Source organism: Bradyrhizobium sp. U87765 SZCCT0048, assembly GCF_018131225.1.
GTDB lineage: Bacteria > Pseudomonadota > Alphaproteobacteria > Rhizobiales > Xanthobacteraceae > Bradyrhizobium_A.
The window spans coordinates 112982-170652 of sequence record NZ_JAFCMM010000005.1; the positions used below are offsets into that span (position 1 = coordinate 112982).

Annotated in this window: 48 protein-coding genes (2 of these 48 running past the window's edge); 33 read left to right on the forward strand and 15 right to left on the reverse strand. The window is 68.4% G+C overall.

What is annotated here, in order from left to right; genetic code table 11:
- Together mtnK and mtnA are read left to right on the forward strand one after the other, a co-directional pair.
- On the forward strand, positions 1–767 hold the 3' portion of the coding sequence (gene mtnK / locus JQ639_RS27270; protein ID WP_249122810.1) for an S-methyl-5-thioribose kinase. 523 nt of this gene lie to the left of the window's left edge; 767 of the gene's 1290 nt are visible here — the last part of the coding sequence; its start codon lies beyond the left edge, outside the window; the stop codon is at positions 765–767.
- A complete protein-coding gene (gene mtnA / locus JQ639_RS27275) occupies positions 764–1858 on the forward strand; it encodes an S-methyl-5-thioribose-1-phosphate isomerase (protein ID WP_211962373.1) in 1095 nt (364 codons plus the stop codon). Before mtnK ends, mtnA begins: the two co-directional genes overlap by 4 nt.
- 487 nt (positions 1859–2345) lie before the next feature.
- Here mtnA and JQ639_RS27280 read toward each other — a convergent pair whose 3' ends face one another.
- On the reverse strand, positions 2346–2564 hold the full coding sequence (locus JQ639_RS27280) for a DUF1127 domain-containing protein (RefSeq protein ID WP_211962375.1): 219 nt from the start codon (positions 2562–2564) through the stop codon (positions 2346–2348).
- Positions 2565–2670: 106 nt separating this feature from the next.
- Here JQ639_RS27280 and JQ639_RS27285 point away from each other — a divergent pair, with 106 nt between their 5' ends.
- From JQ639_RS27285 to JQ639_RS27300, 4 genes are all read left to right on the forward strand, one after another.
- Entirely contained in the window at positions 2671–4011 is a 1341-nt protein-coding gene (locus tag JQ639_RS27285) for an aminotransferase-like domain-containing protein (protein WP_211962377.1), read from the forward strand.
- A gap of 276 nt (positions 4012–4287) precedes the next feature.
- On the forward strand, positions 4288–5775 hold the full coding sequence (locus JQ639_RS27290) for an efflux transporter outer membrane subunit (protein ID WP_211964852.1): 1488 nt from the start codon (positions 4288–4290) through the stop codon (positions 5773–5775).
- Between the two features lie 27 nt (positions 5776–5802).
- Complete coding sequence (locus JQ639_RS27295) at positions 5803–7101, forward strand: efflux RND transporter periplasmic adaptor subunit (RefSeq protein ID WP_211964854.1); 1299 nt, start codon at positions 5803–5805, stop codon at positions 7099–7101.
- 12 nt (positions 7102–7113) lie between these two features.
- A complete protein-coding gene (locus JQ639_RS27300) occupies positions 7114–9075 on the forward strand; it encodes a MacB family efflux pump subunit (RefSeq protein ID WP_211962378.1) in 1962 nt (653 codons plus the stop codon).
- Between the two features lie 41 nt (positions 9076–9116).
- Here the strand turns inward: JQ639_RS27300 and JQ639_RS27305 are convergent, their stop codons facing one another.
- Both JQ639_RS27305 and JQ639_RS27310 read right to left on the reverse strand, forming a co-directional pair.
- The gene (locus JQ639_RS27305) at positions 9117–10238 is read right to left on the reverse strand and encodes a DUF5938 domain-containing protein (RefSeq protein ID WP_211962379.1); all 1122 of its coding nucleotides are present in this window, start codon (positions 10236–10238) and stop codon (positions 9117–9119) included.
- Positions 10239–10277: 39 nt separating this feature from the next.
- Positions 10278–11111, reverse strand: a complete 834-nt coding sequence (locus JQ639_RS27310) for an SDR family NAD(P)-dependent oxidoreductase (protein WP_211962380.1) — start codon at positions 11109–11111, stop codon at positions 10278–10280.
- Between the two features lie 411 nt (positions 11112–11522).
- Here JQ639_RS27310 and JQ639_RS27315 point away from each other — a divergent pair, with 411 nt between their 5' ends.
- From JQ639_RS27315 to JQ639_RS27360, 10 genes are all read left to right on the forward strand, one after another.
- The gene (locus JQ639_RS27315; RefSeq protein WP_249122812.1) at positions 11523–12146 is read left to right on the forward strand and encodes a TetR/AcrR family transcriptional regulator; all 624 of its coding nucleotides are present in this window, start codon (positions 11523–11525) and stop codon (positions 12144–12146) included.
- A 190-nt stretch (positions 12147–12336) separates the two neighbouring features.
- Complete coding sequence (edd, locus tag JQ639_RS27320; RefSeq protein WP_211962381.1) at positions 12337–14148, forward strand: phosphogluconate dehydratase; 1812 nt, start codon at positions 12337–12339, stop codon at positions 14146–14148.
- A gap of 171 nt (positions 14149–14319) precedes the next feature.
- Positions 14320–15519 carry an amino acid ABC transporter substrate-binding protein gene (locus JQ639_RS27325; protein ID WP_211962382.1) on the forward strand — a complete coding sequence of 400 codons (1200 nt, stop codon included), beginning with the start codon at positions 14320–14322 and terminating at the stop codon, positions 15517–15519.
- Between the two features lie 221 nt (positions 15520–15740).
- A complete protein-coding gene (locus JQ639_RS27330) occupies positions 15741–16607 on the forward strand; it encodes a branched-chain amino acid ABC transporter permease (RefSeq protein WP_211962383.1) in 867 nt (288 codons plus the stop codon).
- Positions 16607–17578: a branched-chain amino acid ABC transporter permease gene (locus JQ639_RS27335; RefSeq protein WP_211962385.1), complete on the forward strand. Its 972-nt coding sequence runs from the start codon at positions 16607–16609 to the stop codon at positions 17576–17578. The genes JQ639_RS27330 and JQ639_RS27335 overlap by 1 nt, the downstream gene beginning before the upstream one ends.
- Positions 17575–18327: an ABC transporter ATP-binding protein gene (locus tag JQ639_RS27340; protein WP_211962387.1), complete on the forward strand. Its 753-nt coding sequence runs from the start codon at positions 17575–17577 to the stop codon at positions 18325–18327. Before JQ639_RS27335 ends, JQ639_RS27340 begins: the two co-directional genes overlap by 4 nt.
- Positions 18324–19040 (forward strand): ABC transporter ATP-binding protein, encoded by a 717-nt coding sequence (locus tag JQ639_RS27345; protein ID WP_211962390.1) that lies wholly within the window; start codon positions 18324–18326, stop codon positions 19038–19040. The genes JQ639_RS27340 and JQ639_RS27345 overlap by 4 nt, the downstream gene beginning before the upstream one ends.
- 235 nt (positions 19041–19275) lie before the next feature.
- Positions 19276–19914 (forward strand): 2-hydroxychromene-2-carboxylate isomerase, encoded by a 639-nt coding sequence (locus tag JQ639_RS27350; protein ID WP_211962392.1) that lies wholly within the window; start codon positions 19276–19278, stop codon positions 19912–19914.
- A gap of 350 nt (positions 19915–20264) precedes the next feature.
- Complete coding sequence (locus tag JQ639_RS27355; protein ID WP_211962394.1) at positions 20265–21893, forward strand: FAD-dependent oxidoreductase; 1629 nt, start codon at positions 20265–20267, stop codon at positions 21891–21893.
- Positions 21890–22210 (forward strand): 4Fe-4S dicluster domain-containing protein, encoded by a 321-nt coding sequence (locus tag JQ639_RS27360; RefSeq protein ID WP_211962395.1) that lies wholly within the window; start codon positions 21890–21892, stop codon positions 22208–22210. The genes JQ639_RS27355 and JQ639_RS27360 overlap by 4 nt, the downstream gene beginning before the upstream one ends.
- A gap of 12 nt (positions 22211–22222) precedes the next feature.
- Here the strand turns inward: JQ639_RS27360 and JQ639_RS27365 are convergent, their stop codons facing one another.
- Positions 22223–23050, reverse strand: coding sequence for an AraC family transcriptional regulator (locus JQ639_RS27365; protein WP_211962396.1), 828 nt, complete (start codon positions 23048–23050; stop codon positions 22223–22225).
- A gap of 90 nt (positions 23051–23140) precedes the next feature.
- On the opposite strand from JQ639_RS27365, the gene JQ639_RS27370 reads away from it, so the two are divergent.
- The 3 genes from JQ639_RS27370 (at position 23141) to JQ639_RS27380 (ending at position 27463) form a co-directional block, all read left to right on the forward strand.
- Complete coding sequence (locus tag JQ639_RS27370) at positions 23141–23980, forward strand: cysteine hydrolase family protein (protein ID WP_211962397.1); 840 nt, start codon at positions 23141–23143, stop codon at positions 23978–23980.
- Positions 23981–24057: 77 nt separating this feature from the next.
- The gene (locus JQ639_RS27375; RefSeq protein ID WP_211962398.1) at positions 24058–25782 is read left to right on the forward strand and encodes a cation:proton antiporter; all 1725 of its coding nucleotides are present in this window, start codon (positions 24058–24060) and stop codon (positions 25780–25782) included.
- Positions 25783–25837: 55 nt separating this feature from the next.
- Positions 25838–27463, forward strand: coding sequence for a serine hydrolase domain-containing protein (locus JQ639_RS27380; protein ID WP_211962399.1), 1626 nt, complete (start codon positions 25838–25840; stop codon positions 27461–27463).
- Positions 27464–27524: 61 nt separating this feature from the next.
- On the opposite strand, the gene JQ639_RS27385 is transcribed toward JQ639_RS27380, so the two are convergent.
- From JQ639_RS27385 to JQ639_RS27395, 3 genes are all read right to left on the reverse strand, one after another.
- Complete coding sequence (locus JQ639_RS27385; RefSeq protein ID WP_211962400.1) at positions 27525–28169, reverse strand: outer membrane protein; 645 nt, start codon at positions 28167–28169, stop codon at positions 27525–27527.
- A gap of 216 nt (positions 28170–28385) precedes the next feature.
- Positions 28386–29762, reverse strand: a complete 1377-nt coding sequence (locus tag JQ639_RS27390; RefSeq protein WP_211962402.1) for a sensor histidine kinase — start codon at positions 29760–29762, stop codon at positions 28386–28388.
- Positions 29759–30433: a response regulator transcription factor gene (locus tag JQ639_RS27395; protein ID WP_211962404.1), complete on the reverse strand. Its 675-nt coding sequence runs from the start codon at positions 30431–30433 to the stop codon at positions 29759–29761. The genes JQ639_RS27390 and JQ639_RS27395 overlap by 4 nt, the downstream gene beginning before the upstream one ends.
- Before the next feature lie 491 nt (positions 30434–30924).
- Here JQ639_RS27395 and JQ639_RS35435 point away from each other — a divergent pair, with 491 nt between their 5' ends.
- Positions 30925–31896, forward strand: a complete 972-nt coding sequence (locus JQ639_RS35435; RefSeq protein WP_249122813.1) for a hypothetical protein — start codon at positions 30925–30927, stop codon at positions 31894–31896.
- Positions 31897–31980: 84 nt separating this feature from the next.
- Here the strand turns inward: JQ639_RS35435 and JQ639_RS27405 are convergent, their stop codons facing one another.
- The gene (locus JQ639_RS27405; RefSeq protein WP_211962406.1) at positions 31981–33237 is read right to left on the reverse strand and encodes an MFS transporter; all 1257 of its coding nucleotides are present in this window, start codon (positions 33235–33237) and stop codon (positions 31981–31983) included.
- A 153-nt stretch (positions 33238–33390) separates the two neighbouring features.
- On the reverse strand, positions 33391–34032 hold the full coding sequence (locus tag JQ639_RS27410) for a TetR/AcrR family transcriptional regulator (RefSeq protein WP_211962408.1): 642 nt from the start codon (positions 34030–34032) through the stop codon (positions 33391–33393).
- A 129-nt stretch (positions 34033–34161) separates the two neighbouring features.
- Here JQ639_RS27410 and JQ639_RS27415 point away from each other — a divergent pair, with 129 nt between their 5' ends.
- Genes JQ639_RS27415 through JQ639_RS27425 form a run of 3 tightly spaced genes read left to right on the forward strand, consistent with a single transcriptional unit; the run spans position 34162 to position 39421 of the window.
- Complete coding sequence (locus JQ639_RS27415; RefSeq protein ID WP_211962410.1) at positions 34162–35259, forward strand: efflux RND transporter periplasmic adaptor subunit; 1098 nt, start codon at positions 34162–34164, stop codon at positions 35257–35259.
- Positions 35256–36335, forward strand: coding sequence for an efflux RND transporter periplasmic adaptor subunit (locus JQ639_RS27420; protein ID WP_211962412.1), 1080 nt, complete (start codon positions 35256–35258; stop codon positions 36333–36335). The genes JQ639_RS27415 and JQ639_RS27420 overlap by 4 nt, the downstream gene beginning before the upstream one ends.
- Entirely contained in the window at positions 36332–39421 is a 3090-nt protein-coding gene (locus JQ639_RS27425; protein ID WP_211962414.1) for an efflux RND transporter permease subunit, read from the forward strand. Before JQ639_RS27420 ends, JQ639_RS27425 begins: the two co-directional genes overlap by 4 nt.
- Before the next feature lie 18 nt (positions 39422–39439).
- Here JQ639_RS27425 and JQ639_RS27430 read toward each other — a convergent pair whose 3' ends face one another.
- Both JQ639_RS27430 and JQ639_RS27435 read right to left on the reverse strand, forming a co-directional pair.
- Positions 39440–40030, reverse strand: a complete 591-nt coding sequence (locus JQ639_RS27430) for a beta-class carbonic anhydrase (protein WP_211962416.1) — start codon at positions 40028–40030, stop codon at positions 39440–39442.
- Between the two features lie 165 nt (positions 40031–40195).
- Positions 40196–40774, reverse strand: a complete 579-nt coding sequence (locus JQ639_RS27435; RefSeq protein ID WP_211962418.1) for a PAS and helix-turn-helix domain-containing protein — start codon at positions 40772–40774, stop codon at positions 40196–40198.
- A gap of 141 nt (positions 40775–40915) precedes the next feature.
- Between JQ639_RS27435 and JQ639_RS27440 the strand changes: the two genes are divergently transcribed.
- Positions 40916–41398, forward strand: coding sequence for a GNAT family N-acetyltransferase (locus tag JQ639_RS27440; protein WP_211964860.1), 483 nt, complete (start codon positions 40916–40918; stop codon positions 41396–41398).
- A 114-nt stretch (positions 41399–41512) separates the two neighbouring features.
- Here the strand turns inward: JQ639_RS27440 and JQ639_RS27445 are convergent, their stop codons facing one another.
- Positions 41513–41716 carry a hypothetical protein gene (locus JQ639_RS27445; RefSeq protein WP_211962420.1) on the reverse strand — a complete coding sequence of 68 codons (204 nt, stop codon included), beginning with the start codon at positions 41714–41716 and terminating at the stop codon, positions 41513–41515.
- 176 nt (positions 41717–41892) lie between these two features.
- On the opposite strand from JQ639_RS27445, the gene JQ639_RS27450 reads away from it, so the two are divergent.
- The 9 genes from JQ639_RS27450 (at position 41893) to JQ639_RS27490 (ending at position 51892) form a co-directional block, all read left to right on the forward strand.
- Positions 41893–42576 (forward strand): alpha/beta hydrolase family protein, encoded by a 684-nt coding sequence (locus tag JQ639_RS27450; RefSeq protein ID WP_211962422.1) that lies wholly within the window; start codon positions 41893–41895, stop codon positions 42574–42576.
- Between the two features lie 89 nt (positions 42577–42665).
- Complete coding sequence (locus JQ639_RS27455) at positions 42666–44636, forward strand: sigma-54-dependent Fis family transcriptional regulator (protein WP_211962424.1); 1971 nt, start codon at positions 42666–42668, stop codon at positions 44634–44636.
- 423 nt (positions 44637–45059) lie between these two features.
- Positions 45060–46103, forward strand: a complete 1044-nt coding sequence (locus JQ639_RS27460) for an ATP-NAD kinase family protein (RefSeq protein WP_211962426.1) — start codon at positions 45060–45062, stop codon at positions 46101–46103.
- 27 nt (positions 46104–46130) lie between these two features.
- Complete coding sequence (locus JQ639_RS27465) at positions 46131–47114, forward strand: thiamine pyrophosphate-dependent dehydrogenase E1 component subunit alpha (protein WP_211962428.1); 984 nt, start codon at positions 46131–46133, stop codon at positions 47112–47114.
- Positions 47115–47143: 29 nt separating this feature from the next.
- Positions 47144–48163 (forward strand): alpha-ketoacid dehydrogenase subunit beta, encoded by a 1020-nt coding sequence (locus JQ639_RS27470; protein WP_211962430.1) that lies wholly within the window; start codon positions 47144–47146, stop codon positions 48161–48163.
- Between the two features lie 161 nt (positions 48164–48324).
- Entirely contained in the window at positions 48325–49452 is a 1128-nt protein-coding gene (locus tag JQ639_RS27475) for an acetoin dehydrogenase dihydrolipoyllysine-residue acetyltransferase subunit (protein ID WP_211962432.1), read from the forward strand.
- A 124-nt stretch (positions 49453–49576) separates the two neighbouring features.
- Entirely contained in the window at positions 49577–50653 is a 1077-nt protein-coding gene (locus JQ639_RS27480; protein WP_211962434.1) for a 2,3-butanediol dehydrogenase, read from the forward strand.
- A gap of 75 nt (positions 50654–50728) precedes the next feature.
- Positions 50729–51514, forward strand: coding sequence for an SDR family NAD(P)-dependent oxidoreductase (locus tag JQ639_RS27485; protein WP_211962437.1), 786 nt, complete (start codon positions 50729–50731; stop codon positions 51512–51514).
- Between the two features lie 33 nt (positions 51515–51547).
- On the forward strand, positions 51548–51892 hold the full coding sequence (locus JQ639_RS27490) for a carboxymuconolactone decarboxylase family protein (RefSeq protein ID WP_211962439.1): 345 nt from the start codon (positions 51548–51550) through the stop codon (positions 51890–51892).
- 28 nt (positions 51893–51920) lie between these two features.
- Here the strand turns inward: JQ639_RS27490 and JQ639_RS27495 are convergent, their stop codons facing one another.
- The 3 genes from JQ639_RS27495 to JQ639_RS27505 form a co-directional block, all read right to left on the reverse strand.
- Positions 51921–52199, reverse strand: a complete 279-nt coding sequence (locus tag JQ639_RS27495) for a hypothetical protein (RefSeq protein WP_211962441.1) — start codon at positions 52197–52199, stop codon at positions 51921–51923.
- Positions 52200–52732: 533 nt separating this feature from the next.
- Complete coding sequence (locus JQ639_RS27500) at positions 52733–57202, reverse strand: cytochrome P450 (RefSeq protein WP_211962443.1); 4470 nt, start codon at positions 57200–57202, stop codon at positions 52733–52735.
- A gap of 81 nt (positions 57203–57283) precedes the next feature.
- Positions 57284–57671: the 3' end of an AfsR/SARP family transcriptional regulator gene (locus tag JQ639_RS27505; RefSeq protein WP_211962445.1), read on the reverse strand. The gene runs 1412 nt beyond the window's last position; 388 of the gene's 1800 nt are visible here — the last part of the coding sequence; its start codon lies off the right edge, out of view — the gene reads right to left on this strand; the stop codon is at positions 57284–57286.

Below are 57671 nucleotides of genomic sequence, written 5' to 3' on the forward strand. Positions count from 1 at the left end.
TCGCCGACAATGTCGAACTCTGCGACATCACCGAGAACCTCGTGTTCTCCGATCCCTATTACGAGGCCAAGCTCAATCACCACACCTCGCCGCAGCTCGACGGCCTTGTCGCCGAGCTGCGTGCCGACCGTGATCTCAAGGTCGCGGCGCAGGCGCTCAAGCATATGTTCGCGACCCGCGCCGAGACGCTGCTGCACGGCGACCTTCATACCGGCTCGGTGATGGTGACGCCGCAGGACACCCGTGTCATCGATTCCGAGTTCGCGTTCTACGGCCCGATCGCCTTCGACGTCGGCATGATGCTGGCGAATTTCTGGATGAGCTACTTCTCGCAGCGCGGCCACGAGGTGAGCGGCAGCCGCGACGCGATGCGGGCCTATCTGCTGGGTGTGGTCGACGAGATCTGGGCGACCTTCCGCGACGAGTTCTCGCACCTGTGGCGCACCGAGCGCGCCGGCATCCTCTACCAGCGCGCGCTGTTCGAGGATCGCGACGACGCGCTCGGGGCCGAGCAGGCCCTCGATCACGTGCTGCATGGCATCTGGGTCGACCAGCTCGGCTTCGCCGGCGTCGAGATTCATCGCCGCATTCTCGGCCTTGCCCACAATGCCGACTTCGAAACCATTGAAGACGTCGAGCTGCGCAGCCGCTGCGAGGCGCGGGCCCTCAAGTTCGGACGCCATCTCGCCGTCAACCGCGAGCGTATCCACAGTCTGGTCGAGGTGCACGGCCTCGCGCAACGGCTCGAGAAGGAGACCGTGATTTGAAAGTCGGAGATCGTCACTACCGCACCATCTGGCTGAACGACGACGGCCATTCCGTCGACATCATCGACCAGCGCTGGCTGCCGCACGAGTTCCGGGTGGTGACGCTGCGCACGCGCGACGATGTCGCCGCCGCGATCAGCGAGATGTGGCTGCGCGGCGCGCCGCTGATCGGCGTCGCCGCCGCCTACGGCATGGCGATCGCGATGCGCAGCGATGCCAGTGACGCGGCGCTCGATGCGGCCTGGGACAAGCTGCACGAGACGCGGCCGACCGCGATCAATCTACGCTGGGCGCTCGACGAGATGCGGGCCGTGCTGCGCCCCGTCCCCGTCGCCGACCGCGCCGCCGCGGCCTACCGCCGCGCCGCCGAGATCGCCGAGGAGGATCTCGCGCTCAACCGCAACATCGGTCTCAATGGCCTTGCGATCATCCGCGAGATCGCCGCGCGCAAGGCACCGGGCGAGCCGGTCAACATCCTCACTCACTGCAACGCCGGCTGGCTCGCGACCGTCGACTACGGCACCGCGACGGCGCCGATCTATCTCGCGGTCGAGGCTGGTATTCCGGTGCACGTCTATGTCGACGAGACGCGGCCGCGCAACCAGGGCGCCCAGCTCACCGCCTGGGAACTCAACGGCCATGGCGTGCCGCACACCCTGATCGTCGACAATGCCGGCGGCCATCTGATGCAGCATGGCGACGTCGACATGGTGATCGTCGGCTCCGATCGCACCACCGCCAATGGCGACGTCTGCAACAAGATCGGCACCTATCTCAAGGCGCTCGCCGCCAGGGACAACGACGTGCCGTTCTATGTCGCGCTGCCGTCGCCGACCATCGACTGGACGGTGCATGACGGTGTCAAGGAGATCCCGATCGAGGAGCGCAACAGCGCGGAAGTGACGTTCGTGCAGGGCCGCAATGCCGACGGCGCCATCACCAGCGTGCGCATTTCGCCCGATGGCAGCCCGGCGGCCAACCCGGCGTTCGACGTGACGCCGGCCCGACTGATCACCGGCCTGATCACCGAGCGCGGCGTCGCCACGGCATCGCCGGACGGTCTGAAGACGCTGTTCCCCGAGCGCGCGTAAGGCGCTGCTCGGTTGTGCGGCTTTGGCCGCGCTCCATATTCCATCGTCATCACCGGGCCGGCGCGCCAGCGCCGTGACCCGGTGATCCAGCTTTAGGCTGGTCACGCGACATCGCGCGCAAGCTGGATTGCCGGATCAAGTCCGGCAATGACGCATTGGGTGGAGCGGGCTTCGAACTGAACCTGACGGTCCGTCACAGCCGCGCAACCCACATGAGCGCAGCGACATGCGCTGTATCTTGCACGTCCCCGGGTGTCGCTTCGCTCACCCGGGCTACGCGCTTCAGCCTGAATGATTCAATGAGCCAAGTACACGGCGCTGTCCCCTCGTGGAGAGGATCGGCCCAAACGGCCGCGCCTCGGACCATGAGGCCCGAATGCTGCGTCGTGATGCGATCCATGCTGGATGCGCGGCTCAAGCCCGCGCAAGACCCCGAGGGGAGGCGAGGCGTGGCAAGACGTTGCGTCTTTACTCGCGTTCCCTCGCCTTACGCCTGCCAGAATGGCTTGCGCGCCTCGACGCGGACCGTTTCGACATTCAGCCCGACGTCGCGCAGCTGTTCGGCGCTGAGGTCGCGCAGGTCGTGACGGGAGCGGTTGCGGTCCAGCCATAGCGCCGGCAGCGCGATCCAGCCGCGCACTTTGCGGATCCACGACGCGTGCCAGGGGCTGAGCGGCTTGGACGTGCGAAAGGGGACGGAGCGCATGGTCGGTCTCGGTTCGTGGGGTTTGGGGTGGCGTTTTTCGATTGCCCCGTCATCAATGCTCCGATACATATCTCGGTGCAATATTTTCATTGCCCCGGGTGCAATATTGTCGAAGAGCCAGTACACCGCGCTTGTCGAGGAAGTCGCCGCCGCCATCGCCACCGGCGCGCTCAAGGCCGGCGAGCGCCTGCCGCCGCAGCGGATCTTCGCCTACGAGAAGGGCATCGCTGCCTCGACGGCGGGGCGCGTCTACAGCGAGCTGCTGCGCCGCGGTCTCGTCGTCGGCGAAGTCGGGCGAGGCACCTTCGTCGCCGGCCGCAGCGTCGCGCCGTCGATCATCCGCGGGGTGCCCCACGAGGGCCGCATCGATCTCGAGTTCAATTTCCCGACGGTCGCGGCGCAGAGCGAATTGCTGGCGAAGTCGCTCGCCGGCCTGCAGCGCGCCGCCGCGCTCGCCGATGCGCTGGGGCCGCTGACCCAGCGCCGTCTCGCCACCGCGCGCAGCGTCTCGGCGTCGTTTCTCGCAACGTCGCGCTGGCAGCCCGAGCCCGACAGCTTCGTGTTCTCCGGCAGTGGCCGGCAGTCGATCGCCGCGGCGATCTCCGCCGTGGTGCCGGTCGGCGGCCGCCTCGCGGTCGAGGCGGTGACCTACCCGATGATCCGCAGCATCGCCGCGCGGCTCGGCGTCGGCATCGTGCCGATCCCGATGGATGGCGAGGGCATGCGTCCCGATGCCATTGCCCGCGCCCATCGCAGCGGTGCGATCTCGGCGGTCTACGTCCAGCCGGTGCTGCAGAACCCGCTCGGCCACACCATGTCGCCGGCGCGCCGCCACGACCTGCTGCGGCTTGCCGACAAGCTCAACCTCGTGATCATCGAGGATCTGGTCTACGGCTTTCTCGCCGACGATCCGCCGCTGGCGGCGCAGGCGCCGGAGCGCTGTCTTGCCATCGACAGCCTGTCGAAGCGGCTCGCGCCGGGCGTTGCGGTCGGCTTTATCGTCGCGCCGAAGACGCTGCAGGATCGTCTCGCCACCGTGGTGCGCGCGGGTACCTGGTCGGTGACGCCGCTCGCGCTCGAGGTCGCGGTGCGGGCGATGGCCGACGGCACCGCCGCCGAGATCGTGCGGCTGAAGCGCATCGACGCGCAGGAGCGCCAGCGCATTGTCGCCGGCGGGCTCGCCGGCTCCATGCTCACCGCCGATCCGCGCACCTATCATGCATGGCTGACATTGCCGGACCACTGGTCGTCGGATGCCTTCGTCGCCGCGGCGGCGCGCGGCGGCGTCGCAGTGACGCCGGGGCGTGCGTTCGCGATGACGCCGACCCATGCGCCGAACGCGGTGCGCCTCGCGCTCGGCCTGCCGCGCCACGACGAACTGCAGATCGCGGTCGATCGGCTGCGCTCGCTGGTGCTGCGCAACGACGAGACCGACGTCACCGAGTGAACGCGCCGATCATTGCGGCAAAGTGACGCTTTCGCGGCGCATCGGCAGACACATTGTCGCCGCCCGACCCGGGCGGGGACAATGTTGACGTAAGGCAGCCTCCCTAAGGTCCGGTCATCGGGACCACCACACACGGGTTTGGCGGCGCCGCGATCGATCGAAGGGTGCCATGCCGCTTGCATTTGTTTCCATCATCAATGTTGCAGTGATGCCGGCGGCATCGTCGGTGGCGAGCCGCCCGTGATCCGCCGGCGACACCTTCGCGCGCCGCTGCGCATGGCTGTGCTGTGTTCGGCCGTGCTTGCGCTCGCGGGCTGCGCGGTCGGCCCCGACTATGTCGCGCCGTCGCTGGCGTTGCCGGCGCACTGGAGCGGCGACAGGTCCAGGAGCACGGACATGGTCGCGAACACCGTCGCGAACACGGCCGTCATGCCGCGGCGTCTCGGCGCATGGTGGCGACGACTGAACGATCCGCTGCTTGATCGCCTGATCGCCGAGGCGGTGGACAGCAATCTCGACGTCGCGGCAGCGAAAGCGCGTATCCGCGAGGCGCGCGCGCTGCATCGCCAGGCGATCGGCGCGCTGTTTCCGCTGGTCAGCGGCTCGGGGACGGCGACTGCCAACCGCACGGCGGCGTCCAGTGGCGTCGAGGGCCTCGGTGCGACGACCTTCAACCAGTTCCAGGCCGGGCTCGACGCGAGCTGGGAACTCGACCTGTTTGGCGGTAACCGCCGCGGCGTCGAGGCGGCCGCTTACGGCGCGGACGCGGCGGAGGATGATTTGCGTGCGACGCTCGTCACGCTGCTCGGCGATGTCGCTTCCGCCTATGTTGACGCCCGCGGCTTCCAGGCGCGCGCGGCGCTGGCGCGGCGCGCGGCGGCGTCGCAGCGCGAGACCGCGGCGCTGACCCGGCGCAAGTTCGAGGCCGGCTCCGCCGGCTCGGTCGATGTCGAGAAGGCGCTGGCGCTCGCCGCGACCACCGAGGCGGCGATCCCGAGCCACGCGGCGGCGCAGGCGGAGGCGGTGCATCGCATCGGCGTGCTGCTCGGCCGCGATCCGACCGCGCTTGCGCCGCTGCTCGCCGCCGCACGGCCGATCCCGGCGCCGCGGCTGCCGTTGCCGAAGGGCATTCCCGCCGACGTGCTGCAGATGCGGCCCGACGTGCGCCGCGCCGAGCGGCAGCTCGCGCAGCAGACCGCCAGGATCGGCCAGGCGGAGGCCGCGCTCTATCCCAGCGTCAGCCTGACCGGCTCGGTGTCGACCACCGGCCTCAAGATCGGCGATCTCGGCCGCAATTCCAGCATCGGCTGGGCGATCGGCCCGACCCTGAGCGTGCCGATCTTCAATGGCGGCAAGCTGCGTGCCGCGGTCGAGGTCGCACAGGCGCAGCGCGACCAGAAGCTCGACGCCTGGCGCGGCGCGGTGCTTGCCGCGCTGCAGGATGTCGAGACCTCGACCGTCGCGCTGGCCCAGGAGCGGCTGCGCGGGCGGCGTCTCGTCGAGGCGGCGCGGCGCTACCAGACGGCGCTGCGGCTGTCGCGCACGCTGTACGAGAACGGCTCGACCAGTTTCCTCGACGTGCTCGATGCGGAGCGTTCGCAGTTCTCCGCCGAGGATGCGCTGCTGCAGAGCCGTGTCGCGACGGCGCGGGATTTCATCGCGCTCGCCAAGGCGCTCGGCGGCGGCTGGGACGGCGCGATCGACAGCACGACGCCCGACATCGTCGACGTCAACACCGGCCCGCGGCCGGCAGTCCAGTTCTAGGCGACGCGCGCGAGTATCGACATGACCATGCCCCGTCCTGACGACATCACCGAGCTCTCCGCCGACCGGCGCATCCGCCGCGCCGAGCCCGAGGCACGGCCATCGGCGGAAGCGCCACGCCCCGACATCGCCTCGCGGCCGCGCCGCCCGCGCCGCCGCTGGCCGTGGGCGCTTGCGATCGCCGGCGTCGTGGTCGTCGGCGGCTGGGGCCTGTGGCGCTGGCTCGGTCCGGCGCCGACCGCGAACCTCTTGACCGCGCCGGTGACGCTTGGCGATGTCGAGCAGTCGGTGCTGGCGACCGGCACGCTCAAGCCGGCGCGGCTGGTGGCGATCGGCGCGCAGGTGTCGGGGCGCCTGGTGTCGCTCAAGGTCGCGCTTGGCCAGCAGATCAAGGCCGGCGATCTCATCGGCGAGATCGACTCGCTGCCGCAGGAGAACGCGCTGCGCACCAGCGTCGCCTCGCTCGACAACGCCCGCGCCCAGCGCCAGGAGAAGGAGGCGACGCTGGCGCTCGCCGAAGCGTCGCTGGCACGCCAGCAGGCGACACTGGCGCAGAAGGCGTCGTCGCGCGCCGATTACGACACCGCCGAAGCCAATGTGAAGACGACGCGGGCGCAGATCGCCCAGCTCGACGCCCGCATCATCGAGGCGGAAGTCGCTGTCGAAACCGCGCGGATCAATCTCGGCTACACCCGCATCCGCGCCCCGACCGACGGCACGGTGCTGGCGGTGGTCACCCAGGAAGGTCAGACCGTGAATGCGGTGCAGTCGGCGCCGACCATCGTCGTCGTGGGGCAGGTCGACACCATGACGGTGCGCACCGAGATCTCCGAGGCGGATGTGGTGCGGGTCAAGGCGGGGCAGCCCGTCTACTTCACCATTCTCGGCGACCCCGGCCACCGCTACAACGCCACGCTGCAGTCGATCGAGCCGGCGCCGGAGTCGGTCAAGACCGACAGCAGCTTCACCTCGACGAGCAGCGCGGCGAGCGCGGCATCGTCGACCTCATCGGCGGTCTATTACAACGGCGTCTTCGCGGTGCCGAATCCCGATGGCCGGCTGCGCACCTACATGACCGCTGAAGTGCACATCGTGCTCGGCGAGGCGAAGGGCGTGCTCACCATACCTTCGTCGGCGCTCGGCGCGCCCGGGTCCGATGGCGCCACCACGGTGAAGGTGCTGGAGCGGTCGGGCGTGGTGACGACCCGCACGGTCAAGGTCGGCCTCAACAACAAGATCACCGCGGAGATCCGCGAAGGACTGAAGGCCGGCGAGAAGGTGGTGACCGGGACGGTGCCGGAGCCGACCCTCAAGCCGCTGCCGTAAGGGTCATATGCCATGTCGCCGCCGCTGATCGCCCTCGATAATCTTCGCCGTGACTACGATTCGGACGGCGCCAGCGTCGCCGCGCTCGCCGGCGTCAGCCTGACCATCGCGGCCGGCGAGATGGTCGCGATCGTCGGCGCCTCCGGCTCCGGCAAGTCGACGCTGATGAACATCCTCGGCTGTCTCGACCGGCCGACCTCGGGCAGTTACCGCATTCTTGGCCGCGAGGCTTCGGCGCTCGATCCGGACGAGCTCGCCGCGCTGCGCCGTGAGCATTTCGGCTTCATCTTTCAGCGCTACCATCTGCTCGGCGAGCTCAACGCCGCCGGCAATGTCGAGATGCCGGCGGTCTATGCCGGCGTGTCGCCGCGGCGGCGCGCGGAAAAGGCCGACGGGCTGCTGGAGCGGCTCGGGCTGACGCCGCGCGCCGATCACCGGCCGGGCCAGCTGTCCGGCGGCCAGCAGCAGCGCGTGTCGATCGCCCGCGCCCTGATCAACGGCGCCGACGTCATCCTTGCCGACGAGCCGACCGGCGCGCTCGACAGCCGCAGCGGCGAGGAGGTGCTGCGCATCCTCGACGAGATCCATGCCGAGGGCCGTACCGTCATCATCGTCACCCACGACATGGCGGTGGCGCGCCGTGCGCGGCGCATCATCGAGCTGCGCGACGGCATCGTCGTGTCGGACCGGCCCAACCCCGAACGCGCGCGGGGCGGGGCAACCGTGACGCGCGCGCCGCGGCCGCCGACCGACCGTCCGGGATGGGGCGCGGCCGCCGATCGCCTGCGCGAAGCGCTGCGCATGGCGCTGTTGGCGATGAACGCCCATCGCCTGCGCGCCTTCCTCACCATGCTCGGCATGATCATCGGCGTGGCATCGGTGGTGTGCGTCGCCGCGCTTGGCGCCGGCGTGCAGGAGAAGGTGCTGGCCGACATCAACAGCCTTGGCACCAACACGCTGGAGGTGTTTCCCGGCAAGGATTTCGGCGACGTCCGCGCCGGCCGGATCAAGACGCTGGTGCTGGGCGATGCACGAGCGCTGGCGCAGCAGCCGTTCGTCGCCGGCATCACACCGACGGTGACGACCACCAGCACCCTGCGGGTCGGCTCGACCGAGGCGAACGCCCAGGTCAATGGCGTCGGCGAGCAGTACTTTCGCGTTCGCGGCACCCAGCTCGCGGAGGGCGCATTCCTCGACGCCGACAGCATCCGCTCCTATGCCCAGGACGCGGTGATCGACGACAACGCGCGTAAGGCGCTGTTCGGTGGCGAGGCGGGCAGCCCGATCGGCCGCGTTGTGCTGGTCGGGCGGGTGCCGTGCCGTGTCGTCGGCGTCACGCGCCAGCAGCAGAGCGGCTTCGGTGGCAGCGCCGTTCCCACGGTGTATCTGCCCTACACCACGGTGCAGTCGCGCTTCCTGCGCGACATGTCGCTGCGCAGCATCAGCCTGCGCGTCGCCGACGGCACGCCGACCAGCGTCGCCGAGCAGACCGTCACCCGGGTGTTGACCGAACGCCACCCGACCAAGGACTTCTTCATCCTCAACACCGATGACATCCGCCGCACGGTCGAGAGCACCACGTCGGCGCTGACGCTGTGCATCGCCGCCATCGCGGTGATCTCGCTGCTGGTCGGCGGCATCGGCGTCATGAACATCATGCTGGTATCGGTGTCCGAGCGCATCGCCGAGATCGGCGTGCGCATGGCGGTCGGCGCCCGCCGCGCCGACATCCTGCAGCAGTTCCTGATCGAGGCGGTGCTGGTGTGCCTGATCGGTGGCCTGCTCGGGGTCGGGCTCGCGCTCGGCTTCGGCTTGACGTTCAACAGCTTCAGCACGAGCTTCAGCCTGATCTTCACGCCGGGCTCGATCGTCGGGGCGTTCGTCACGGCGACGCTGATCGGCATCGTGTTCGGCTATATGCCGGCACGCAACGCCTCGCGGCTCGATCCCGTGGCGGCGCTGTCGCGGGCATGAAAAAGGGGGCGGCGGCCGCTGCCGCCACCCCTCCGGCGCGATCAATTGTGCAGGGTCAGGATCGGGTTCATCACCAGGCCGAAGCTGCGTAACTGGCCCAGCAATTCGCGATGGCCGAACGCCTGGCAGGCCGAGGCAAAGCCCGCACGCTTCGGCGCGGTCTGCAGCAGCGAATAGGCCGCATAGGCCTGCAGCAGCCCGGTCTGCTTGTAGTTGCAGACGCCGTGAATGACGCAGTGGGCGCGGCCGAGCGGGCCGGAGGCATGCACCGAATCCAGCGAGGTGTTGATGCGCGGGTTCTCTCGCGGCGGCATGCTGGCCTGCACGGACGCGGCGATCTCGGCGAGCGCGGCCTCCTGCTGGTCCGGCGGCAGCGGCCTGATCTTCTCCTTGACCATGTGCTGGGTCTGCACCACGCCCTCCATCACCTGGCGGGCGAACACGCCGCCGATCACCCGGCAGTTGGCGACGCGCGGATCGTTCTTGAACCACACCGGATGAGAAGTGCCGCCCCACGGCACGGCGATGGCGCTCTCGTGCTGGCCGGGCACGCTGACCTCGAAGTTCGCGGTCGGATCCCACTCCACGTACTTGTTCTGCTCGAGGTAATACCACTTCGCCTTGAGGATGGTGAAGATCGTCTGGGTCGAGGCGTAGGTCGGAAACCCCTTCCACAGCACCAGCATGTCGAGGGTGTCGAGGCCGGGATTCTCAAGGCAGATGTTCGCGGCGATCTCGCCGGTGGTGTACATCTGCGCGATGCCCGGCGACAGCAGCAGGCCCTTGTCGCCGAACTTGGCGCCCCATTCCTGCTGGGCATGCAGCACCCAGTCCTGCTCGCCGGTGGTGTCGGTGTAGTGGCAGCCGGCGGCGAGGCAGGCTTCCACCACGGTGTCGGCATACTTGATGAAGGGCCCGACCATGTTGCTGACCACCTTGGCGCCCTTGAACAGGCGGGTCAGCGCCTCGACGTTGTGCTCGACCTGCACCACCTCGTAGTCGGCGGTCTCGATGCCGGGGATCTTGTCGACCACCGCCTGCACGCGCTCCTTGTCGCGGCCGGCGGCGATGAACGGGATATTGTACTCGCGCAGGTATTCGCAGACGAGGCGGCCGGTGTAGCCGGAGACGCCATAGACCACGACGGGTTTCTTGTCGCTCATCGGAATCCTCTTTGATGTGTCGTTGTGATGGTCGCGGCGTCAGGTGCCCATGCCGCCGTCGACGGCGAGGCCGGCGCCGGTGATGCAGGCGGCTTCGTCGGAGCACAGGAACACGACGGCGTCGGCGACGTTGCGCTGCTCGCACAGCCGCCCGAGCGGCGTCTGCGCCAGCACCATGGCGACCGCACCTTCGACATCGGGCGCCAGCCCGAAGCGCACGATCTCGTTGGCGAGGTTGATGCCCATCGCGTTGGCGATGAGGCCGGGATAGACGCAGTTGACGCGCACGCCATAGCCGAGCTTGCCGGCTTCGACGGCGCCGATCCGCGTCATGCGGTCGACGGCGGACTTGGAGGCCGAGTAGCCTGCGATCGCCGGGAAGGCGATGGTCGCGGCGACGGAGGCGATGTTGACCACGGCGCCGCCGCGCCCGGCCGTGCCGCCCGGCCGCATCGCGCGGAAGGCGTGCTTCATGCCGAGCGCGGTGCCGACGACGTTGATATCGAACATGCGCTTGAGGTCCTCGGCTGCCACCTCGATCAGCGGCGCCGCGATCTCGATGCCGGCATTGTTGACGAGGATGTCGTAGCCGCCGAACTCCGCGGTCGTGGTGGCGACGGCCTTCTCCCACTGCGCGTCGCTGGTAACGTCGAGCGGCACGAAGCCGCAGCGCGCACCGCTGCCGGCGATGGCCGCGGCCGTGGCGCGGCCATCGTCTGCGAGAATGTCGCCGATCATCACCGCCGCGCCGGCCTTCGCCAGCGCCGCGGCGAGGTCGGCGCCGATGCCGCGCGCGCCGCCGGTGACGAGCGCGGTGCGGCCCGCGAGCCGTTGTCCGCCAGATCGGTGTTCGTCAGGTCGTTGTCCGTCCATGTCGCTTCCTCCGTTTGTTGTCGTTGCCTGTTGTTCCCGGCGGGCAGCCGGCCGCGATCCGGCCCCGGAAACAGGTTGCCGGAGGCAGGGTGCGCGCGGGCGCGGGCGTGAACGCCGGATGTCGATGGTCGTGATGGAACAGTGCCGAACGGGCCTCGCGTGGAGACCATGGCCGCCGAGCCCTCCCCGGATCGGGGCGCGTTTCCTTGGACAATTGTCAAAATTAATTTTGACGGATGTCAAATCAGAATTAGACAGTTGTCAAGACGGATCCGATTGGCCATGAACACAACGATAGCGATTGCGATCGGAGCGCCGGCCGGCCACAGTCTTCGGGCTGCGGCAGACGGGCCACCGGCGTGGCCGATGGTCGCGACCGGAGCGGGGATGGCGACAGGAATGGTGCGGCAGATGAGTGCGAAGCAGCGGGTCGCCGACGTGGTCGAGGCCCTGCGCGAAGAGAAGTTCAACGCCCGGCGGATCGAGCTCGCGGAGGCGGCGCTCGCGACCCTCGGCGAACTCGGCTATGCCCGTACCAGCCTGCGTGAGATCGCGCAGAAGTCCGAATTCACCCACGGCGTGTTCCACTATTACTTCGCCGACAAGCTCGACCTGATCTGCTGCTGCGTGCGCCACTACAAGGCGAAGTGCGTGACGCGTTACGACGATGTCAGCGCGACCGCGCGCAGCCGTGACGAACTGCTCGAAGGCTTCTCTGCCAAGCTCGCCGAGACGCTGCGCGACGACGCCAGCATGCATCGCCTGTGGTACGATCTGCGCTCCCAGGCGCTGTTCGAGGACGCGTTCCGCGGCGACGTGCTGGAGATCGACCAGAGCCTGGAGAACATGGTCTGGCGCATCGCCTCGCGTTACGCCGAACTCGGCGGCAAGACGCCGGTGGTGTCCCCCGGCGTGCTCTATGCGCTGTTCGACGGCCTGTTCCAGCGCTACCTGCTCAAGCATCTCGCCGACGATCCCCGCGCGATCCCCGATCTGGTGGCCGAGGTCAGGCGGCTGCTGCCCTCGATCTGCTGATCGCCGCCGGCGGCCGGATCTCGTCCGCCGCAATGAAGGGCGCTGTTCCTCGTTCGGGTCAATGTGAAGTCCCGCCTGTCGCGGAACTGCCGCTTTGCCGTGCGATTAATCCACGTGATCCGTCACCCTGAGGCGGCCTCGCGAAGCGAGGCCCTCGAAGGGCGACGGCCCGAGCAGCAGGACACTCGCCATGGTCCGGACATCGATCGCCGACGTCACCGCCCGCATCGTCGCACGCAGCAAGCCGACCCGTGAGGCCTATCTGTCACGCCTCGACGCCGCCGCGCGGCGCGGTCCCCGTCGCGGCGTGCTCGGCTGCGCCAATCTCGCGCACGGCTTTGCCGCCTGCGGGGCGTCCGACAAGGCGGCGCTGTCCGGCGACGTGGTGCCGAACCTCGCCATCGTCACCGCCTATAATGACATGCTGTCGGCGCATCAGCCTTACGCGCGCTTTCCCGACCTGATCAAAGAGGCCGCGCGTGATGCCGGCGGCGTCGCCCAGGTCGCCGGCGGCGTGCCGGCGATGTGCGACGGCGTCACGCAGGGCCGGCCCGGCATGGAGCTGTCGCTGTTCTCCCGGGAAGTCATCGCGATGGCGACCGCGATCGCGCTGTCGCACGACATGTTCGATGCCGCGGTATTTCTCGGCGTCTGCGACAAGATCGTGCCGGGGCTGGTGATCGGCGCGCTGACCTTCGGCCATCTGCCGGCGGTGTTCGTGCCGGCGGGGCCGATGCCGTCGGGCATCAGTAACGAGGAGAAGGCGAGCGTGCGCCAGCGCCATGCCGAGGGCAAGGCCAGCCGCGCCGAACTGCTGGCGAGCGAGAGCGCGGCCTACCATGCGCCGGGCACCTGCACATTCTATGGCACCGCCAATTCCAACCAGATGCTGATGGAGGTGATGGGCCTGCACCTGCCGGGCGCCGCGTTCGTCAATCCGGACACGCCGCTGCGCGACGCGCTGACGCGGGCGGCGGCGACGCGGGCGTTGGCGATCACCGCGCTCGGCAACGCCTATACGCCGGTTGGCCACGTCCTCGACGAACGCGCTTTCGTCAACGGCATCGTTGCGCTGCACGCCACCGGCGGTTCAACCAATCATGTCATGCATCTCACAGCGATGGCCCGCGCCGCCGGCATCGTCCTGACGCTGGACGACTATGCCGCGCTGTCCGACGTGGTGCCGCTGCTGACACGGATCTATCCCAACGGTTCGGCCGACGTGAATGCCTTCACGGCCGCCGGCGGCACCGGCTTCCTGATCCGCGAACTGGTCGGCGCCGGCCTGCTGCATCCCGACGCGCGGACCATCGCGGGATCCTCGCTCGCCGACTACGGCCAGGAGCCCTGGCTCGACGGCGACGCGCTGCGCTGGCGCGACGCGCCGGCGGCGAGCCGCGACGGCGCCGTGCTGCGGCCGGCAGCGCAACCGTTCTCCGACCATGGCGGCCTCAAGGTGCTCGACGGCACGCTCGGCCGCGCCATCGTCAAGGTCAGCGCGGTGAAGCCCGAGCATCGCCGCGTGCGCGCGCCGGCGCGCGTCTTCCACAGCCAGGAGGCATTGGAGGCGGCGTTCAAGGCCGGCGAGCTCTACCGCGATGTCGTTGCGGTGGTGCGCTTCCAGGGCCCGCAGGCCATCGGCATGCCCGAGCTGCACAAGCTGACGCCGCTGTTGTCATCGGTGATGGCGCGGGGGCATCAGGTGGCGCTGGTGACCGACGGGCGGATGTCGGGCGCCTCCGGCAAGGTGCCGGCCGCCATCCATGTCACGCCGGAGGCGGCCGAAGGCGGCCCGATTGCCCGTCTGCGCGACGGCGACGTTTTGTCGCTGGACGCCGAGGCCGGTACGCTCACCGTGGAGGTCGATGCGGCGGAGTGGGCGGCGCGTCCGCTCGCCACCGAAGACCTCTCCGACAGCGCTTTTGGCTGCGGTCGCGAGCTTTTTGGGGTGTTTCGCCATGCGGCGGCCGGGGCCGCGCACGGTGCGAGCGTATTCGGCTGACGCATCTATTTGGGCGTGCAGGAACAATATCCTCCGTATACGGAGGATTGCATCGCATTGATTTTGCGGCGGAGCGCCTGCGCGGTATGGCGTTGCTTTCTTGAGGGCATCGATTGACTCCACCCGATGCGTCGCGGAGACGAAACCCTCGACGACAATGGAGTTGATGGAATGACAATGCTTCGCTCACTGGCGGCGGTCGCGCTTGCGGCGACCACGCTTTCGCTTTCGGTTGCGCGTGCCGACGAGGCGCTGCGCATCGGTGCGCCGCTGCCGATCACCGGCGCGCTCGCCCCCGAAGGTGCCAAGCTGAAGCAGGGCTACGAGCTGTGGCAGGACAAGGTCAACGCCGCCGGCGGCATCAAGGCCGGCGGCAAGACGTTCAAGGTCGAGCTGGTGTACTACGATTACCAGTCGACGACGCCCAAGGCCGTGCAGCTCGCCGAGAAGCTGATCAGTGACGACAAGGTCGACTTCCTGTTCTCGCCGTTCGGTTCGGGCGCGGCCAAGGCGGTCAGCGCAGTGGCCGAGAAGTATGGCGTGCCGCTGCTCGCCTCCAGCGCCTCCTCGGCCGAGGTGTTCGACCAGGGCTACAAGAACCTGTTCGGCCTCTACACCGACAACTCGACCCTGAGCGAGCCGATCGCAGATCTCATCAAGGCCAAGCTGCCGACGGTGAAGCGCGTCGCCATCCTCGCCCGCAACGATCTCTATCCGCTGTCGCTCGGCAACGAGTTCGAGAAGAGCGCCAAGAAGCGCGGCTTCGAGGTGGTGTATTTCGAGAAGTATCCGATCGGCACGCTGGACCATTCCTCGGCGCTGACCCAGCTGCGCGCCGCCAAGCCCGACTGGGTGGTGGTGACCGGCTATATCAACGACCTCATCCTGGTGCGCAAGCAGGCGGGCGAGCTCAAGGTTGGCGGCCAGATCTACACCCTGATCAACGGCCCGGCCTACCAGGAGTGGATCGACGCCGTCGGCCCGCTGGCCGAGAACGTCACCACGGCAAGCTGGTTTCATCCGGTGCTGAACTACAAGAGCGAGGACGTGTTCGGTTCGACCCGCGCTTTCGTCGACCAGTTCAAGGCCAAGTACGGCAGCGAGCCGGACTTCACCCAGGCCTCGGGCGCTGCCGTCGGCGTCATCCTGCAGCAGGCGGTGGAGCGTGCCGGAAGCAAGGACCGCGCCGCGGTGCGCGAGCAACTGGTAAAGGGCGGCTTCAAGACCTTCTTCGCGCCGGTGTCGTTCGGCCCGACCGGGATCGCCAATTCCTACGTCCCGCCGGTATACCAGATCCAGCAAGGCAAGGTGCAGGTGGTCTACCCTGCGGACATCGCCACCGGCGAATTCCGCGCCGCGCCGGCGAACTGACGCGGGCGGCTGTCCCGTAGAGCACTTGCCATCGCGAGAGAGCGGGTGCATTTCGATTAAATTCAGCGTCATGCCCGCGCTTGTCGCGGGCATCCACGTCTTGCGGCTTCTCAGCATGAAAGACGTGGATGGCCGGGACAAGCCCGGCCATGACGCCGGGGATTAAGCCTGCGCGGTTGCTCCAGATGGGCGCAGCGGCGAGAAATTCTGAAAGACCAACAATGCTCTGGATACAGGTGCTGGTGAACGGCCTGGCGCTGGGCGGGCTCTATGCCTGCATCGCGGCCGGCTTTTCGCTGGTGTGGGGCGTGCTCAACATCATCAACATCCTGCACGGCTCGCTGATCGTGCTGGGCGGCTACCTCGCGTTCTTCGCCCATCAGTACTGGGGCGTCAGCCCGTTCGTGTTCGCACCGGTCGCCGGCCTCGTTACTTTCGCGCTCGGCTATGTGCTGCAGCGGATCGCCATCAATCCGGTGATGGGCCGTCCCGTGCTGATCACGCTGGTGCTGACCTTCGGCCTCAATCTCTTTCTCGACAACGCCATGCTGGCGGCGTTCAAGGCGGACTACCGCAAGATCAACCTGCAGCCGCCGCCGGGCATCCTCGAATTCGGCTCCATCATCCTGCCGGTCGATCGCGTCTACGCCACCGCCGTCGGGCTGCTGCTGGTCGGCGCGCTGTGGCTGGTGCTGCGCTTCACCCAGCTCGGCCGCGCTATCATCGCGGTGCGCATGGACCGCGACGCCGCGGCGCTGATGGGCATCAACGTGCGCAGCACCTATGCGCTGGCGTTTGCGCTGGGCACCTTCATGGCGGGATCGGCTGGCGCATTGCTGGCGGCGATCTTCCCGGTGTCGCCGGTGTCGTCCGGCGGTTATCTCGGCAAGGCGTTCGTGATCTGCGTGCTCGGCGGCCTCGGCAGCATGCCCGGCGTCGTGGTCGGTGGTTTCGCCCTCGGCGTCATCGAGAGTTTTGGCGCGCTGGCGCTGGGGCCGGAGAATGCGCTGACCATCTCTTTCCTGCTGCTGATCGTGTTGCTGATCGTGCGGCCGACCGGTCTGCTCGGGCGGCGGGGGTTCAACTGATGACCGGCCGCGTCCTCGCCTTCCTCGCCGTGCCCGTCGTCGTCGCCGGCCTTATCGTGTTCGGCGACAACTATCTGCTGCGGCTCGCCACCACGGTCGCGATGTACGTCGCGCTCGCCACCGCCTGGAATATCGTCGGCGGCTTCTCCGGCTATCCGTCGTTCGCCACCGCGGCGTTCTTCGGCCTCGGCGCCTATGCCGGCGGCATCGCGCTCACCGCCGGCGTGCCGCTGATCGCCGCCTGGGTTGGCGCCGGCGTCGTCACGGCGCTGTTCGCGCTGCTGCTCGGCCTCGCCATCCTGCATCTGCGCGGGCACTACTTCGCCATCGGCAGCCTCGTCGTCGCCGATGTGCTGCGCGAGGTCACCAACTCCTGGACCACGCTGACCGGCGGCGGCATGGGCCTCAACGTGCCGCTGGTCGGCGGCAGCAGCACGACACAGGCGCAACTCTTCCTCGTCGCCATGGCGACGGTGGCGGTGCTGGCGCTGCTCGCGTCGCTGTGGATCGACCGCGCGCGGCTCGGTGTCGCGCTGCGCTGCATCGAGCAGAACGAGGATGCGGCGCAGGTGATCGGCGTCGATACCCGCCGCGCCAAGGTCACGGCGTTCGCGATCTCCAGCCTGTTCATCGGCGCGGCCGGCGCGATCTACGCCTCCTGGACCACCTATATCGATCCGACTGACGTCTACGACGTGTCGCTGTCGGTCAAGCCGATCATCATGGCGCTGCTCGGCGGCGTCGGCACCATCATCGGGCCGGTGATCGGCGCGTTCGTGTTTCTGGGGCTGGAAGAGCTGATCTGGCGCAACAGCCTGGAATTCCATGCCGGCATCCTCGGCCTGCTGGTGGTGGCGCTGGTGCTGTTCCTGCCGGGCGGCCTGCGCGACCTGCGCGGGCGCGGCCTGTGGGCATGGCTGCGACGCAGCCCGCCGCCCAAGCCGCACGCGCAGGGAGGGGACACGCCATGACCGTGCTGCTCACTCTCGACGATGTGTCGCGCCGCTTCGGCGGCCTCGTCGCCCTCGACGGCGTATCGCTGAGCCTGAACTTGGGCGAAGTGATTGGCCTGATCGGCCCCAACGGCGCCGGCAAGACCACGTTCGTCAACGTCGTCACCGGCGTGCTCAAGCCGACGCGCGGCACCATCGTGTTCGACGGCCGCCGCATCGACGGCCTGCGCCCGGACCGTGTCGCCCGCGCCGGCATCGCCCGCACCTTCCAGATCGTGCAGCCGTTTCCGCGCCTGTCGGTGCGCGACAATGTCGCCGCGGCGGCGCTGTTCGCCGGCGGCATCGCGACGCCGGCGGAAGCCGCGCGCGCCGCGGACACGCATCTGGCGTTCTGCGGTCTCACGCGCGAGGCCGACAAGCCGGCGGGATCGCTGACGCTTGCCGGCCGCAAGCGCCTCGAGCTTGCCAAGAGCCTTGCGGCGCAGCCCAAGCTTCTGATGCTCGACGAGGTCAATGCCGGGCTCAACAGCAGCGAGATCGACGACGCGCTGCGGCTGATCCAGGCGATCGCCGACCGTGGCATCACCGTGCTTCTGATCGAGCATTTGATGAAGGTGGTGGCGCGCGCCTGCAGCCGTCTCGTGGTGCTGCACCAGGGACGTCTTGTCGCCGACGGGCCGACCGAAGCGGTGATGCGCGACGAAGGCGTGATCGAGGCCTATCTCGGCCGCCGCTACGCCGAACGCCAGAAGGGAGCGGGCATATGAGCAATCCTCTGCTGGAAGTGTGCGGCCTCGCCGTCGGCTATGGCGACGTGCAGGTGGTGTGGCAGGCGGACCTGACGGTGGCGCAGGGCTCGGTGGTGGCGCTGATCGGCTCCAACGGCGCCGGCAAGACCACCATCCTGCGGGCATTGTCCGGCCTGCTGACGCCGTCCGCCGGCGAGATCAGGCTCGACGGTAAAACGGTGGAGGCGACGTCGCCGGTCGACATGGTGCGCCGTGGCGTCGTCCATGTGCCGGAAGGGCGGCGGTTGTTCGCCAGCCTCTCGGTGCACGACAACCTGATGCTGGGCGCGTATCTGCGCAGCGATCGCGACGGCATCGCCCGCGACATCGAACATGTGTTCACGCTGTTCCCGCGGCTGCGCGAGCGGCGGCGGCAGGACGCGTCCACGCTATCCGGCGGCGAGCAGCAGATGTGCGCCATCGGCCGCGGCCTGATGGCATCGCCGCGTCTGCTGCTGATCGACGAACTGTCGCTGGGACTCGCGCCCAAGGTCGTCGACGAGCTGATCGCGGCGCTGCGCCAGGTCAACGCGGCCGGCACCAGCCTTCTCGTGGTCGAGCAGGATGTCGCCACGGCGCTTGAGTTCGCCGATCATGCCTATGTCATCGACCAGGGCCGCACGGTGGCCGGCGGCACCGCCGACGCCATCGGCCGCGATCCGGCGGTGCGCGCGGCGTATCTGGGGTTGTGAGGCAGCAATGCCTTTGCCGTATCGCTCGTTATCCGTCATCCTGAGGTGCGAGCAACGCGAGCCTCGAAGGATGAGCGGCCCCGGCGTCTCGCGCTCGTGTAAGCTGATTGCGTTGATAAGTTCAGGCCGTCGCCCTTCGAGGGCCATGCTCCGCATGGCCACCTCAGGGTGACGGAATGAGCGCATTCAACGTGATACGATCGATTTCCATCTGCCATCTGACGAGTACTTGCCCATGACCACCCCACGTCCCCAGGTCGAATACCACTTCAGCTTCATCTCGCTGTGGTCCTACATCGGCAGCCTGACCTTCCAGGACATCGTGGCGCGCCGCGACATCGAGGTCGTGTTCAAGCCGATCGACCTCTATGCGCTGTTCTCCGCCGGTGGCGGCAAGCCGGTGCGCGAGCGGCCGCTCGGCCGGCAGGCCTATCGCATCGTCGAGATGGAGCGCTGGAAGGCGATCCGCAACATTCCGCTGGTGACCTGGCCGAAGTTCTATCCCGCCGATCCGACGGTCGGCCATCGCATGCTGCTCGCCGCCCTGCGCGACGGGCAGGATGTCATGGCGTTCGCCCATGCCGGTCTCAAAGCCGTGTGGGCCGATGAACTCAATGTCGAGGATCCGGAGACGCTGGTGCGGCTGGCGGACACAAGCGGGCTCGATGGCCGGAAGCTCCTGGCGCAGGCGAACGATGCCGATCTCGTCGCGCAGGAGAAGACGCTGACGGCGGACGCCATCGACCGCAAGCTGTTTGGTGCGCCCTTCTACTTCTATCGCGGCGAGCCGTTCTGGGGCCAGGATCGCCTCGACCTGCTGGAGCAGGCCATCGCCTCCGGCCGTGCGCCGATCCTGCCGCCGGAGACGCTGTGAGGCGGTGAAACTCCCGACCTCCATGGTCATGCCCGCGCTTGTCGCGGGCATCCCGATCAGGTGAGCACTGCCCTTCTAAGCGGGATGGCCGGGACAAGCGCGGCCATGACGAGCTCGACCACAGGTATCTTGCTCGTTTCGCATGATCTTGTATTCCGTTCATAGCAAGAAGCGGGGACGCTTCGTTTCTGCACGATCGTTCTCCGCAACCGCGTCCGCATAAAAGCTTCATCCAAAACCCGCGCGAACTCTGAAATTGCCACAGACGCATCTGTCGGCGACCATGTCGTCGTTTGGTGCACGGTTTGGGACCGCTCCGGTTCAATACGTGCGGAGCGGGGACGTGAGCGATGGCGGGTCGGATCAATCGCGCCGAGCAGTTGGTGGCGGAAGAGGGAGCAGTTGCGTTCGAGGCGGACGTGCTGGTGCTGGGCGGCGGCCCGGCCGGCGCCTGGGCGGCGGTGAGCGCCGCGCAGCGCGGCGCGCGGGTCGTGCTCGCCGACAAGGGCTTTTGTGGCACATCGGGTGCGACCGCCGCGGCCGGTACCGGTGTCTGGTACATCGATCCCGATCCGGCGTTGCGCGAGGCGGCGATGGCCGGTCGCGAGAAGAACGGTGGCTACCTGCAGGATCGGCGCTGGATGGCGCGGACCCTCGACCGCACCTATGCGCTGAGCAACCAGCTCGCGGCGTGGGGCTATCCCTATCCGACCGACGCCAGCGGCCGGCCGCAGCGCAATTCGCTGCAGGGGCCCGAATACATGCGCCTGATGCGCCGCCGCGTGAAGCAGGCCGGCGTCACCATTCTCGACCACAGCCCGGCGCTGGAATTGCTGCGCGACGATGACGGGGCCGTGGCCGGCGCCGCCGGCATCCGCCGCCAGAAGGACGACCGTTGGGTGGTCCACGCCGGCGCGGTGGTGATCGCCACCGGCGGCTGCGCCTTCCTCAGCAAGACGCTGGGCTCCAACGTGCTGACCGGCGATGGCTACCTGCTCGGCGCCGAGATCGGCGCGGAACTGACCAGCATGGAGTTTTCGAACCCGTATGCGATCTCGCCGGCATTCGGCTCGGTGACCAAGACGCTGTTCTACGGCTGGGCGACGTTCACCTACGAGGACGGCAGCGTGGTGCCTGGCGCGGCGTCGAAGGGGGGCCGCTCGGCGATCGCGCGGGCGCTGCTCAACGGCCCGGTCTATGCCCAACTCGACAAGGCCGATGCGGCGACGCAGGCGGCGATGCGGGTGTCGCAGCCGAACTTCTTCCTGCCGCTCGACCGCACCGGCATCGATCCTTTCACCGAGCGCTTCCCGGTGACGCTGCGTCTCGAGGGCACGGTGCGCGGCACCGGCGGCCTGCGCATCGTCGACGACAGCTGCGCCACCACGGTGCCCGGCCTCTATGCCGCGGGCGATGCGGCGACGCGCGAACTGATTTGCGGCGGCTTCACCGGCGGCGGCAGCCACAATGCCGCCTGGGCAATGTCGTCGGGGTTCTGGGCGGGGGAGGGGGCTGCGGACCATGCGCGTCGGCGCGGGGCCGTGCGCGCCCGCCCGGCGGCGCGGGCCGGCACGGTCGGCCTGCGCCGTGGCTCCCGCCCGGCGGTCACGCCGGCGGAGCTTGCGAAGGCGGTGCAGGGCGAGGTCTTCCCCTATGAATTGAACTACTTCCGCGACGCCGGCCGGCTCGATGGTGCGCTGGCGCGGCTCGACACGTTGTGGCGGGACGTCTCCGAGGCCGATGCGGCGTCCCAGGGCGATGCGCTGCGCAGCCGCGAGGCCGCTGCGATGCTGGCGACCGCGCGCTGGATGTACCGTAGCGCGCTGGCCCGCACCGAGACGCGCGGCATGCACCGCCGCGAGGACTACACCGAGCTCGATCCGCGGCAGCGCCACTACATCACCACCGGCGGCCTCGACGCGGTCTGGACGTCAAGCCGGCCGCATGCCGAGGCGGCCTTCGCGGAGGCGGCGGAATGATCGAGGTCATCGACGCCGAACGCTGCACGTCCTGCAACATCTGCGTGTCGGCCTGCCCGACCAACGTGTTCGACAAGACCGACGGCTTGCCGGTGATCGCCCGGCAGGGCGACTGCCAGACCTGCTTCCTGTGCGAGCTGTATTGTCCGGAGGATGCGCTGTTCGTGTCGCCCTACGCCGACGCGCCGCATCCGGTCGATGTCGTGGCGCTCAGGCAGGGCGAACTGCTCGGCAGCTACCGCCGCGCCGTCGGCTGGGCCGATGGCACGCGTGGCCAGCGCGACGCCGATCGCAGCTACCAGCTGTTCGGGCACTGAAGCCGCGCGGCGTCAGCGGCGGCGCGGCAGGGCCTCGCCCGGCGTCGAGCCGAACATCCGTGCGAACGCGGCGATGAACGCGGTCGGCGTGCCATAGCCGACGTCATGGGCGATCGTCTTCACCGGCGCGCCGGTCGCAAGCCGCCGCGCGGCGTCGATCATCCGCAGCCGCAGCCGCCACTCCCGCCAGCTCAGCCCTGTCGCGGCACGGATCGCGCGCGACAGCGTTCGCGTGCTGCTGCCAAGGATGCGCGCCCAGTCGTCGAGCGAACGCATATCGGCTGGGTCTGCAGCCAGCGCATCCGCGATCGGCTGCAGCCGCGGCACGCCCACTGGCATCGCCACCTGCGGCGTGGAGCGGTCCGCGGCGCGCAGGCCGGCGGCGATTTCGACCAGCGCGGCGGCGACGAAGCGCGTGCGCGCCGATCGTGTCGTGGTGTCGCCGGCGAGCCGCAACAGCAATTCACGCAGCAGCGGCGATACCGCAAGCGTCGATGGTGTCGCCGGCAGGCGCGCCGCCATGCGCGGCGCGAGATAGAGGCTGCACATCTCGCGCCCGCTGGTGGCATGGACTTCATGCAGGACACGCGGCGGAATCCACACCGCGCTGGTCGGCGAGGTCATCCATAGCCGGTCGGCGACGACGATGGTCACGAGGTCGGTGGGGGCGAACGCCAGCTGGCCATGGGCGTGCGCATGGCGCCGGGGTGCATCGGCGGCGCCGAACGCGAAGCGGAAGCCGCCGGAGCGCGAGCGCGGCAGCGCATCCAGGGCCGCGAGCGCGGCGGCGCCGCTGATCTCGCCGCTGGCCGATTCTCTGGATCGCTTGGCCTGTCGCATGGATCGATCGCACGGGTGTTGCGGAACGGGCCGTGATCCTATCGCGCCGCCCGCCGCAGGCAACTGCGAAGGACTCATGAGGAGACCGCCATGTTCGACCACCGTCTCACCGGATCGCGCCGCGCCGGCGCCCGCGCCGCGAATCTGCGCGACGCCATCGCCGCCGATGGCGCGGACGACAACGGCATCGCGCCGCGCGCCGCCGGCGCAGCACTCGTCGTCATCGACGTCCAGAACGATTTCACCCTGCCGGGCGCGCCGGCCGAGATCGCCGGGACCATGGCGGTGGTGCCCAACATCGCGCGCCTGCTCGCGGCGTTCCGCGCGGCAGGGCGGCCGATCGTCCATGTCGTGCGGCTGTATGCGCCCGATGGCTCCGACGCCGAGCCGGTGCGCCGGCCGCAACTGCGCGCCGGCGGGCACATCGTTGCGCCGGGATCGGACGGCGCGGAGATCGTCACGGCGCTCAAGCCGGCGCCGGAGCTGCGGCTCGACGCCGCACGGCTGTTGGCCGGCGAGGCGCAGCCGCTGACGGCGAATGGGGCATTCGCAGCGAATGGCTCATTCGCAGCGAATGGCTCATTCGCCGGGAATGAGCACGTGATCTACAAGCCGCGCTGGGGCGCTTTCTACCGCACCACACTGGAGCCGCATCTGCGGCACCTCGGCGTCGACACCATCGTGCTCGCCGGCTGCAATTTCCCCAACTGCCCACGCACCACGCTGTACGAGGCGAGCGAGCGTGACTTTCGTCTTGCGCTGCCGACCGATGCGGTGTCCGGCGTTTATGACAGGGGTTTGACCGAGGTCGCCGCCATCGGCGTGGCGTTGACGCGCACCGACGCGGTGGTGGGCTGGATCGGCGGCATGGCAGGCGAGCTGGCAAGCGATCTGGCAGAGGACTTGGCCGGGGACTTGGCCGGGGACTGAGCGGCGCGGGACTGGATTGCAGCTTGCAATGGTCGGCTGATTTGCCTTTTATCCCCGGGAGAAACCCCGGGGGTGGCATGGCCGAACTCATCCGCGACATCACGCTGTGCATCCTGTTCGCCTGGGGGCTCGGCCTCCTTGCGCATGTCCTGCGCCAGCCGCTGATTCTCGCCTACCTGATCGGCGGCTTTGTCGTCGGCCCCTACGGCATGGGCTGGGTCAAGGAGCGGGAATCGATCAACACCATTTCCGAGCTCGGCCTGATCTTCATGCTGTTCATGATCGGGCTCGAGATCGACCTCAAGAAGATCGTCCGCGCCGGCCGCGTCATCCTGTTCGGCGCCGGCGGCCAGCTGATCGGCGGCTGCGTGCTCGGCGTGGCGTTCTTCATGGCGATCGGCCTGCCGCTCGGCAAGGGCGGCTTCGATGCGCTGTATCTCGCTGTCGCCTGCGCCCTCAGCAGCACGGTTATCATCGTCAAGGTGCTGTATGAGAAGCGCGAGCTCGACACCCTGCCGGGCCGCATCACGCTCGGCATCCTGGTGTTACAGGATATTTTCGCCATCCTGTTCCTCGCCGTGCAGCCGAGCCTTGCGGACCTCCAGGTCACGGTCATCCTGCTGTCGATCGCGCGCGTCGTCGCCCTCGTCGCGATCGCACTGGCGCTCAGCCGCTATGTGCTGCCGCCGCTGTTCCAGCGCGTGGCGCGGCGGCCGGAGCTGGTGCTGCTGGGCGCGCTGGCGTGGTGCTTCCTGATCGGCGAGATCGCCGAGCGGTTGCACCTGTCGCGCGAGATGGGCTCGCTGGTCGCCGGCGTGTCGCTGTCGACGTTCCCCTATGCGCTCGACGTCACCGCGAAGGTAACGACGCTGCGGGACTTCTTCATCACGCTGTTCTTCGTCTCGCTGGGCATGACCATCCCGGTGCCGAGCCTGTCAGTGGTCGGCTTCGCGCTCACCATCGCGGCGTTCACGGTGGCGAGCCGGCTGCTCACCACCTTCGTGCCGCTCTACCTGATGAAACAGGGCCTGCGGGCGAGCCTGCTGCCGGCGCTCAACCTGTCGCAGATCAGCGAATTCTCGCTGGTGGTGATCCAGGTCGGCATGGCCGCCGGGCATCTGACGACGGCGACCTCGAGCGCGGTGTCGTTCGCCTTCGTCATCCTTGCCGTGCTGTCGACGTTCGCCATCACCAAGAGCGACCCGATCAGCCGCTGGTCGGTGGCCACCCTCAAGGGGCTCGGGCTGCGCGATCTCGACCACGGCGGCGAGGAGGCGGGTGGCCATGGCGAGGGCCATGGCGGCCGCCGCATCGTCATCCTCGGCTTCTTCCGCGCGGCCAGCGCGCTGCTGTCGGATATCGAGCGCAAGAACGCCGCGCTTCTGGAGGACATCGGCGTCGTCGACTTTAACCCGGTGGTGTTCAACAACCTGCGTGCGCGCGGGCTCAACGTCACCTATGGCGACATCAGCAATGTCGACACCCTGACCCATGCCGGAGTCGGCAGCGCCGAGATCATCATCCTCAGCGTGCCTGATTCGCTGCTGGTCGGCGCCAACAACGAGAAGCTGGTGCGCCACGTCCGCTCGCTCAACGCCGACGCCCGCATCATCGCCACCGCCGACGTGCTCGGCGACGTCGCCGAGATCTATGCCGCCGGCGCCGATTATGTCACCGTGCCGCGGCTCGGCGACGCCCACGAGCTGCTCGACGTCATCGAGGCCATCGACGATGGCCTGCTGGACGAGAAGCGCGCCGATCTCGACGAGCGGCTCAAGGACCGCGGCGAGGTGCTGCCTTGAGGCCAGCCGTCGTGCGACGGTGACGGTTGCCGCCCGGTCGGGCGGGGAGAGAGCGATGGCGGCGACGCCGGACGATGCGATGCGTGCGGATGCTATGGCCGGTGACGTGCCGCTCGCCGGCGCGCGTGCCGGATTTCGCGGCTATCCGTCGCGGCGCCGCGCTCTGCATCTCCTGCTTGGCGGATGCGCTGCGACGCTGGCGCCGTCCGGCCTCGGCTTTCGCCTCGCGCAGGGACGGTCGTCCGCCCCGGACGGCTTGCCGCGCAGCCGGCCGGAGGATCAGGGCCTGTCGCCCACCGCCATCCTCGGCTTTCTCGACGAGGTCGACCGCAGCGGCTTCGAGCTGCACAGCTTCATGCTGTGGCGCAACGGCCACGTGGTGGCGGAGGGCTGGTGGTCGCCCTACCGCGCCGATCGTGTCCACAAGATGCATTCGGTGACCAAGAGCGTCGCCGCCTGCGGCGTCGGCCTTGCGCTGGCGGAAAAGCGTTTCACGCTGCAGGACAAGGCGGTGTCGTTCTTCAGGAGCGAGCTGCCGGACCGGATCGACGACAAGCTCGCGGCGATGACCGTCGAGGACCTGCTGACGATGCGCACGGGCCATGCGCACATGACGTCGGGCGCGGAGTGGCGGCGGACGAAGACCGACTGGGTCGCCGAGTTCTTCCGGATTCCGGTGGTGTTCCAGCCGGGCACGAAGTTCGTCTACACCAGCGCCGCGACGTTCCTGCTGTCGGCGATCGTGACCAGGGTCACCGGCCAGCCGCTCGCCGACTATCTCAAGCCGCGGCTGTTCGAGCCGCTCGACATCACCGGCTATGACTGGCCGCTCGGGCCGAACAACCTCACGCCCGGTGGCAACGGCCTTAGCTGGAAGACGGTCGACAGCCTCAAGCTCGGTGTGCTGCAGCTCCAGAACGGCCGCTGGAACGGGCGTCAGGTGCTGCCCACCGACTGGGTCGCGACATCGCACGCGCCCCATGTCGACGACAGATACGGCTATCACTGGTGGCTCGGGCCGGGCGGCGCGTACTATGCGGCGGGCCTGTTCAGCCAGACCGCGTTCGTCTTCCCCACGGAGAACATCGTGTTGGCGACGACGGCGGGCATTCCCGTCGAGAGCGGCTTTCCGCAACTGGTGTTCGCGCAGGTGCCGAAGATGATCGCGGCGAGCACGGCGCGGGACGATCGCGCCTTCAAGGCGCTGGCGGCGCATACCGCCAGCCTGCAGCTGATTCCCGTGCCGGCGCCGACGACATCGCCGATGGCGCCACAGGTGTCGGCGAACACCTACCGTTTTCCCGACAATGGCGACGGCGTCAGGTCGATCCGCCTGACGTTCCATGACGGCGGCTGCACCTTCGCGCTGACCGACGATCGCGGCACGCATCGTATCGAGGTCGGCCTCGGCCATCCGGTCGAGGGCGACACCACCATGACCGGCTACAAGCTGCACCACGATTATCAGCCCGACCGGATGCGTGTGGTGGCGAGCGGGACCTGGCGCGATGCGCGGACGCTGGTGATGACCTGGACGTTCGTGGAGTGTGCGTTCCGCGATACGGTCGTCTGCGTGTTCGAAGGGCCGTACATGCGCTTCAGCCGGAGCGTCAACGTCAACGCCGGGCCGATCGAGATGCCGACGTTGGTCGGGCGGCTGGAGACGCCGCAGGGCGGCTGAGGGGCGCGCGAGGGGCGGCGCGTGGCGTGCCCCTCGCGATGGCATCAAAAGCGGACGCGCGCTAGAAGCGATAGTTGACGCCGCCCTTGAGCACGTGGCTGTCGATATCGCGATGCTGGGTGCCCCAGATCGAGGTCACGGAGACGTCGGGGGTGCCGATGTAGTTGTACTCGACCCGGGCGGTCAGGTTGCTGCCGAACGCCTGTTCGATGCCGCCGCCGAGCAGGTAGCCGATGTTGAGCGACGAGCCGTTCTGCAGGCCGTCGGCGCCGTTGTAGCGCGTCAGGGCGAGGCCGGCGGTGCCATAGAGCAGAGTGCGGTCGAAGGCGACGCCGGCGCGGCCCTTGAGCGCGCCGCGCCAGGTTTCCTCCAGCTTGCCGCCAGGCACCTGATGCTCGTTGTTGCCGAGATAGCTTGCCTCGATCTCGCCGCCGCCGACCAGCATGCCCATCTGGAGGAGATAACCCGCCTGCAGGCCGAGGGCCGGGCCGTTGCGACCGGCGAACGGGTTCGGCGCCTCGGTGAAGGCGAGGCCGCCATGGGCGCCGACATAGATGCCGCTCCACTGGAACGGAGGTGGCGCGTAATAGGTCGGCGCCTTGGCGTAACGCGGAGAGTAGTAGTCATCGGCACGGGCGAGACTCGCGCCGAACAGCGCGAGTGCGGCGGCCACGGCCACGACGACGAGAGCTTTGCGCGACAGCATCGCAGGACTCCGGACTTCGGCGCGGACGTCGCCGCGCGCAACTGCATGGGGTCGGCGCATGCGTGTTCATCGCAGCTCTCCGACATGGCTCGTGTCGTTCGCTGATCGCAGCGAGGACAGACACGATTTTGCCGGTGAGCATTGCCGCTACATTGTGATGGCGTGCGGCATGTGGACAATTTTTGAGAAATATTTCGAGATCGGCGTCGGGCGCCTTCACGCTTCCTTTACCCGCCTTTGCAGGTGCGCGGGCGTGCAGGTCAGCGGCAGCATGATGCGGAAATGCGCACCGGCGCGCGCCGCGAGCGCGGAGACTTCACCGCCATGGCGGCGCACGATGTCGCGCACGAGGTTGAGGCCGAGGCCCGCGCCGCGGTCCTGCGGCTGCAGGCGGTAGAACGGCGCGAAGATCTTTTCGCGCTCGCCTTCGGGAATGCCGGGGCCTTCGTCGGTGACGTCGATGGCGCCGTCACTGCCGACCGCGATGGTGATGGTGCCGCGGCTGCCGGCATGCTCGATCGCGTTCTGCACAAGATTGGTGATCGCCCGCGTTAGCGCGCTGGCATCGCCGTTCACCGTCACGGCAGTCTTCGGCGTCTCCAGTGACAACTGATAGCCGGAGGCGATCGCCATCGGCGCGAGGTCCGCGGCGACCTGCTGGCAGACGTCGCAGAGGTCGATCGCGGTGAAGCTGTCGGCGCGGTCGAGGCGCTGCATGTCGAGCAGCTGTTCGGCGAGCGCGGCGATGCGGCCGGTATCGAGCTTCAGGCGGGTGCGCACTGCGCCTGCGGGCAGCAGCTCGAGGCGGGTCTGCAGGATGGCGATCGGCGTGCGCAGCTCGTGGGCGGCGTCGCTGAGAAAGCGCTGGTGCTGCTCATAGCCGTCGTCGAGCCGCTGCAGCGCGCCGTTGATGGCATGCACCAGCGGCTCGACCTCGGCGGGAATGCGCTCGACCGACAGCCGCGTGCCGCGACGATCGATATCGATCTCGCCGGCATGGGCGGCGACCGTGGCGATGCCGGCGAACGCCCGGCCGATGATCAGCGGGATCGCGATCAGTGCGATCAGCGCCAGCAGGATCAGGATCGGGATCAGCACGAGCTGCGACAGGATCACGATCGCGAACGCCAGCCCGACCATGCGGCCGGCGCCGGCGAGCACCGTGACGGTGCCTTCCTGGGTCTCGGTGCTGCGCACCGAGGCCGCGAGGTTGTAGGGCGCCTTGGTGTCGCGGATATCGGCGAAGCTGATGCGGTCGAGCGCGCCGGCCATCGATCGGTAGGCTTCGGGCACGGTGCCGCCGGTGACTTCCTCCCCGGCGGCGTTGCGTGCGACGAACCACAGGCCCGGCGCGTCGGCCTTGAGCGCCCGCAGGTCGGCGGTGTCGGCGATGGTCAGCTTGCCGTCCGGCCCCCGCCGGATCGCGCGGCCGACCACCTCGGTGGCGTCGGTGTCCATGAGCTGCCCACCGAGATCTGCGCGAATCAGCTGCATCACGATGACCGCGACCAGCGCGGTCAGAATGGCGTATTGCAGCGCCAGCAGCTGCCAGATCAGCCGCCGCTTCAGCGATCCGCGCCGGAACAGCTTCATTCCACGGCTTTCAGCAGATAGCCGACGCCGCGGATGTTGTGGATCTCGACCGCCGCCTGATGGGTGTCCAGCTTCCGGCGCAGCCGCGAGATGTGCGAGTCCAGCGCGTTGGACTGGATCTCGTCGTCGAAGCTGTAGACCGCTTCCTCCAGCGCCGAACGCAGCACGGTGCGGCCGTGACGCCGCATCAGCGTTTCCAGCACCAGCAGTTCGCGACGGCGCAGTTCGATCGGCTGGCCGCCGACGCTGACCTCGCGGTTGCCGAAGTTGAACACGAGCTGGCCGACACGCGCCACCGCCGGCGCCATCGCCGGAGGTCGCCGCAGCACCGCGCGCAACCGCGCCAGCAATTCCTCGAGCGCGAACGGCTTGGAGAGGTAGTCGTCCGCGCCCGCGTCGAGGCCCATGACGCGATCGTTGACGTCTCCCCGCGCCGTCAGCACGATGACCGGCACGCCCGACTGGCTGGCGCGCAGGTGCGGCAGCAGGCTGAGCCCGTCGCCGTCCGGCAGTTGCCGGTCGAGGATGATCGCATCGTGCACCGGATCGGCCACTGCCTCCCGTGCGAGGTCCAGCGAGAACACCCGGTCAACCACCACGTCGAACTTCAGCAGGGCTTCGCTTAATGCCGCCGCCATCTCATTTTCGTCTTCCACCAGTAACAGACGCATTTGTCCCGCCTCATGCAGACCCCCTCGACCCCCGGCTCGCATTGTGACGGCCAGGATTGCGTGAACATTGTGCCGGCAATCTTTTCTGCCGCGAGACGGGCTGCCAGCCACATTTTGCCGCGCCTGGCGGCGCTTTTGCGGAGGGGCGGGTGGGTTGGGGTTGAAATCGCTCTAAATCGGACCGCGGCGCCTCCACGAGGGGCGTCGTGGTCCGGGGCCGGGTCATGGCCGTCTCATGACGATCTCATGGCCATCGGCACAGACCTGCCCTGTGCGGGAACGGATCGGGCGCGGCTGCGTTGTCAGCTACTCATCTCATGGCAGGGCAAGGCGCCGGACGATGGTGGCGCGCCGGTGACCGATCGGCGGCGGCGAAAGACGGGAACTTGTCCATGGAATCTGCATGAGATGCTGCTGAGGATGACGGTCTGTCCCGCGTTGCGTAATGGGTCGCGTGTGTTACAAGGCCAGCCGAATTCGAGGGCGGACGATTGGCCAAAGTGACGAAGGCGCCCGCGCGGGCCGGTGCCAAATCCAAAACCAGCGACGTGAAGAAACCGACGGGCGGCAGGACGGCGGCAAAGGCCGCCTGGCCGGCGAAGGTGGCGTCACGCTCGACGGCGCGGACGGTCGCGACGGCCAAATCCGCCGCGAAGTCCAGCGACAAGAGTAAACCCGTGGCCAAGGCCGCCCCCAAAACCGAAGCCAAGGGTGCGGCCAAAACGGCCGCCAAGGCGGCCCCGAAGGCTGTCACCCGGGCGGTCAAGGGGGGCAGCAAGGCCACCGAAAAGACGGCGGACAAGTTGCCGAGCGACAATACGACCGAGAAGACATCTCGCAAGAGCAGCACAAAGACTGCTATCAAGGACGTGGCCGACGCGAGTCTCGAATCGCAGGCGACGCCGAGCCCGGCTTCGGGTGCCCCAGGCGGCGCCGAAGGCGTGGCCGCAGGTGCCCGGCCCAACGGCAAAACCAGCGTGGATCACGGTACGGACGGCAAGGCGGCGAAGGGGGCAGCGGCGAAATCCGCAGTGTCTTCGGCTGAGCCGGTGGATCTCCTGACGATCATGACAACTGGACAACGCAGTGAGGTGACGAACGATGCGAGAGGCGCACGCATGACCAACGAAACCCAGGCCGCGCCGTCGCGCTCCCAGCCCCTGACCCTGCCCAAGGCCGCCGCGAGCCAGGTCGCGCCGCAGGCGGCCCAGCCGGCCGCCCGGCCGGCTGCCGGCGAGGTGCTGGTCAAGAAGCCGACGGCGCCCGCGATGCCACCAAAGCCGAACCCCCGCGCGGACATTCCGCCGACGACGGGCTTCACGCTGGTGGTCGACGGCCATTTCAAGAACCAGTACGACGACGCCAATGCCGCGCGCACTGCCGGTGCCGACCTGCTGCGTCGCTTTCCGATGCTCCGCATCGAGATCTACGACGCGTCGCAGAAGACCCGCAGCCGGATCTGATCGGCCGGTCCCCACCGGGGAATTGCAGCGTTGCGGATCGCCGTGCTCCCGGATCGCGGCGCCCTGGCGCCGGCGCGTTCCGGGTCAGCCGTCGGTGCGGGTCCGTGCCGGCCGCGTCAGCCATGCGAAGACGGCCACGCCCAACAGCAGCCCGAAGGCCAGCACCTGCAGCGCCGCGGGCAGGGACACGCGCGCGGCCACGATGCCTGTGGTCGCCTGCATCATGGCCGTGCCGAAGAAGAACGACAGGTTCACGGCCGACAGCGCCTTGCCGGTATCCTCGCTCGGCACCACCTGCCGTGTGATGGCGTAGAGCAGAGGCTGGGCGGAGCTGAAGAAGCCGATCGCCACCAGCAGCGCGCCGTCGGTCGCCGGCGACAGGGTGGGCACGCCGAACGCATTCGACAGCAGGCCGCCCGGACCACCGCAGGCCATCGCCACCAGCGCCAGCGCGGCGAGGGTGTGGCAGACGATGACCAGCGCGCGCCGCTGGCCGAGGCGGCGGTCGATCACGCCGATCAGCAGCGGCCCCACGATCATCGACAGGGTGAAGGCGAGCAGGACCTGGCCGGCGTCGAAGCGTGACTGGCCCTTGACGTTCATCAGCCACGGGCCGCCCCATACGCCACGCAGCACCAGCGTGATCGCCAGCGAGAAGAACGCCAGCACGATGACGCCGCGCAGCGGCCGGGAGAAGCCGAGCCGGAAGACACCGAGCGCCTCGTCGAGCACGCGGCGCGGCGCGGCGTCGGTGTGGTCGCGCTTGACGACCACGGACACCATCAGCGCGATCACGATCGCCATGCCGGCGGCGACGACGAAGCCGCCGCGCCAGCCGGTGCGGTCGACCAGCCATGCCAGCGGGCTCGCCGACAGGATCATGCCGCAGTTGCCGAGGCTGAGGATGATGCCGGTCCACATCCCGAACTTGGCGGCCGGCAGGCGCCGCGCCGCGTAGGTCACCGGACACAGCAGCATGCCGGAGGTGGCGATGCCGAGCAGGATCTGGGCGATGCAGAAGGCGAGTGGCGTCTGTGTGAACGCGGCGAAGGTCGCGCCGAGCATGGTGGCGATCAGCAGCGACAGCGACACGGTGCGCACGCTGAAGCGATCGAGCGCGACCCCGAGTGGAATCTGGCTTGCTGCAAACGCGAAATGATACGCGCCGGCCAGTGAGCCGATGGCCGCGGGATCGGCGTGGAAGTCGGCCGCGATCAGGTCGATCGACACCGCGGGCAGGGTGCGCACCATGTTGGACAGCATGTGGCCGCACGCCAGCACCACGATGGGGGCGAACAGTTTCAGTCCGGTCGTCGGTTGCGGCTCGGGAGGCGATAGCATGATGGCGTCGGCGGGAGGGATCGGAGCGCCGTTATGGACCAGCCCGGCCTTGAAGGGTAGCGGCTGCCGGACTGCGAGCCATGCGCCCAGGGGTGGCTTCGCCCGTGAGGCGATCGTCAGGACCGGTATTGCCCTCTTGTGCCGCCGCCAGCGTCAGGTGGCGAGGCCGTTCATCAGCAGGTCGAGCTGCGCGGCGACGAACGCATCGACGTCGATCGGGCGGCGCTTGTCGAACACCAGCCGCCACACATCCAGCAGCAGCGAAGGGCTGAGCAGCAGCTCGGGAAACCGCCGTGCCGTGGTGTCGCGGAATTCGCCGGCGGCGATGCCGGCCTCCACCAGCATGCGCACATGCTCGACCAGCGGCTCCATGAATTCCTGGTAGTAGCGCTCGACGAGGTCGGGAAAGCGCGCGCCTTCCGCGATCATGAAGCGCAACGTCTCGCGCGAGGCGCGCTCGTCGCCGAAGCGGCGATAGAGATAGACGATCAGATCGTGCAGTTGCGTCCGGTAGGGGCCCTCAAGCGTCTTGAGGAAGGCCATCTGCTCATCGTGCAGCGGTCGGGACACGTGGCGGATCATCTCGTCGAACACCCGCTCCTTGGTGTCGAAGTAGAAGTAGATCGTGCCCTTGGTGACCCCGGCGCGTTTGGCCACGTCCTCGAGACGGGTGGCGGCATAGCCGTTCGCCACGAACTCCTCGAACGCGGCGTCGAGGATTTCGCCGGGGCGTTCGGCCTTGCGGCGTTCCCTGCGCTTCGTGGGGGTGTCGGCCTTCAGTGTGCGGTCTCGCATTCTGGAACCCAGAATATTATTGACTTACGAGTTAGTCAATAATATTTACCGCCGCAGGAGCATTTTCCTGTGTCACCATCACGCGCCAACCGGCGTGTATGCCTCTCTTGTCGCGAGCGAGTGGTCATCATGGTCAGCTTTCGAACCCGGTCCGCTCTCCAGGCGGGCTGCCTCCTGGCCGTTTCGGCCGCGCTCGGCGGGTGCGACGACCACAAGGTCGCGGCCAAGCCCCCGACGCTGGTGCGCGCCGAAGTGGTCGCGCTCAAGGAACGGGTCGAGTCCGTGACCCTGACCGGCGATGTCCGCGCCCGCGTCCAGGCCGAGCTGTCGTTCCGTGTCAGCGGCCGTGTGACCGAGCGGCTGGTGGATGTGGGGGCCCATGTCGAGAGCGGCCAGGTGCTGGCGCGGCTCGATCCGACCGAGCAGAAGGCGGATCTCGACGCCGCGACCGCGGCGGTGACGGCGGCGGAATCCCAGGTGCGGGTCGCGAATGCCACCTTCGACCGCCAGAAGACGCTGCTCTCGAACGGCTTCACCACCCGCGCCGCATACGACCAGGCTCAGGAAGGGCTCCGCACCGCGGAAGGCTCGCTCGAGTCCGCGAGGGCGCAACTCGGCACCGCCCGGGATGCGCTCGGCTACACGGAACTGCGGGCGAGCGCCGCCGGTGTCATCACCGCGCGCAGCATCGAGATCGGCCAGGTTGCGGAAGCGACGCAGCCGGCGTTCTCGCTGGCGCAGGACGGCGAACGTGATGCGGTGTTCGAAGTCTATGAGTCGATTTTCTTCAAGCAGTCTCCAGGCGACGACGGCGTCGTGCTCGCGCTCGTGTCCTCTCCATCGGTCACCGCGCGAGGGCGCGTGCGTGAAGTGTCGCCGACCATCGACCCCAAGACGGGAACGGTGCGGGTGAAGGTCGCGATCATGCAGCCGCCCGCCGCGATGACGCTCGGCAGTCCGGTCACCGGTACGGCCACGGCGCGGCCGGAGCGCCGCATCATCCTGCCCTGGGGCGCGCTCACGGCGGTCGGCAGTGCGCCGGCCGTGTGGGTCATCGACGACAAGAGCAGGGCGGTGGCGCTGAAGCCGATCACCGTCGAGGAATACGGCACCGGGACCATCGTGGTGAAGAGCGGCCTCGATCCCGGCGAACGGGTGGTGACCGACGGCGGCAAGTTGCTCAGTCCCGGTCAGGTCGTGACCTTCGAGGGAGCGCGCGCATCATGATGTCATCGCGTATCCTGCTCGCGCTCCTTGGCGGCGCCGCAGCGCTGATGCTCGGCGGCTGCAAGGAAGAGGCCGCGGTGCCCGTGCCGGTCCGGCCGGTGCTGTCGATGGTGGTCGAGCCCGGGCTCGCCGGAGGTGCGGCGATCGTCGGCACCGTGCAGCCCCAGTTCAAGACCGATCTCGGCTTCCGTGTGCTAGGTCGCCTGATCGCGCGTCCGGTCAATGTCGGCGACATGGTCGAGAAGGGCCAGGTTGTCGCGTCGGTCGATCCGGCGGCGCTGGAGCTCGCGGTGCGTTCCGCCACCGCGGCGGTCTCGAGCGCTCAGGCGCAGCTTGCCAACGCGGCCGGCGCCGAGGGCCGTCAGCGCACGCTGCTGGAGACCGAGGCCACCAGCCGTGCCACCTTCGAGACGGCCGAACAGGCCCGGGCCGCCGCGCAGGCCTCGGTGGTGCAGGCTGAAGCCAATCTCACCAAGGCGCGCGAGCAGCTCGGTTATGCCCGCCTCAAGGCCGATTTCGCCGGCGTTGTCACCGCGGTCGGGGCCGAAGTCGGCCAGGTGGTGTCGCCGGGGCAGAGTGTGGTGACCGTCGCGCGGCCCGATATCCGCGAGGCAGTGATCGACGTCTCCGAGGACATCGCCGCCAGCCTGCGCATCGGCCAGACCTTCACCGTCAGCCTGCAGCTCAATCCGGCGATCAAGGCCGAGGGCAAGGTGCGCGAGATCGCGCCGCAGGCCGATCAGGTTACCCGCACGCGCCGCGTGCGCATCACCCTGGAGACGCCGCCCGAGGCCTTCCGCCTCGGCACCACCGTCACCACCACGCTCGCGGGCAGCGACGCGCGCGTCCTGCGCCTGCCCGGCTCGGCGGTGCTGACGCGGGACGGCAAGACCTATGTCTGGCTGGTCGACACGGCGAGCCGCACCGTGGCGCTGCGCGAGGTGCAGGGAGCACCGGATGACGGCGGCCTGCGGGTCACCGGCGGCATCGCGCCTGGCGTGCGGGTGGTCACCGCCGGCGTGCACAGTCTCAAGGAGGGCCAGAAGGTCCGCATCGATCAGGAAGCGCAACAGTGAAGAACTTCAATCTTTCCGACTGGGCGCTCAATCACCGCTCGCTCGTCTGGTACTTCATGATCGCCTTCATGGCGGCAGGGCTGTATTCGTATCTCAGCCTCGGCCGCGAGGAAGATCCGGCCTTCACCATCAAGACCATGGTGATCCAGGCGCAGTGGCCCGGCGCGTCCGCGCAGGAGGTGGCGCGCCAGGTCACCGACCGCATCGAGAAGAAGCTCGAGGAGCTGGAGTCGCTCGACTATACCAAGAGCCTCACCGTCGCCGGCCAGACCACCATTTTCGTCAACCTGCGCGAGACCACCAAGGCGCGCGACGTGACGCCGACCTGGCTGCGCGTGCGCAACATGATCGCCGACATCCGCGGCGAGTTTCCCCAAGGCGTGATCGGGCCCGGCTTCAACGATCGTTTCGGCGACGTGTTCGGCAACATCTACGCCTTCACCGCCGATGGCCTGACGCCGCGCCAGCTGCGCGACCGGGTCGAGGAGGCGCGCGCGCAGGTGCTGACCGTGGCCAATGTCGGCCGTGTCGATATCATCGGCGCCCAGGACGAGGTCATCTATCTCGAATTCTCCACGCGCAAGGTCGCCGCGCTCGGGCTCGACACCCGCTCGATCGTCGCCTCTCTGCAGGCGCAGAACGCCATCGCGCCGTCGGGCGTGCTGCAGGCCGGCCCCGAGCGCATCAGCGTGCGCGTCAACGGCCAGTTCACCTCGGAAGCGAGCCTCAAGGCGATCAACCTGCGGGTCAACGACCGCTTCTTCCCGCTCACCGATGTCGCGACCATCACCCGCGGCTATGCCGACCCGCCGACCTCGCTGTTTCGCTTCAATGGCGAGCCGGCGATCGGCCTTGCCATCGGCATGAAGAGCGGCGCCAACCTCCTGGAGTTCGGCGCGGCGCTCAAGCAGGAAATGATCCGCGTCGTCGCCGACCTGCCGATCGGCGTCGGCGTGCACCTCGTGTCCGACCAGCCGGTGGTCGTGGAGGAGGCGGTGTCGGGCTTTACCCGGGCGCTGTTCGAGGCGGTCGTCATCGTGCTCGCGATCTCCTTCATCAGCCTCGGCATGCGGGCCGGTCTCGTGGTGGCGATCTCGATTCCGCTGGTGCTGGCGATCACCTTCGTGGTGATGGCTTATGCCGAAATCTCGCTGCAGCGCATTTCACTGGGCGCGCTGATCATCGCGCTCGGTCTTCTCGTCGATGATGCGATGATCGCCGTCGAGATGATGGTGGCGCGGCTGGAGGCCGGGGACTCGCTGCGCAAGGCGGCGACCTATGTCTATACCTCCACCGCCTTCCCGATGCTGACGGGAACGCTGGTGACGGTCGCCGGGTTCATCCCGATCGGTCTCAACAGCAGCAGCGCCGGCGAATTCACCTTCACGCTGTTCGTGGTCATCGCGGTGTCGCTGGTGGTGTCGTGGATCGTCGCGGTGCTGTTCACGCCGCTGCTCGGCGTCACCATCCTGCCCGCGAGCCTGCCCCGCCATCACGAGACCAAGGGGCGCTTCGCCCTGGCGTTCTCCCGCCTGCTCGATGTCTGCATGCGCCGGCATTGGGCGACCATCATCGCCACCGTGGTGATCTTCCTGCTGTCGCTCGGCGGCCTGCAGTTCGTGCAGCAGCAGTTCTTCCCGGCGTCCGACCGCAACGAGCTGGTCGTCGATTTCAACCTGCCGCAGAACGCCTCGATCGCCGATACCAACGCGCAGATGGCGCAGTTCGAGCGCGAAGCGCTCAAGGGCAACCCCGCGATCGACCACTGGTCGACCTATGTCGGGTCCTCTGCGCCGCGCTTCGTGCTGTCGTTCGATGTCCAGCCAGCCGACGTCTCCTATGGCCAGGTCGTCATCGTCACCAAGGGGCTGGAGGAGCGCGACAAGCTCGCGGCCGAGCTGCAGGCCTATCTGAAGAAGACGTTCCCGGGCACCGACGGCTTCGTCAAGCTGCTCGATATCGGCCCGCCGGTCGGCCGTCCAGTGCAGTATCGCATCAGCGGGCCGGACATCGCCAAGGTGCGCGAGTATGCCCAGTCGCTGGCCGGCGTGCTGCGCGGCAACGCTCATCTCGGCGATGTCGTGTTCGACTGGATGGAGCCGGCGCGCGTCGTCAAGGTCGACGTGCTGCAGGACAAGGCCCGCCAGCTCGGCGTCACCTCGGAGGACATCGCCTCGGCGCTCAACAGCGTGCTCGACGGCATGGCGGTCACCCAGGTGCGGGACGACATCTACCTGATCAACGTGCTTGGCCGCGCCAACGCCGCCGAGCGCCACTCGATCGAGACGTTGCGGGACCTGCAGCTGTCGGGCAATGGTGGGGCGTCGGTGCCGCTCGCGGCGGTCGCGACGCTGCGCTACGAGCTCGAGCAGCCGACGATCTGGCGGCGCTCGCGCCTGCCGACCATCACGCTCAAGGCCGGCATTCTCGACGAGGTGCAGCCCAACACGGTGGTCGAGCAATTGAAGCCCGCGATCGCCGCCTTCGACGCCAAGCTGCCCCCCGGCTACAGCGTGGCCATCGGCGGCAGCGTCGAGGAGAGCGCCAAGAGCCAGGCGCCGATCGTCGCGGTGGTGCCGCTGATGCTGTTCATCATGGCGACCATCCTGATGCTGCAGCTGCAGAGCTTCCAGCGCCTGTTCCTGGTGTTCGCGGTGGCGCCGCTGGCGCTGATCGGCGTGGTCGCGGCGCTGCTGCCGAGCGGCGCGCCGATGGGCTTCGTCGCCATCCTCGGCGTGCTCGCGCTGATCGGCATCCTGATCCGCAACTCGGTGATCCTGATCGTGCAGATCGAGGAATTGCGCGAGGAAGGACGTCCCGCCTGGGAGGCTGTGGTGGAGGCGACCGAGCATCGCATGCGGCCGATCGTGCTGACGGCGGCAGCGGCATCGCTGGCGCTGATCCCGATCGCCCGCGAGGTATTCTGGGGCCCGATGGCCTACGCCATGATGGGCGGCATCATCGTCGGTACCGTGCTGACGCTGCTGTTCCTGCCGGCGCTGTACGTCACCTGGTTCCGCATCAAGGCGCCGGACGACACGCAGGCGCCGCCGGCACCCGCGGCCGAGCCGAAGCCGGCAGCATGACGGCCATCGCGCCGCGGGTCAGGCAGCCTTGCCCGCGGCGCTGGCCTCCGCGACTTCGTCCAGCTTTCCGGTCCTGACGTCGTAGATGAAGCCGTAGATCGGGATGGTCTTCGGCACCAGCGGATGATTGCGGATGCGCCGGACATCCTCGACCACGCTGCGGGCGTTGTCGGAGAAGGTGTGCCAGTGCACGTAGCGCCCGGCCACCGAGCCGCCGCCGTGATGGGGATTGTGCCAGGCCTTGCCGTCGAACTGCGCGGTATCGAGATTGTCCTCGAGCAGGGAGCCGATGACTTCGCCGGTGAACAGCTCCATGCCGCAGTCGGAATGGTGAATCACGAACCACTCGCGCGTACCCAGCAGCTTGTGCGAGATCACCAGTGAGCGAATGGCGTCGTCGGTGGCGCGGCCGCCGGCATTGCGGATGACATGGGCGTCGCCCTCGGCGAGGCCGGCGTATTTCGCCGGATCGAGGCGGGCGTCCATGCAGGTCAGAATGGCGAAGCCGCGCGCCGGTGGCAGCGCGAGCTTGCCCTTGTCGCCGAACCCGGCGGCATAGGCGGCGTTGGCGGCGATCACGTCGTCATAGGGCTGGCCCGGCGCTGTCATGGTGGTCGTCCTCGTCTGGTTGCAGCGAGAACCGCATGATCGAAGGGGCGGTGATAGCGGTCAAGAAAACGGAATTTTGAAGTTGTGGCGCCAAAGCGGCAGTTGTGCTCGCGCGGGGTGTCGCGAGGGGATGAAGCTTGCCGCCGGCTGCAGGCGAGGGTGCGTTCAGCCGAGCAGCAGCCGCTGCACGAGATCCGGCGTCGAGCGCACACCGTACTTGCGCAGCAGCCGCGTGCGATAGATGTCCACGGTCCGAGGGCTGATGCCGAGCCTTGCGGCGGCTTCCTTCGCCGTCCGGCCGTCGACGAACAACGCGGCGATATCGCGCTCGCGCGGCGTGAGCGCCATCGGCGGAGTGTTGCGGCTGTGCAGCGCGCCCGACAGTTCCGTGAACACCCACAGCGTATCGCGGTGGGGTGCGGCCGGGGTCAGGCTGCGCCCGCGGACATGGACCCAGAACAGCTCGCCATCGAGGCGGCGCATCACGCGGTCGTTGGCGAAGCTGCCGCTGGCCCGTAGCGTGCGGCCGACGCGCTTTCCGGTGTCGACGAAATGCAACTCGTCCGGATAGAGGGCGGCGAAGCTGGAGCCGGTCAGGACGCGGCGGGTGCCGCGGAACATGGTGGCGAACGCGCGGTTGCAGTCGATGATGATGCGGTCGCGCCCGATCGCGAGCCCGACCGGACTTTCCAGGAAGGCCTGCGCGTAGTCGGGTCCGCGGCGGCGCGGACGGGTCACGGTCATCGCGTCTCCCTGCCGGCGACCGCGCGTCTCCGCGCCGCCGCCGAACACTTAAGTGTCCGACACCTATAGCGTTAGGTGCAGGGGTTCGCTAGCGTCCCGCCGTTCACGACATCGGAACGAACCATGCGCACGCGCGCCGACATCGACATTCGTGAGGCCCGGTCGGATGACTGGCCGGCGATCTGGCGGATCATTTCGCCGACCATCCGGGCTGGCGAGACCTATGCCCTTGCGCCGGACATGTCCGAGGACGAAGCTCGCGCCTACTGGACGGGGCCGGACCGGCGAACGTTCGTGGCGCAGGCCAGCGAGGCCATTGTCGGTACCTACTACATTCGCGCCAACAACGCCGGCGGCGGCGCCCATGTCTGCAATTGCGGCTACATGACCGCGGCAGCGGCGGCCGGACAGGGCATCGCGCGTGCGATGTGCGCACACTCGCTGGAGGTCGCTCGGGCCATGGGCTACCGCGCCATGCAGTTCAATTTCGTCATCAGCGTCAACGTCCGGGCCGTGCGGCTGTGGCATGACATGGGGTTTGTCACCGTCGGCGTGCTCCCGGAAGCCTTCGCCCATCCGTCGAAAGGGTATGTCGACGCACTGGTGATGAGCCGCCGGCTCTGAACGGCCGTTCAACCGCGTTGCGCCCCTGTTGCCGGACGGGATTTTCCGTCCTCATCGGCCATGTCCATCTCGTCCGCCGTCGGCAGGCCACGGCGTGATCCGGCCCCGAGCGCGTCAGCCGGAAGGCGCGGTGTTGTCGCCGTCGTCGTGGAACATGCCCGAGCCGGGTGTGGCCTCTTCCCGGGTCAGTGCCGGATCGTCGGTCGCTGGTTGCGACGGCCGCTGGTCGTGGATCTTGTCGTCGCCGTGACGCGCGGGCTCCGGCTGCGGCGTCTTTCGCGTCGCGCGGTCGCGCTGGCGGGTACCGCTTGTCATCATGGCAAGCCTCATGTTTCTACGCGAGGAAAAAACCGGCGGTGTCCGGAATCGTTCCGCGGGCCCCGATCGCCGCGGTTGACGCGATCTTGCAGGTAAGTCAGTCCGGCATGACCTGCCGTTGCCACAAATCGTGTATAGACCGCACGCGTTACCGCGTGCCGTTGCAAGGAGTGTTCGTGTCCGTTTCGTCCGCCGATCCCGTCTCCATCGCCGTCGATGACGTCACCACCGTTTCGGGACTGCTGCAGGCGTCGCCGCGGTCCCGTGCGCTGTATGTCCTGGCGCATGGCGCGGGCGCCGGCATGACGCATGCGTTCATGGCGGCGGTGGCGAATGAACTCGCGGACCGCGACGTCGCGACGCTGCGCTATCAATTTCCCTACATGGAGCGCGGCAGCCGCCGGCCGGACGCGCCGGGGCTCGCCCACGCCACGGTCCGTGCGGCGGTGGCCGAAGCCGCGCGGCAGCGGCCGGACCTGCCGCTGTTCGCCGGCGGCAAGTCGTTCGGGGGGCGCATGACGTCGCAGGCGCAGGCGGTTACGCCGCTCGCCGGCGTGCGCGGCCTGATCTTTCTCGGCTTCCCGCTGCATCCTGCCGGCAAGCCGTCGCAGGAGCGGGCGAAGCATCTCGCCGATGTCGCGATCCCGATGCTGTTTCTGCAGGGCACCCAGGACAAGCTGGCGATGCTGGCCGAACTCGAGCCGGTGTGTGCAGGGCTTGCGCCGCGCGCCAGCCTCGTGCTGTTCGCCGATGCCGATCACAGCTTTCATGTTCCGGTGCGCAGCGGTCGCACCGATCCGCAGGTGCGCGGGGAGGTGCTCGACGCGCTGGCGGGCTGGATCGCCGGCATCCTGAAATAGCCAGCCCTGCTGACCTTTCCGGAGGCCGCTTGATCGGCTCCCGCATCCGCGCCACACTCCCGGCCAAAATCCGGTCTGGGAGGATCGCCGTGCGGGAGGAACAGGTTGCGCACGTGGACGAGCTGGTCCGCGTTGCCGTCGGCGCGCCGTCGTTGCGCGACCCCATCATCCATCAGTCGTGGCGGCGCTGCGTGTCCGAGCACAAGCTCGATCCGGTGGTGCTGCGCGACGCCTGCATCGTCACCGAAGGGCAGTTGCGCGAACATCGCGACGCCATGGACGAATTCCTGCATACCGCGCGGTTCGGGGTGGAGACGCTGTACCGCCAGGTCGCCGGCCTCGGCTATGTGCTGCTGTTGACCGATGCCCGTGGTGTCACCGTCGATTTCATCGGCGATCCCACCTTCGACAACAATCTGCGGCGCGCCGGGCTCTATCTGGGCGCCGACTGGAACGAGCCCAACGCCGGCACCTGCGCGGTCGGCACCTGCATCGCCACCGGCGAGGCGCTGACCGTGCATCAGAGCGATCACTTCGACGCCACCCACATTCCGCTGACCTGCACGGCCGCGCCGGTGTTCGATTCCAGCGGCGCGCTCGCCGCTGTCCTCGATATCTCGGCGTTGCGCTCCCCGGAGCCGAAGGCGAGCCAGTTCCTGGCGCTGGCGCTGGTGAAGTCGTTCGCTCACAAGATCGAGAATGCCAACCTGCTCAACCGTTTCCGCCGCGAGTGGATCGTCAAGCTGTCGGGGTCGGCGGAGTTCGCCGACGTCGATCCCGACTACATGCTCGCGGTCGACGCGTCCGGCCGTATCATCGGCTTCAACAACCGCGCGCGGCAGATGCTGGCCCGTGAGTGCGAGGGCTCGCCGCTGCGGGCCGGCGGACTGAAGCTGTCTGACGTCCTGGACTGCGGCGTCGACGAGTTACCGCGCTTCGCCCATTCGCGGCCGACCGGCCAGCGCACAGTGCGGCTGAAGCGCAGCGGCACCACGCTGTTCGCCCAGACGCTGCCGCCGCCGGCGCGCACGCCGGCGACGCCTGCCCCGCAGGCTGCCGCGCCGGCCGTGCCCGAGCCGCTGCAGAATCTGTTCCAGGGCGATCCGACCATGCGCGATGTCGCGACGCGTGCGGCGCGGCTGGTCAACGCCCAGATGAGCATTCTCATCCAGGGCGAGACCGGCAGCGGCAAGGAGCACCTTGCCAAGGCACTGCATGCGGCGAGCGCCCGCGCCAGCAAGCCCTTCGTCGCCGTCAACTGCGCGGCGCTGCCGGAGAGCCTGATCGAGAGCGAGCTGTTCGGCTACGAGGCCGGTGCCTTCACCGGCGCGCGGGCGAAGGGGCGGCGCGGCCTCATTCTCGAGGCCGATGGCGGCACGCTGTTCCTGGACGAGATCGGCGACATGCCGCTGACCTCTCAGACGCGGCTGCTGCGCGTGCTCGCCGAGCGCGAGGTGACGCCGGTGGGCCGCAGCCGCCCGGTGCCCGTCAACATCCGCGTCGTCGCCGCCACGCACCGCGACCTCGTGGACCTCGTCAAGGCCGGCCAGTTCCGCGAGGATCTTTATTTCCGCCTCAACGGCGCGATCCTGAAGCTGCCGGCGCTGCGCCAGCGCAGCGATCTCGAATGGCTGGTCGGCCGGCTGCTCGACCGCCTGTCGCTGGAACGCGACGCGTCGTTTCGCCTGTCGGCGGCGGCGCGCGATGCGCTGCGCGGCTATGCCTGGCCCGGCAACATCCGCGAACTGGTCAACAGCCTCGACTATGCCTGCACGCTGTCGACCGGCGAGATCGGCCTCGACGATCTGCCGGAATCGATTACGCGGGCGCGGCGCGGCGATGGCTGGCCGCAGCCAGAGGCGAATGCCGGGGTTCAGTCCCGGCTGCACGCCGGGGAAGCGCCCGGGCGGGCCGCGGATATGGCCGCCGAATTGGCGGCGGAGCTGCGGGCCCATCACTGGAACGTCTCGCAGGTCGCGCGCGCCCGCGGCGTCGATCGCTCCACCATCCACCGCCAGATCCGCCGCTTCGGCCTCACCGCGCCGAACAAGCTGGTGTGAGGGCGGGGGCTTCGTTGCGACGCCGCATCAATCGGGCCCATGCCTCATCTCCTCATCCTGAGGAGGCGCGAAGCGCCGTCTCGAAGGATGAGGCCCGTACCATCTCCGCTGCTTGCGGGCCTCATGGTTCGAGACGTGCGGCTGCGCCGCACTCCTCACCATGAGGAGAGATGCATCATGGCCGTAACGCCGTAAAGGATGTGCCGCGCGGGTCTGTGCGGCGCGCGGGCGCCAATCCGTCGTCCCTGATGCCGACGCCACACCTGTTGCATCCGCCACACCGCAGGTGTGGCGGATGCAACAGGGCCTGCGCGCCCGGCGTTTTCGTAAAAAGCGTGATCGATCATCACGTTGTGTCGTTGGCCCGAGTTGGCATCGGCCTTGCTCTTCCTTTCCGCAAAACAAGTTTCGGGAGGAAGCCGCGTGACGCCCATCGTCGGGATCATCGCCAATCCGGTTTCCGCGCGCGACATCCGCCGGGTGGTCGCGAACGCGTCGAGCCTGCAGATTGCCGACCGCGCCAACATCCTGTTGCGCGTGCTTGCGGCGCTCGCCGCCTGCGGCGTATCGCAAGTGCTGATGATGCCGGAGCGCGGCGGCATCGCCGGTCATGTGCTGCGGGGGATCGCGCGGGCGCGGCCGCAGGACGGCGCGCACTTTCCCGCCGTGAACTGGCTCGACATGCCGGTCACCGGCACGGCCGAGGACAGCCGCACCGCGGCGCGGCTGCTGCGCAAGGCGGGGGCGGCAGCCATCGTCGTGCTCGGCGGCGATGGCACCCATCGCGCGGTGGTGTCGCAATGCGGCAGCGTCCCGATCGCCGGCATTTCCACCGGCACCAACAACGCGTTTCCCGAGCACCGCGAGCCGACCATCACCGGCCTCGCCGCGGGACTCGCCGCCACCGGCATGGTTCCGCGCTCGGCCGCCCTCGTGCCCAACAAGATCATCGAGGTCGCCGCCGGGCGTATCACCGACATCGCGCTGGTCGACGTCGCCTTCGTCACCGATGGTTTCGTCGGTGCCCGCGCGGTGTGGCGCATGGACACGCTGCGCGAGCTGTTCGTCACCTTCGCCGATCCCGAGGTGATCGGGCTCGCGGCCATCGCCGGGTTGATCGAGCCGGTGTCGCGGCGCCAGTCCGGCGGCCTGATGGTGCGCTTCGCGCCCACGGCAGCAGCGCCGACCGTGCTCAGTGCCCCGATCGCGCCGGGCATGATCGCCCCGATCGGCATCGACGACTGGCGGCTGATGCCGGCAGGCGTTCCGTTCGCGCCGACGCTGCGGTCCGGCTCGATCGCGCTCGACGGCGAGCGCGAGCTGTCGTTCACCGCGCGCGACGAGGTGGCGGTGACGCTGCGCGACGGCGCGTTCCACACCATCGATGTCGCCGCCGTCATGAAATTCGCGGCGCTCAACGGCCTGCTGCGGCAGGCCCAGCGTACGCCAGCGCCCTCGTTCGCCTGAAGAAACCACCACGGAGGAAACCACGTCATGTCCGACAATCCCTTTCCGCTGAAGAAGGCCGAACTGCTCGACGCCTACCGCACCATGCGCACCATTCGCGAGTTCGAGGAACGGCTGCATGTCGAGTTCGCCAAGGGCGACATTCCCGGCTTCGTCCACCTCTATGCGGGCGAGGAGGCCTGCGCCACCGGCATCATGATGCATCTTACCGACATCGATCGCATCGCCTCGACCCATCGCGGCCATGGCCACTGCATCGCCAAGGGCGTCGACGTTCACGGCATGATGGCGGAGATCTACGGCAAGGAGAGCGGCTCGTGCCGTGGCAAGGGCGGCTCGATGCACATCGCCGATCTCTCCAAGGGCATGATGGGCGCCAACGGCATTCTCGGGGCGGGCGCGCCGCTGATCTGCGGCGCCGGGCTCGCTGCCAAGTTCCGCGGCGACGGCGGCGTCGGCATCACCTTCTTCGGCGACGGGGCCTCCAATCAGGGCACGGTGCTGGAGAGCATGAACCTCGCCGCAGTGTGGAACCTGCCGGTGATCTTCGTGGTCGAGAACAACGGCTATGCGGAATCGACCTCGGTCGACTACGCCACCGCCGTCGACAGCTATGTCGACCGCGCCTCGGGCTTCGGCCTGCCCGGTGTCACCGTCGACGGCACCGACTTCTTCGCGGTGTACGAGGCCGCCGGCGAGATGATCAGGCGGGCGCGGGACGGCGGCGGCCCGTCGCTCCTGGAATGCAAGATGATCCGCTTCTTCGGTCACTTCGAGGGCGATGCCCAGACCTACAAGGCCAAGGGCGAGAACGACCACAACCGTGCCACGCGCGACTGCATCAAGCTGTTCGCCGGGCGCGTCACGCAGGCCGGCATCGTCACCCCGGCCGAGCTTGCGATGATCGACCGCGAGGTCATCAGCCTGATCGATGATGCGGTGTCCACCGCCAAGGGCGCGCCGCTGCCGACCGCGCGCGACCTGCTCACCGACGTCTACGTCGCCTACTGACGCACCAGCAACATCCGGAGGACATATTCATGGCCCGCAAGATCAGCTTCAAGCAGGCGATCAACGAAGCTCTCGACCTGGAGATGCGCCGCGATCCGACCGTCATCGTGATGGGTGAGGATATCGTCGGCGGCGCCGGCGCCCCCGGCGAGGACGATGCCTGGGGCGGCGTGCTCGGCGTCACCAAGGGGCTGCACGCCAAGCACGCCGGACGGCTGCTCGACACGCCGCTGTCGGAATCGGCCTATATCGGCGCGGCGATCGGCGCCGCCGCCTGCGGCATGCGTCCCGTCGCCGAACTGATGTTCCTCGATTTCATGGGGGTCTGTTTCGACCAGATCATGAACCAGGCCGCGAAGTTCAAGTACATGTTCGGTGGCAAGGCCCGCACGCCGGTGGTGATCCGTGCCATGGTCGGCGCCGGCTTCCGCGCCGCCGCGCAGCACTCGCAGATGCTGACCCCGATCTTCACCCATGTGCCGGGCCTCAAGGTGGTTTGCCCGTCGAATGCCTACGACGCCAAGGGCCTGCTGATCCAGGCGATCCGCGACGACGATCCCGTGATCTTCTGCGAGCACAAGAACCTCTATGGCCTGGAGGCCGACGTACCCGCGGAGGCCTACGCCATTCCGTTCGGCGAGGCCAATGTGGTGCGCGAGGGCAAGGACGTCACCATCGTCGGCTACGGCCTCACGGTGCATCGTGCGCTCGAGGCGGCCGAGAAGCTCGCCAGGAGCCGGATCGAAGCCGAGGTCATCGACCTGCGCACGCTGTCGCCGATCGATCTCGATACCGTGATCGAGAGCGTGGAGAATACCGGCCGCCTCGTCGTGGTGGACGAGGCCAATCCGCGCTGCTCGATCGCCGCCGACATTGTCGCCAGCGTCACGCAGCATGCGTTCGGCGCGCTCAAGGCCGCGCCGCAGATGGTGACGGCGCCGCACACGCCGGTGCCGTTCTCGCCGGTGCTGGAGGATCTCTACATTCCCTCCGCCGAGGGCATCGCCGCGGCCGTGGCGAAGACCACCCAGGCCGCGCTCGCGGCCTGACATCCCGGCGGTTGCCGCTGCGGACACTCCGCGCGACGACCGCCGGCCGCCGCCCCCGGGACCGCTCTGCGGCCCAATCCCCCTCCCGGGCGCCGGTCCGGGGGCGGCCCGCATTCACCAGCATGCGCCCGCGTGGCGCTCAGGAGCAGGATACGAGAGCGATGTTGAACGAGCGCATCAAGCCGATCGTCATGCCCAAATGGGGACTGTCGATGGCGGAAGGAAAAGTCACGGGCTGGCTGAAGCCGGTCGGCAGCCGCCTGTCGGTCGGCGACGAAATTCTCGAGGTCGAGACCGACAAGATCGCCGGCGTGGTCGAGGCGGGCGACGGCGGCACCCTGCGCCGTGTGATCGGTGAGCCTTCCACCGTCTATCCGGTCAAGGCGCTGCTCGGCGTCATCGCCGACGACGAGGTGCCGGATGCCGACATCGATGCCTATATCGCTGGCTACGTCACGCCCGCCGCCGACGACGATGACGAAGCCCAGGCCGGGCCGCGCACCGAGTTCGCGGACACGCCGGCCGGGAGCCTGCGCTATGCCAGGCGTGGCGAGGGCGCGACGACGGTCGTGCTGGTGCACGGCTTCGGTGGCGATCTCGACAACTGGCTGTTCAACATCGATGCGCTCGCGGCGGACGCCACCGTTTACGCGCTCGATCTGCCGGGTCATGGCCAGTCGGCCAAGGCCGTCGCGGATCCCTCGCTCGGCGGGCTGTCGCGGGCGCTGGTTGGCTTCATGGATGCGGTTGGTGTCGACCGCGCGCACCTTGTCGGCCACTCCATGGGCGGCGCCGTGGCGCTGCGCACGGCGCTCGATGCCCCGGCGCGCGTGCAGTCGCTCACGCTGATCGGCTCGGCCGGTCTCGGGCCGGAGATCAATGGCGACTACATCGCCGGCTTCGTCGGCGCGTCGTCGCGGCGCGATCTCAAGCCCGTGCTGGAACAGCTGTTTGCCGATCCCGGTCTCGTCAGCCGGCAGCTTGTCGACGACCTGTTGAAATACAAGCGCCTCGACGGCGTCGGCGATGCGCTGGCCGCGCTGTCCGGCGGTCTGTTCGCCGGTGGCCGGCAAGCTCACGTGCTGGCGGGGGATCTCGCGGAGCTGAACCGGCCGGTGCTGGTGATCTGGGGCGCCGATGATCGCATCATTCCGGCCTCCCATGCGCCGCAGGCCGGCAGCAAGGCGACCATCGAGGTGATCGAGGGCGCCGGACACATGGTGCAGATGGAGAAGGCAGGGCGCGTCAACGAACTCGTCCGCGCCCATATCGGTCGCTCGGCGTCCTGACCGCAGCGAGCGCGGCGGCCGTCCGCCGACATCGTCGTCCGCCAAACGGTGGCGGACGAACGGGCTGTCGCGGGCGGGCGCGGCGGCGATCCCACGCATCCGATACCAACAAGGGAGATCATCCATGAAGGCCCTGCGTTTCCATGCCGCCAAGGACCTGCGGGTCGAAGACGTTCCGCCGCCCCCGGACCGGCTCGCCGATGGCGAGGTGCGCATCCGCAACCGCTTCGTCGGCATCTGCGGTACCGACCTGCACGAATACGCTTACGGTCCGATCTTCGTGCCGGTCGCGCCGCATCCTTTCACCGGGGCGCGAGCGCCGCAGGTGCTCGGCCACGAGTTCGGCGGCGTCGTCGAGGCGGTCGGCAAGGGCGTCACTGCTGTGAAAGCAGGCGACCGCGTCTCGGTGCAGCCGCTGATCATGCCGCGCGCCGGCGACTATTTTTCTGACCGCGGGCTGTTTCACCTCAGCGGCGATCTCGCGCTCGCCGGCCTCAGCTGGGCGTGGGGCGGCATGACCGAGCAGGCGGTGCTCAACGACTACAACGTGCAGAAAATTCCGGACGCGATGACCGACGAGGAGGCGGCGCTGGTCGAGCCGACGGCGGTCGCGGTCTATGCCTGCGACCGCGGCGGGGTGACGGCCGGCAGCAGCGTGCTGGTCACCGGCGCAGGCCCCATTGGTCTCCTCACGCTGCTGGCAGCTCGCGCGGCCGGCGCGACGCAGCTGTTCGTATCCGACCTCAACGAGGCGCGGCTGGCGTTCGCCAGGGGCATGCTGCCCGACGTCGTCACCATCAATCCGCGGCACGACAAGCCCGGCGAGGTGGTGCGCGCGCAGACGGAAGGGAATGTCGGCTGCGACGTGGCCATCGAGTGCGTCGGCAACGAGCATGCGCTGAAGGCCTGCCTCGATGCCGTGCGCAAGCAGGGCGTCGTGGTGCAGACGGGGCTGCATCCCCATGAGAACCCGCTCGACTGGTTCCAGGTGACCTTCAAGGATGTCGATATCCGCGGCTCGTGGGCGTACCCCACCCAGTACTGGCCGCGGGTCATCCGTCTCATCAGTTCCGGGCAACTGCCGGCCAGGAAGATCGTGACGCGGCGCATTCGTCTCGACGACGCTGTTACGCAGGGATTCGACGCCTTGCTCGATCCGGCCGGAACGCAGCTTAAGATTCTCATCGACCTCACGCAATGACCGCCACGCGCTGCTGCGGCAGGCCGGCGCGCATCCCGCAGCGGCGCATCCGTTGATCCATCGAGGGAGGCCATGATGAAGGGACTGAAGGACAAGGCGGTGATCGTGACCGGAGCCGCGCGCGGCATCGGCGCGGCGATGGCGAGGGGGCTCGCCGAGGGCGGCGCCCATGTCGCTGTCGCCGACCTTCGCAAGGAGGACGCCGACGCCATGGCGGCGCAGATCGTGTCGGCGGGCGGCAAGGCGATCGGCCTTGCGGTCGATGTCCGCAAGCGGGCAAGCGTGCGCGCGATGATCGATGCCACGGTCGCGGCGTTCAGCGGCCTCGACGTCATCTTCAACAATGCAGGTATCGCGCAGGTCAAGCCGTTCCTCGAGATCAGCGAGGAAGACTGGCAGACAGTGCTGGACGTCAACGCCCTCGGCGTCCTCATCGGCATGCAGGAGGCGGTGAAGACTTTCCAGGCGCTGAAGCGGCGCGGCAAGATCGTCAATACCGCCTCGATCGCCGGCAAGCAGGGGTACGAGCCGCTGGCGCATTACTCCGCCAGCAAGTTCGCGGTGGTGGCGCTGACACAGGCTGCCGCGCGTGCGTTCGGCAATCAGGGCATCACCGCCAACTGCATCTGTCCGGGCGTGGTCGCAACGCCGATGTGGAAGCTGATCGACCAGGGCTTTCAGGAGCACGGCCTCAGCAAATCGCCGGAGGAGGCGTTCAATACCTTTGCCGCCAGCGCCGTGCTGGGACGGCCGTCCCAGGCCGACGATCTCGTCGGGGTCGCGCGTTTCCTCGCCTCGTCCGAGTCCGATTTCATGACCGGGCAGTCGCTGCTTGTTGACGGCGGCATGGTCTTCACCTGAAGGTGCGATATCGTCAGCACAGGAGATAAAGTCATGGCCGAAGGTTCAGCCAAGGATCGCCTCAAGGCGATGAATGCGCGCTACGCGGCGCTCGCGAAAGCAGCACCGCAACCGATGGGCGCGTTCCGCAACCTGATGATCGAGGCATCGAAGGACGGCGTGCTGCCGGCGAAGTTCAAGGAGCTGGTCGCGGTGGCGCTCGCCGTGCACCAGAACTGCAGCGACTGCATCCTGTTCCACGTCGCCAACGCGCGCAATCATGGCGCCAGCCGCGAGGAGCTCGCGGAGGTGCTCGGCGTCGCCGTCGAGATGGGCGGCGGGCCGAGCTCGGTCTATGCCGGGCACGCGCTCGCCGCGTTCGACGAGCTCGCGCAGTAGCGGGACGCGCGGATGCCACCGCGCCCTGTCAGAGCGGATAGCGCCATTTCAGGGCGCGGCGCAGCACCAGGATGGCCGGCACCAGCACCGCGACCATGATCCACAGCAGGGGCGGGATCGGCCCGCTTCGCTGCAGGTAAGCCATACACATCGCAAGCCCCAGCAGCACCATGGTCAGGCTGGTCGCCGACCAGTAGAGCGGCGAGCGCAGCAGGCCGCTCGCCACCCGCTCGGTGCTCTGCCGCCGCGCGTGGACCGTCAACCATGCGAGCATGGCGACAAAGGCGATGGACAGGATGATCGTCATGAATCCGTCCTCCGCCATGCAGCATGGCGGACAGACGTTGACGAAGCGTCACGTCGATCGATGGTTTTGCATTATGATCGCGTGCGTGAGGCGGGACCGGCTGTCGTTGCCGGATTGTTGACATTTTGAATCAATCCGGAATGTTCGTGGACGCGCGCTGCGTGTGCATGCACACGATCTGTGATTGCCGGTGACGCGCCGCGATGGAACCCGTCGCGACAAATTGATGCCGCATTGATGATCGACCGTCCGCGTCGACGATCGCTGATGCGTGGGGACGCAGATCCACGGCGGTCGCGCGTCACGTCTTTGGGGTGTTTCGCGTCATTCACATCTCGGGTCGCCGGTCCACAGGGATCGCGATGACTCGTGTCCGATCACGTATCGCCGGCCGCATGCGGCCGGCGTCAGGGGGGGATTATGCCCATCCGCGCCATCGGCGGGGGACTGGTCGCGCATGTCGCCGCGATCGCCGCCATGATCCTGATTGCCGCGGCAATCTTTTTCCTGCGATAGCCCCGCCGTCGCGCCCGCTATTTGGCGGGCTCGACCTGCGGCGCCGGCGCCGTGCTTGCCACGGCAACGGTCTCCCGCTGCATCGCTGCCTGCGGCGCGGCCGCGAGCGGCTGCGTGGCATCCTTGAGATTGACGAGATAACGCATGGCGGAACGGCTCGGCAGGAAGAAGTAGCCGCCGCCGCGCACCGTGGTGAAGCTCTGCATGCCGTCGAGAATCACCGGCCCCGCATGGGTCGGGATGGTGAACACGCGACGGTCGCCGGGTACGTCGGTGGCGGTGATCGCATCGGGCTCGTCGGTCAGGCCATGGAACACCGGCGAGGAGATCCAGGTCTGCTGGATGAACTCGAACTGGCGATCGATATCGGCGCACACGCCGATGAACAGCAGCCCCTTTTCGTCACGCCCGGTCGCGGCGTCGTGCTTGAGATAGGCGCGGCCGCGCCGCATCAGGCGATGGCGGTTGGTGATCAGCTGCTGCATCGGATCGAGTGGCTCGAGGCTGTCGCGCGGATTGGCGCGGCGGATGTGCGCGCCGAACGGACAGGTCAGGCCCTGGGGATCATCGGCGCCATAGCTGAAGTCGTTGTCGTCGGCCGAGGTCGAGCCGGCGATCAGCGGCACGCCGCTGCGCTGCCGGCCCATCATCTTGGCCGCCACCCAGTCGGCGGTCACCGGGGAACCATCGATGGAGGTGAGGCCGGTGCGGGCCCGCAGTTCGTCGGCCTTGCGCTGCGTGAAGGCCTCGAAGCCGTCGGCGTCGAGGGCGAACTGGCGGATCGCCAGGAACGCGCCGTTGCGGCCGAAGTCGCGGGTGTAAGGCGGCTTGGCGGCGAAGGCCGGATAGCGCGCGTAAGCGCTCGCCGGCACGTTGGGCAGCGCGTCGTGCTGGTCGGTCTCCGGATCCACGGTCGGCGTCGGCGGAAAGTAGTTCTGGTTGTTGCGATAGCCGAGGATGAACTCGCCGGGCTCGACGACGTCGCGCGGCAGTGCGCCGAGATTGAAGCGCTGCGTGCCCTTGATCACCGGCTGCGAGATGCCCTCGCGGAAGCCGAAATGGTTGTAGCTCGCCTTGTCGGGCGCGACCGGGCTGGTTTCGACGACATGCAGGAAGGCGCGTTCGCGGCCGCCGAGATGGGTGGCGTGCTGCGCCAGCAGCCGAGCGCATTCCTCCGGCGATTGGCCATAGACCAGCAGCACAGCGTCGGCAGCCTCGCGCGCGCCGTCGCCGTCCGGGCGCGGCTGGTCGGCCCACAGCCAGCGGTCAGGCGCCGACGCGCCGGCGTCGCCGAGCACGCGGTTGCGGCGTGCCATGCCGAAATTGAACGCGCTCGGAAACGAGGCGAGGCCTTCGTCGGGGACGGCGCTGGACATGCCGAGCTTGGCGAGACCGCTCGCCGAGAAGCCGACGAAGGTCGCCGAGGCACTGAAGCGCTTGTCGCCAAAGGCGAGCGCGGCGGGCGCGCGGTTGTGCTGGTCGGCGGTGGCGAAGCCGATGTCGGGCATCACCGTCTTGAGCCAGCCGCGGCAGGTCGCCGCGTCCTCGGGCAGGCGCACCAGCGCGCAGCCCATGAACGGCAGCTCGCCGAGGCCGCGGAACACGAGCGACTGCACCTCGTCGGTCTCGATGGCGTAGTCCGGGCGCGGCAGCGAGGCGAAGCAGTCGAGCCAGGCGCGCGCCGCGGTCTCGGTGCTGGCCCGCATCAGGCCGTCATGGATCACGGCGTTGTCGCGGATCTGGTCGGTAGTCAGACGCGGGAAGCGGCTGTACCAGAACTGCGAGCGCACCTGCTGGCGGCGCACCCAGCGCTTGAAGCGGTCGCCGTCCTGGGCGCCGCCGTAGATCAGGAAGCGCGTCGCCGGAAAGCCGACGCCATTGCTCCACGCGGCCGACTGGCCGGCATGGGCCTTCATCACGAAGTCCTCGAGATAGCTTTCCCAACTGCCGTCGAAATTCGACAGGAAGATCAGCTTCTCGGTGCCAGGCAGGCGGAACCAGCGCGCGTAGTGAATCGTGCCCATGTCGAGCACGAAGCCCGGGCGATAGGAACTGGCGACGAGCTGGCGGATGCCCCACAGCGACAGCGCGAGCGTGACCTTGCGGAACCAGCCGGGTTTGAGCGGCGTCACCGCCATGAAGTGGTTCTGCACATAGCCAGGCGCGTTTTCGACCGCAGCGACATCGGCCATGTGCGCGAGCGATGCCTCGCGGTCGTCGGGCAGATCGTGGCTCTCGTGCCAGCGCAGCAGTGCGAGGAAGCCGGCGACGACCGCGCCGGCGAGCAACGTGGTGATGATCAGTGCGGCGACGGCCGCGGCGGCGAGCCGCCCGATCAGCGCCGGCGACCAGCTCGCGCCGAGCGACAGATAGACGATCACCAGGCTGACGGCGAAGACGCCGGCGAGCGTCCAGTACACCGGCTTGAGCGCGCCGGAGGTCAGGAAAGCGGCGAACGCCTGGCTGCCGGTGCGATCGGTCCAGTCGGAGATCGCCAGCGTGCGGCGACTCGGGCGGATCATGAAATCGGCGAAACGCGCGCCGCGCGTCAGCAGCTCGCGGACCCGCGCGCGGTCGGCTTGTGGCGCGTCCGGATTGTTCGCATAGGCGACGAAGCGCGGGTCCTGGCGGATGAAGCCGCGGACATAGTCGAGCGCCACCATGGCGCGGCTGCCGAGGCCGAGATGGCTGTCCTGGTAGTGCTGCAGCGCGTCGCGGGCGAAGGCGGCGAGGTCGGTCTGGCGCGCGATGTCGTCGACGGCGAATTCCGGCGTGCCGTTGAAGTCGAGGCCGATCGTGCCCCACGGCTTCGTCTCGAAATTCGCTGCGAAACGCTCCAGCGCATCGGCGAGCGGCAGGCGCTCGGCGCCTTCGGCGAGGGCGAAGATCGGTCCGAGCCAGGGCGCCGTCGCGGCGGCGTAACGCGCCAGCGCGTCGGCGCGATTGCCGTCGAGATTGAGTTCGAGCACGAGGGTGTGGACCGGCGTGCCGTCGCTGCCGGTGTCGACGATGGCCAGCGAGGTGAAGTGCACGATGTTGGCGGCGGTCAGCGTGCGCGCGACATCGTCGATCGCGGGATTGCCGAGCGCATCGATCAGCGCCCTGGCCTGCGCGGCGCGCTCCGCCGGCACCGGCGCGCACACCACCAGCATCGTCTGGCTGCGCGGCGAGGCGGTCGGCTCGAATTCGACATCGAGCCGGCGCGGGAACGGGCCGACCGACACCGGCTGGCCGGCGGCGTCGGTGCAGCGGCGCAGGTTCTGTTGCCGGAACAGGGTGCCGAAGATTTCCTGCATCTGGGTCAGCGCGACATACTTGCCGACGCACCAGTGCGGGCCGAAGCCGAAGATCAGGTCGGGTTCGGCGGTGCGGTCGAGTTCGAAGCGATTGGGCGCGGCGAAGCGGCGACGATCGCGCAGCGCCGACGAGGTCGCGACCATCAGGACCGAGCCGGCCGGCACCTTGCGGGCGCGCCATGTGCCCGGCGCGATCACGCCGTCCTGTTTGGCGAAGCGCCACTGTCCCGGCGACAGCGCCGGGCTGAGGCGCGCGGCCTCCAGCAGGTATTTGCCGAGCGTCGCGGTGTCGTTCGCCTTCGCGGCGGCGATGGCGCCGGCGAGCGCGTGCGGCTCGCCGAGCAGGATATTGTAGACCTTGCCCGCCGCCAGTGTCAGCGTCGGGACGAGGCCGGTGGCGAGCCCCATCAGGTTGGAGCGGATCATGTCGTCGGTGACCAGCGGGTTGCTGCCCTGCAGGGCCAGCAGGCGGGTCATCAGGTTGTCGGCCGGCGGCGGATTGTTCGTCAGCATGCGCGTCTTGGTGCGGGCGATCGAGCGGTCGATGGTGCGGCGGACGTCGAACGCTGCGCGCAGCGCGCGCTCGTAGGTGTCCTCGTTGCCGAAGGGATCGGCGAACAGCAACAGCGAAATCGCGATGGTGTAGCCGGCGAAGGTATCGTAGTCGTCGACCTCGATGCCGAGATAGTCGGCGCCGACTTCGGCGGCGACACGGGTGATCAGGTCCTTCATGATGTCGATGCGGCCGCCGGATGCCGCCAGCAGGCGCTTCGACAGCTCCGCGGTCTGGCGGCGGATGGTCTCGACATCCTCGCGCTTGACGACGCCGGCGAGAATTTCGTGCTCGCGCTGCTGCTCCTCGCCATCCATGCCGAGCACGAGGTTGACGCCGGCGAGCTGGGTCATCTCCGGGCCGAACGGCACCTCGAACACCGTGCTCTCGCCGAGCACCTGGCGGACGTCGGCGTCGCGCGTGACGATGACGAGGCGTCCGAATTTCGGATTGGGCCACACCGCGCGGAAGATCGCGAACGCGATCAGCACGACCTTGTAGAACAGCCAGGTGCCGATCCGCGACGCGAGGCCCGAGCTGGCATAGGCGTCGATGTCGAAATCGGGGACCGTCGGCCGTCCGGTGGGATTGGCGGCGAGGCGCGCATTGATGGTGTCGAAATACTTGAAAGCAGGCATGGCTCCGCTCGCAATGTTGCGGATGGAAGGAAAAATCGGAAAAAGACGGTCGTCGGCGAGATCGAATATCGAATAAGGTCGTCAGGCAGGATCGAATTGCGTCACCAGCGCGCTGGACGCCGAACGGGCGACGGACGCCAGCGCATTGGCAAAATGGTCAGTCCACACAGGATTGATGAAAGGAAGCCACTCGATATAGGCGCGCGAAAAATCCGGTTTGGCAATCATCATTTCGGCGAAGGACTGCTTCGCCGCGGCGACGTCGCCCTGCTCGTACAGCGCAGTCACCTTCGTCATGTACGCATACCAGTAGCCGGGCCGACGCATCAAGGCGCGATCGGCGAAACTGATGGCCTGCGACCATTCACGGCACATGCAGTGCGCAATAGCGAGCTCGCCGAGCGGATAGAAGATGTGGATGTCGTTCGGGCTCAGCCGCAGCGCCATCGCCAGCGGGCCGAACGCTTCC

Coding starts and splice junctions, on each gene's coding strand:
- JQ639_RS27280 (WP_211962375.1), bottom strand. CDS start 2,564: ATGCGCTCCGTCCCCTTTCGCACGTCCAAGCCGCTCAGCCCCTGGCAC.
- JQ639_RS27290 (WP_211964852.1), top strand. CDS start 4,288: ATGGCTGTGCTGTGTTCGGCCGTGCTTGCGCTCGCGGGCTGCGCGGTC.
- JQ639_RS27295 (WP_211964854.1), top strand. CDS start 5,803: ATGCCCCGTCCTGACGACATCACCGAGCTCTCCGCCGACCGGCGCATC.
- JQ639_RS27300 (WP_211962378.1), top strand. CDS start 7,114: ATGTCGCCGCCGCTGATCGCCCTCGATAATCTTCGCCGTGACTACGAT.
- JQ639_RS27305 (WP_211962379.1), bottom strand. CDS start 10,238: ATGAGCGACAAGAAACCCGTCGTGGTCTATGGCGTCTCCGGCTACACC.
- JQ639_RS27310 (WP_211962380.1), bottom strand. CDS start 11,111: ATGGACGGACAACGACCTGACGAACACCGATCTGGCGGACAACGGCTC.
- JQ639_RS27315 (WP_249122812.1), top strand. CDS start 11,523: ATGAGTGCGAAGCAGCGGGTCGCCGACGTGGTCGAGGCCCTGCGCGAA.
- edd (WP_211962381.1), top strand. CDS start 12,337: ATGGTCCGGACATCGATCGCCGACGTCACCGCCCGCATCGTCGCACGC.
- JQ639_RS27325 (WP_211962382.1), top strand. CDS start 14,320: ATGACAATGCTTCGCTCACTGGCGGCGGTCGCGCTTGCGGCGACCACG.
- JQ639_RS27330 (WP_211962383.1), top strand. CDS start 15,741: ATGCTCTGGATACAGGTGCTGGTGAACGGCCTGGCGCTGGGCGGGCTC.
- JQ639_RS27335 (WP_211962385.1), top strand. CDS start 16,607: ATGACCGGCCGCGTCCTCGCCTTCCTCGCCGTGCCCGTCGTCGTCGCC.
- JQ639_RS27340 (WP_211962387.1), top strand. CDS start 17,575: ATGACCGTGCTGCTCACTCTCGACGATGTGTCGCGCCGCTTCGGCGGC.
- JQ639_RS27345 (WP_211962390.1), top strand. CDS start 18,324: ATGAGCAATCCTCTGCTGGAAGTGTGCGGCCTCGCCGTCGGCTATGGC.
- JQ639_RS27350 (WP_211962392.1), top strand. CDS start 19,276: ATGACCACCCCACGTCCCCAGGTCGAATACCACTTCAGCTTCATCTCG.
- JQ639_RS27355 (WP_211962394.1), top strand. CDS start 20,265: ATGGCGGGTCGGATCAATCGCGCCGAGCAGTTGGTGGCGGAAGAGGGA.
- JQ639_RS27360 (WP_211962395.1), top strand. CDS start 21,890: ATGATCGAGGTCATCGACGCCGAACGCTGCACGTCCTGCAACATCTGC.
- JQ639_RS27365 (WP_211962396.1), bottom strand. CDS start 23,050: ATGCGACAGGCCAAGCGATCCAGAGAATCGGCCAGCGGCGAGATCAGC.
- JQ639_RS27370 (WP_211962397.1), top strand. CDS start 23,141: ATGTTCGACCACCGTCTCACCGGATCGCGCCGCGCCGGCGCCCGCGCC.
- JQ639_RS27375 (WP_211962398.1), top strand. CDS start 24,058: ATGGCCGAACTCATCCGCGACATCACGCTGTGCATCCTGTTCGCCTGG.
- JQ639_RS27380 (WP_211962399.1), top strand. CDS start 25,838: ATGGCGGCGACGCCGGACGATGCGATGCGTGCGGATGCTATGGCCGGT.
- JQ639_RS27385 (WP_211962400.1), bottom strand. CDS start 28,169: ATGCTGTCGCGCAAAGCTCTCGTCGTCGTGGCCGTGGCCGCCGCACTC.
- JQ639_RS27390 (WP_211962402.1), bottom strand. CDS start 29,762: ATGAAGCTGTTCCGGCGCGGATCGCTGAAGCGGCGGCTGATCTGGCAG.
- JQ639_RS27395 (WP_211962404.1), bottom strand. CDS start 30,433: ATGCGTCTGTTACTGGTGGAAGACGAAAATGAGATGGCGGCGGCATTA.
- JQ639_RS27405 (WP_211962406.1), bottom strand. CDS start 33,237: ATGCTATCGCCTCCCGAGCCGCAACCGACGACCGGACTGAAACTGTTC.
- JQ639_RS27410 (WP_211962408.1), bottom strand. CDS start 34,032: ATGCGAGACCGCACACTGAAGGCCGACACCCCCACGAAGCGCAGGGAA.
- JQ639_RS27415 (WP_211962410.1), top strand. CDS start 34,162: ATGGTCAGCTTTCGAACCCGGTCCGCTCTCCAGGCGGGCTGCCTCCTG.
- JQ639_RS27420 (WP_211962412.1), top strand. CDS start 35,256: ATGATGTCATCGCGTATCCTGCTCGCGCTCCTTGGCGGCGCCGCAGCG.
- JQ639_RS27430 (WP_211962416.1), bottom strand. CDS start 40,030: ATGACAGCGCCGGGCCAGCCCTATGACGACGTGATCGCCGCCAACGCC.
- JQ639_RS27435 (WP_211962418.1), bottom strand. CDS start 40,774: ATGACCGTGACCCGTCCGCGCCGCCGCGGACCCGACTACGCGCAGGCC.
- JQ639_RS27445 (WP_211962420.1), bottom strand. CDS start 41,716: ATGATGACAAGCGGTACCCGCCAGCGCGACCGCGCGACGCGAAAGACG.
- JQ639_RS27465 (WP_211962428.1), top strand. CDS start 46,131: ATGTCCGACAATCCCTTTCCGCTGAAGAAGGCCGAACTGCTCGACGCC.
- JQ639_RS27470 (WP_211962430.1), top strand. CDS start 47,144: ATGGCCCGCAAGATCAGCTTCAAGCAGGCGATCAACGAAGCTCTCGAC.
- JQ639_RS27475 (WP_211962432.1), top strand. CDS start 48,325: ATGTTGAACGAGCGCATCAAGCCGATCGTCATGCCCAAATGGGGACTG.
- JQ639_RS27480 (WP_211962434.1), top strand. CDS start 49,577: ATGAAGGCCCTGCGTTTCCATGCCGCCAAGGACCTGCGGGTCGAAGAC.
- JQ639_RS27485 (WP_211962437.1), top strand. CDS start 50,729: ATGAAGGGACTGAAGGACAAGGCGGTGATCGTGACCGGAGCCGCGCGC.
- JQ639_RS27490 (WP_211962439.1), top strand. CDS start 51,548: ATGGCCGAAGGTTCAGCCAAGGATCGCCTCAAGGCGATGAATGCGCGC.
- JQ639_RS27495 (WP_211962441.1), bottom strand. CDS start 52,199: ATGACGATCATCCTGTCCATCGCCTTTGTCGCCATGCTCGCATGGTTG.
- JQ639_RS27500 (WP_211962443.1), bottom strand. CDS start 57,202: ATGCCTGCTTTCAAGTATTTCGACACCATCAATGCGCGCCTCGCCGCC.